This is a genomic window from Mesorhizobium sp. BAC0120 (genome assembly GCF_033542235.1).
In the GTDB taxonomy this organism is placed as follows: Bacteria; Pseudomonadota; Alphaproteobacteria; order Rhizobiales; family Rhizobiaceae; genus JAWRCU01.
Genome location: NZ_JAWRCU010000002.1, coordinates 678,453 through 728,650, shown reverse-complemented (window position 1 = coordinate 728,650; position 50,198 = coordinate 678,453). Strand labels below are relative to the sequence as shown.

Annotated in this window: 42 protein-coding genes and 2 tRNA genes (1 of these 44 only partly in view); 8 read left to right on the top strand and 36 right to left on the bottom strand. The window is 62.4% G+C overall.

What is annotated here, in order from left to right:
- Window positions 1-343: 343 nt before the first annotated feature.
- Complete coding sequence (locus SAZ10_RS06920) at window positions 344-961, bottom strand: TetR/AcrR family transcriptional regulator (protein WP_318608446.1); 618 nt, start codon at window positions 959-961, stop codon at window positions 344-346.
- A gap of 304 nt (window positions 962-1,265) precedes the next feature.
- Here SAZ10_RS06920 and SAZ10_RS06915 point away from each other — a divergent pair, with 304 nt between their 5' ends.
- Both SAZ10_RS06915 and SAZ10_RS06910 read left to right on the top strand, forming a co-directional pair.
- Window positions 1,266-4,409 (top strand): multidrug efflux RND transporter permease subunit, encoded by a 3,144-nt coding sequence (locus tag SAZ10_RS06915; RefSeq protein ID WP_318608445.1) that lies wholly within the window; start codon window positions 1,266-1,268, stop codon window positions 4,407-4,409.
- Window positions 4,410-4,423: 14 nt separating this feature from the next.
- Window positions 4,424-5,584: an efflux RND transporter periplasmic adaptor subunit gene (locus SAZ10_RS06910; protein WP_318608444.1), complete on the top strand. Its 1,161-nt coding sequence runs from the start codon at window positions 4,424-4,426 to the stop codon at window positions 5,582-5,584.
- Window positions 5,585-5,765: 181 nt separating this feature from the next.
- On the opposite strand, the gene SAZ10_RS06905 is transcribed toward SAZ10_RS06910, so the two are convergent.
- Both SAZ10_RS06905 and SAZ10_RS06900 read right to left on the bottom strand, forming a co-directional pair.
- On the bottom strand, window positions 5,766-6,275 hold the full coding sequence (locus tag SAZ10_RS06905; RefSeq protein ID WP_318608443.1) for a metallophosphoesterase: 510 nt from the start codon (window positions 6,273-6,275) through the stop codon (window positions 5,766-5,768).
- Window positions 6,276-6,371: 96 nt separating this feature from the next.
- The gene (locus SAZ10_RS06900; protein WP_412535168.1) at window positions 6,372-6,989 is read right to left on the bottom strand and encodes a DNA-3-methyladenine glycosylase; all 618 of its coding nucleotides are present in this window, start codon (window positions 6,987-6,989) and stop codon (window positions 6,372-6,374) included.
- Between the two features lie 212 nt (window positions 6,990-7,201).
- On the opposite strand from SAZ10_RS06900, the gene SAZ10_RS06895 reads away from it, so the two are divergent.
- The 5 genes from SAZ10_RS06895 to SAZ10_RS06875 all read left to right on the top strand — a co-directional run bounded on the left by SAZ10_RS06895 (window position 7,202) and on the right by SAZ10_RS06875 (window position 13,806).
- The gene (locus SAZ10_RS06895) at window positions 7,202-9,151 is read left to right on the top strand and encodes a PrkA family serine protein kinase (protein WP_318608442.1); all 1,950 of its coding nucleotides are present in this window, start codon (window positions 7,202-7,204) and stop codon (window positions 9,149-9,151) included.
- A 19-nt stretch (window positions 9,152-9,170) separates the two neighbouring features.
- Window positions 9,171-10,484 (top strand): YeaH/YhbH family protein, encoded by a 1,314-nt coding sequence (locus SAZ10_RS06890; RefSeq protein ID WP_318608441.1) that lies wholly within the window; start codon window positions 9,171-9,173, stop codon window positions 10,482-10,484.
- Between the two features lie 10 nt (window positions 10,485-10,494).
- Window positions 10,495-12,042 (top strand): SpoVR family protein, encoded by a 1,548-nt coding sequence (locus SAZ10_RS06885; protein WP_318608440.1) that lies wholly within the window; start codon window positions 10,495-10,497, stop codon window positions 12,040-12,042.
- Window positions 12,043-12,181: 139 nt separating this feature from the next.
- A complete protein-coding gene (locus tag SAZ10_RS06880; protein ID WP_318608439.1) occupies window positions 12,182-12,940 on the top strand; it encodes a copper homeostasis protein CutC in 759 nt (252 codons plus the stop codon).
- 50 nt (window positions 12,941-12,990) lie between these two features.
- Window positions 12,991-13,806, top strand: a complete 816-nt coding sequence (locus tag SAZ10_RS06875; RefSeq protein WP_318608438.1) for a DUF2066 domain-containing protein — start codon at window positions 12,991-12,993, stop codon at window positions 13,804-13,806.
- Between the two features lies 1 nt (window position 13,807).
- Here SAZ10_RS06875 and SAZ10_RS06870 read toward each other — a convergent pair whose 3' ends face one another.
- The 28 genes from SAZ10_RS06870 to SAZ10_RS06735 form a co-directional block, all read right to left on the bottom strand.
- On the bottom strand, window positions 13,808-14,506 hold the full coding sequence (locus SAZ10_RS06870; RefSeq protein WP_318608437.1) for an ABC transporter ATP-binding protein: 699 nt from the start codon (window positions 14,504-14,506) through the stop codon (window positions 13,808-13,810).
- Window positions 14,503-15,789, bottom strand: coding sequence for a lipoprotein-releasing ABC transporter permease subunit (locus tag SAZ10_RS06865; protein WP_318608436.1), 1,287 nt, complete (start codon window positions 15,787-15,789; stop codon window positions 14,503-14,505). The genes SAZ10_RS06870 and SAZ10_RS06865 overlap by 4 nt, the downstream gene beginning before the upstream one ends.
- Window positions 15,786-17,114, bottom strand: a complete 1,329-nt coding sequence (gene proS, locus SAZ10_RS06860) for a proline--tRNA ligase (protein ID WP_318608435.1) — start codon at window positions 17,112-17,114, stop codon at window positions 15,786-15,788. The genes SAZ10_RS06865 and proS overlap by 4 nt, the downstream gene beginning before the upstream one ends.
- A 588-nt stretch (window positions 17,115-17,702) precedes the next feature.
- Window positions 17,703-17,972, bottom strand: coding sequence for a DUF1467 family protein (locus SAZ10_RS06855; protein WP_318608434.1), 270 nt, complete (start codon window positions 17,970-17,972; stop codon window positions 17,703-17,705).
- Window positions 17,969-18,373, bottom strand: a complete 405-nt coding sequence (gene mce, locus SAZ10_RS06850; protein ID WP_318608433.1) for a methylmalonyl-CoA epimerase — start codon at window positions 18,371-18,373, stop codon at window positions 17,969-17,971. The genes SAZ10_RS06855 and mce overlap by 4 nt, the downstream gene beginning before the upstream one ends.
- 158 nt (window positions 18,374-18,531) lie before the next feature.
- Complete coding sequence (locus SAZ10_RS06845) at window positions 18,532-20,202, bottom strand: ribonuclease J (RefSeq protein ID WP_318608432.1); 1,671 nt, start codon at window positions 20,200-20,202, stop codon at window positions 18,532-18,534.
- Between the two features lie 50 nt (window positions 20,203-20,252).
- Window positions 20,253-21,071 (bottom strand): biotin--[acetyl-CoA-carboxylase] ligase, encoded by an 819-nt coding sequence (locus SAZ10_RS06840; RefSeq protein ID WP_318608431.1) that lies wholly within the window; start codon window positions 21,069-21,071, stop codon window positions 20,253-20,255.
- Complete coding sequence (gene nuoN, locus SAZ10_RS06835; RefSeq protein WP_318608430.1) at window positions 21,071-22,507, bottom strand: NADH-quinone oxidoreductase subunit NuoN; 1,437 nt, start codon at window positions 22,505-22,507, stop codon at window positions 21,071-21,073. Before nuoN ends, SAZ10_RS06840 begins: the two co-directional genes overlap by 1 nt.
- Before the next feature lie 13 nt (window positions 22,508-22,520).
- The gene (locus SAZ10_RS06830) at window positions 22,521-24,026 is read right to left on the bottom strand and encodes an NADH-quinone oxidoreductase subunit M (RefSeq protein WP_318608429.1); all 1,506 of its coding nucleotides are present in this window, start codon (window positions 24,024-24,026) and stop codon (window positions 22,521-22,523) included.
- 3 nt (window positions 24,027-24,029) lie between these two features.
- A complete protein-coding gene (nuoL, locus tag SAZ10_RS06825; RefSeq protein WP_318608428.1) occupies window positions 24,030-26,015 on the bottom strand; it encodes an NADH-quinone oxidoreductase subunit L in 1,986 nt (661 codons plus the stop codon).
- Between the two features lie 10 nt (window positions 26,016-26,025).
- Window positions 26,026-26,334 carry an NADH-quinone oxidoreductase subunit NuoK gene (nuoK, locus tag SAZ10_RS06820; protein WP_318608427.1) on the bottom strand — a complete coding sequence of 103 codons (309 nt, stop codon included), beginning with the start codon at window positions 26,332-26,334 and terminating at the stop codon, window positions 26,026-26,028.
- Entirely contained in the window at window positions 26,334-26,954 is a 621-nt protein-coding gene (locus SAZ10_RS06815; protein ID WP_318608426.1) for an NADH-quinone oxidoreductase subunit J, read from the bottom strand. Before SAZ10_RS06815 ends, nuoK begins: the two co-directional genes overlap by 1 nt.
- A gap of 269 nt (window positions 26,955-27,223) precedes the next feature.
- Window positions 27,224-27,715, bottom strand: coding sequence for an NADH-quinone oxidoreductase subunit NuoI (gene nuoI / locus SAZ10_RS06810; RefSeq protein ID WP_318608425.1), 492 nt, complete (start codon window positions 27,713-27,715; stop codon window positions 27,224-27,226).
- A complete protein-coding gene (gene nuoH / locus SAZ10_RS06805) occupies window positions 27,715-28,758 on the bottom strand; it encodes an NADH-quinone oxidoreductase subunit NuoH (RefSeq protein ID WP_318608424.1) in 1,044 nt (347 codons plus the stop codon). The genes nuoI and nuoH overlap by 1 nt, the downstream gene beginning before the upstream one ends.
- A gap of 8 nt (window positions 28,759-28,766) precedes the next feature.
- Entirely contained in the window at window positions 28,767-30,848 is a 2,082-nt protein-coding gene (gene nuoG, locus SAZ10_RS06800) for an NADH-quinone oxidoreductase subunit NuoG (protein WP_318608423.1), read from the bottom strand.
- Window positions 30,849-30,853: 5 nt separating this feature from the next.
- The gene (locus SAZ10_RS06795; RefSeq protein ID WP_318608422.1) at window positions 30,854-31,747 is read right to left on the bottom strand and encodes an NADH-ubiquinone dehydrogenase; all 894 of its coding nucleotides are present in this window, start codon (window positions 31,745-31,747) and stop codon (window positions 30,854-30,856) included.
- Window positions 31,748-31,858: 111 nt separating this feature from the next.
- Entirely contained in the window at window positions 31,859-33,163 is a 1,305-nt protein-coding gene (gene nuoF / locus SAZ10_RS06790; protein WP_318608421.1) for an NADH-quinone oxidoreductase subunit NuoF, read from the bottom strand.
- Between the two features lie 10 nt (window positions 33,164-33,173).
- Window positions 33,174-34,448, bottom strand: coding sequence for an NADH-quinone oxidoreductase subunit E (locus SAZ10_RS06785; RefSeq protein ID WP_318608420.1), 1,275 nt, complete (start codon window positions 34,446-34,448; stop codon window positions 33,174-33,176).
- Entirely contained in the window at window positions 34,448-35,638 is a 1,191-nt protein-coding gene (locus SAZ10_RS06780; protein WP_318608419.1) for an NADH-quinone oxidoreductase subunit D, read from the bottom strand. Before SAZ10_RS06780 ends, SAZ10_RS06785 begins: the two co-directional genes overlap by 1 nt.
- Window positions 35,639-35,704: 66 nt before the next feature.
- Window positions 35,705-36,310, bottom strand: coding sequence for an NADH-quinone oxidoreductase subunit C (locus SAZ10_RS06775; protein ID WP_318608418.1), 606 nt, complete (start codon window positions 36,308-36,310; stop codon window positions 35,705-35,707).
- Window positions 36,311-36,317: 7 nt separating this feature from the next.
- Entirely contained in the window at window positions 36,318-36,899 is a 582-nt protein-coding gene (locus tag SAZ10_RS06770) for an NADH-quinone oxidoreductase subunit B (protein WP_318608417.1), read from the bottom strand.
- Window positions 36,890-37,255: an NADH-quinone oxidoreductase subunit A gene (locus SAZ10_RS06765; RefSeq protein ID WP_318608416.1), complete on the bottom strand. Its 366-nt coding sequence runs from the start codon at window positions 37,253-37,255 to the stop codon at window positions 36,890-36,892. The genes SAZ10_RS06770 and SAZ10_RS06765 overlap by 10 nt, the downstream gene beginning before the upstream one ends.
- A 312-nt stretch (window positions 37,256-37,567) precedes the next feature.
- Window positions 37,568-38,599 (bottom strand): histone deacetylase family protein, encoded by a 1,032-nt coding sequence (locus SAZ10_RS06760; RefSeq protein ID WP_318608415.1) that lies wholly within the window; start codon window positions 38,597-38,599, stop codon window positions 37,568-37,570.
- Window positions 38,596-39,105, bottom strand: a complete 510-nt coding sequence (locus tag SAZ10_RS06755) for a GNAT family N-acetyltransferase (RefSeq protein ID WP_318608414.1) — start codon at window positions 39,103-39,105, stop codon at window positions 38,596-38,598. The genes SAZ10_RS06760 and SAZ10_RS06755 overlap by 4 nt, the downstream gene beginning before the upstream one ends.
- A 220-nt stretch (window positions 39,106-39,325) precedes the next feature.
- The gene (locus SAZ10_RS06750) at window positions 39,326-40,255 is read right to left on the bottom strand and encodes a 3-keto-5-aminohexanoate cleavage protein (protein WP_318608413.1); all 930 of its coding nucleotides are present in this window, start codon (window positions 40,253-40,255) and stop codon (window positions 39,326-39,328) included.
- A gap of 9 nt (window positions 40,256-40,264) precedes the next feature.
- Complete coding sequence (locus tag SAZ10_RS06745; RefSeq protein WP_318608412.1) at window positions 40,265-41,641, bottom strand: aspartate aminotransferase family protein; 1,377 nt, start codon at window positions 41,639-41,641, stop codon at window positions 40,265-40,267.
- A 230-nt stretch (window positions 41,642-41,871) separates the two neighbouring features.
- Window positions 41,872-43,506: a N,N-dimethylformamidase beta subunit family domain-containing protein gene (locus SAZ10_RS06740; protein ID WP_318608411.1), complete on the bottom strand. Its 1,635-nt coding sequence runs from the start codon at window positions 43,504-43,506 to the stop codon at window positions 41,872-41,874.
- 148 nt (window positions 43,507-43,654) lie between these two features.
- Window positions 43,655-43,731: transfer RNA gene (locus SAZ10_RS06735), tRNA-Asp, on the bottom strand.
- Window positions 43,732-43,982: 251 nt separating this feature from the next.
- On the opposite strand from SAZ10_RS06735, the gene SAZ10_RS06730 reads away from it, so the two are divergent.
- A tRNA-Val gene (locus tag SAZ10_RS06730) sits at window positions 43,983-44,058 on the top strand.
- Between the two features lie 97 nt (window positions 44,059-44,155).
- On the opposite strand, the gene SAZ10_RS06725 is transcribed toward SAZ10_RS06730, so the two are convergent.
- From SAZ10_RS06725 to clpP, 5 genes are all read right to left on the bottom strand, one after another.
- Complete coding sequence (locus tag SAZ10_RS06725; RefSeq protein ID WP_318608410.1) at window positions 44,156-44,641, bottom strand: calcium-binding protein; 486 nt, start codon at window positions 44,639-44,641, stop codon at window positions 44,156-44,158.
- Window positions 44,642-44,925: 284 nt separating this feature from the next.
- Window positions 44,926-45,198 (bottom strand): HU family DNA-binding protein, encoded by a 273-nt coding sequence (locus tag SAZ10_RS06720; RefSeq protein WP_318608409.1) that lies wholly within the window; start codon window positions 45,196-45,198, stop codon window positions 44,926-44,928.
- A gap of 191 nt (window positions 45,199-45,389) precedes the next feature.
- Window positions 45,390-47,807, bottom strand: a complete 2,418-nt coding sequence (gene lon, locus SAZ10_RS06715) for an endopeptidase La (protein WP_318608408.1) — start codon at window positions 47,805-47,807, stop codon at window positions 45,390-45,392.
- 344 nt (window positions 47,808-48,151) lie between these two features.
- Window positions 48,152-49,420: an ATP-dependent Clp protease ATP-binding subunit ClpX gene (gene clpX, locus SAZ10_RS06710; protein WP_318608407.1), complete on the bottom strand. Its 1,269-nt coding sequence runs from the start codon at window positions 49,418-49,420 to the stop codon at window positions 48,152-48,154.
- Between the two features lie 295 nt (window positions 49,421-49,715).
- A protein-coding gene (gene clpP / locus SAZ10_RS06705; RefSeq protein ID WP_318608406.1) for an ATP-dependent Clp endopeptidase proteolytic subunit ClpP crosses the window boundary here: on the bottom strand, window positions 49,716-50,198 show its 3' portion. The gene runs 159 nt beyond the window's last position; only the last 483 of its 642 coding nucleotides appear in the window; its start codon lies beyond the right edge, outside the window — the gene reads right to left on this strand; its stop codon occupies window positions 49,716-49,718.

The following is a 50,198-nucleotide window of genomic DNA, read 5'->3' as shown; positions in this document are numbered from 1 at the left end:
TCTCATCGCCTGCGCCCGAAAGCTACTGATCTTCGCCAATGCCGTCGTCGAGCGCGGCACTCCATGGATAAGAAAAGCACCCCAACAGCATCTCGCCCGCTAATGGTTGCGCTTCTCCCACAAGGGGAGAAGGGGGAGCTTGGCATTTAGGTCACCGCAAATCGCCGACGCTGGAGTTTGGCGGAGACGCAGATGCCGGGCTCCCCCTTCGCCCCCTGTGGGAGAAGTTGGCTCGGCGCGCAGCGCCGAGACGGATGAGGGGTCTGCAGCGCGCAACGTTCCCAGGGAGACCACCTATAAATACGCCAGCGTCGGCGATGCGATCATCGAGTGCGAGCGCACTTCACTGCATCTCCAACCGGTGCGCCACGCAGCTGACGGGTCTGTCCATGAAGGCCTTGATCACCATCTCGGCGACCTCGACGAAGCGGCTGCTCGGACCGTCCGCTCCGGCGCAACGCCAGTTTACCCGCGCGCCTTCGATCAGCAGGGTCAGGGCGTCGACCAGCAGTTCCGCCTCGGCGATACCGGCATTGCGGCAGAGCTGCGTGAGGCGCAGCCGGTGCGTCCTTCGGGATTCCTTGATCAGATAGTGCGCCGGGTGATTGCTCTCGACCAACTGGGCCGCGGCATCGAGCAGCTCGCAATTGCCATGGTCGACGGTGACGAACTCGCCCGCACGCCTCACCCAATCCTGGAGCTGGGCCGCGGCGTCGCCCGGGTGGGCCTTTTCCAGCTCCTCCCAAAGGCTCTCCGCCTCGAGACTTGCCTTCTCGATACAGGCAATGAGGAGGTCGTCCTTCGAACCGAAATGGCGGTAGAGCGTCATCTTGTTGCTGCCGGCTGCATCGGCGATCGCGTCGACACCGATGCCGCGGATGCCGTGCTTTCTGAAGAGATCGCGCGCAGCGTCGATGATCCGCTCCCGTGGCGGGGGGACCGATTTGGCAGGAATGGTCATGATCGTTTCCTCCGGTCCCGGTCTTGACGCCGGAATGCCCTTGACAATGTTACCGACCCGTAACATGTGTTGTGACTAGTTAGTAACATTCGCTGCCCCAAGTCAAGATTCCGTCAGTGGCATCCCAGGCCACATCCGGGGCCGAATTGTTCCTTACAAGAGGCGCCTGTCCGAAACTTCCGAGTTTTGGCGGGGCGCAGGGGTTTGGCAGACCGGGGAGGCGACAGATGCTGCGGCGGGAACGCACGCGCAGTGGACTTTTTCGCCACTCGCATGGGTCGGGCGACGTCGAGGGCGCGTACAGATGGTAGGGTTCTTCATTCAGCGTCCGATCTTCGCTTCGGCGATCGCCATTATCATGGTGCTCGCCGGGGGCATCTGCTACTTCCTGCTGCCTGTCGCGCAATTCCCGGACATCACCCCGCCGCAGATCGTCGTCGCCGCCAATTATCCGGGCGCCAGCGCGCAGGTCGTCGCCGACACCGTGACGACGCCGCTCGAGCAGCAGCTCAACGGCGTGCCGGGCATGCTCTACATGTCCTCGACGAGCTCCAATGACGGTTCGTCACGCATAACGATCTCCTTCGAGGTCGGCTATCCGATCGACGTCGCGGCGATGGACGTGCAGAACCGCGTCTCTCAGGCGGCCCCTTCGCTGCCCGCGCTGGTCAACCAGAGCGGCGTCACCGTCACCAAGCAGAACCCGAATTTCACGGTGCTGGTGAATATCGGCGCGAAGGACAATTCGGTCGACTTCACCCAGCTCAGCAACTACGCCTATCTGCAGGTGCTCGACCCGTTGAAGCGCGTGCCGGGCGTCGGCGACGTGCTGTTCTTCGGCGAGCGGCGCTATTCGATGCGCGTCTGGCTCGATCCCGACAAGATGGCGAGCCTCGGCATTACCGCCGTCGACGTGCAGAATGTCATCTCCGAGCAGAACATCCAGGTCGCGGCCGGCAAGATCGGGCAGTCCCCTGCCCCGCCCGGAACGGCCTTCGAGATGCAGGTCAACGCGGTCGGCCGGCTCTCCGATCCCAGCCAGTTCGGCGACATCGTGCTGCGCGTCGACCACGCGAGCGGCGCGGTCGTCAGGCTGCGCGACGTGGCCAAGATCGAGCTCGGCGCCCTCCTCTATTCTTCCTCCTTCAGCCTTAACGGCCAGCAGAGCGTCGTACTCGCGGTCCTGCAGGCCCCGGGTTCCAACGCGCTCGACCTGCAGACCCAGGTCAAGGCGAAGATGGACGAGCTGTCGAAGCGCTTCCCGGCAGGCGTCAGCTACAACATGTTCTACGACACGACGCGCTTCGTGTCGGCCGCAATGGAAGACGTGATCCAGACGCTGGTCGAGGCCTTGCTCCTCGTCATATTCGTCGTCTTCATCTTCCTGCAGAGCTGGCGCACCACGATCATCCCGCTGATCGCCATCCCCGTGTCGCTGATCGCCACGCTGACGGTGATGTACCTGCTCGGCTTCTCGCTAAACATGCTGAGCCTGCTCGGGATGGTGCTTGCCATCGGCCTCGTCGTCGACGACGCGATCGTCGTGGTCGAAAACGTCGAGCGCCAGCTCGAGGGCGGGCTGCCGCCGCTCCAGGCTGCCCGCAGGGCGATGGCGGAGGTGACGGGCCCGATCATCGCCACCACCGCGGTGCTGATGGCTGTCTTCATTCCGGTCGCCTTCATTCCGGGCGTGGCCGGCCGGCTCTACAACCAGTTCGCGCTCACCGTCGCGATCTCCTTCGGCATATCGGCCTTCAACTCCTTGACGCTGAGCCCGGCGCTCAGCGCTGCGTTCCTGCGCCACCGCGGCGAGCCGACTTTCTTCCTGTTCCGCTGGTTCAATGCCGGCTTCAATTGGCTGGCGGAGGTCTATGCCAACAGCATCAGGGGGCTCATCCGCCTGCGCTGGGCGCTGCTCGTGGTCTTCGTCGCCGCGATCGCCGGCATCTGGATGCTCATCCAGCGCATTCCTTCGACCTTCCTGCCGGTCGAGGACCAGGGCTATTTCTTCGTCGTGCTGCAGCTTCCGGACGGCGCCTCGCTCGAGCGCACCGAGGCGGTGGCGAAAAAGTCCGAAGAGATCCTGCGCACCCTGCCAGGCGTCGAATCTGTCGGTTCGGTCGTCGGCTTCAGCTTCCTGTCCTTCGCCAACCAGTCGAATGCCGGCGTCCAGTTCGCCGTGCTGAAGCCATGGAACGAGCGTGGCCCCGATGAGAGCGCGACTGCCCTTCGGGAGAAGGCACAGCATCTCCTGTTCGGGATTCCCGATGCCATGGTGCTTGCCTTCGACCCGCCGTCGATCCAGGGGCTCGGCAGCACCGGCGGCTTCGAATTCCAGGTCGAGGACCTGACCGGCCGCGGCAGCGTGGCGCTGGATCAAGCCACACAGGCGGTGATCGCCGAGGCACGCAAGCAGCCCGAGATCAACCCGTTCACGCTGTTCACGACCTTCAGCACGTCGACGCCGCAGCTCCAATACGATCTCGACCGCAACAAGGCGAAACTGCTCGGCCTCAACCTGCCGGATATCTTCAATACGCTGCAGATCTATCTCGGCTCGCTTTACGTGAATGATTTCAATCTGTTCGGCCGCACTTTCCGCGTCACGCTGCAGGCGGACCCGAACGCGCGCGCTTCGACCACCGATATCTCGCGTCTATATGTGCGCAATTCCGCCGGCGAGATGGTGCCGCTGAACACGCTCGGATCGCTCAAGCCCATCGCAGGGCCGGAGACCGTCACCCACTACAACAATTACCCGTCGGCGCTGATCAATGGCGCGGCGGCGCCCGGCTACAGCTCGAGTCAGGCGATCGCTGCGATGCAGCGCGCAGCCGCGACGGCTCTGCCGAGGGATTTCACCTTCGAATGGACGGGTATCACCTATCAGGAGATCAGGGCAGGCTCGATTGCCATCCTCGTCTTCGGGCTCGCCATCGTTTTCTGCTTCCTGATCCTCGCCGCCCAGTATGAGAGCTGGTCGATGCCGTTCATGGTTCTGCTCGCCGTGCCGCTCGCCCTCATCGGCGCGCTGCTCGGCCTGTGGTTCCGCGGCATGCAGGTCGACGTCTATTCGCAGATCGGCTTCGTGATGCTGATCGGCCTTGCCGCCAAGAACGCGATCCTGATCGTCGAGTTCGCCAAGCGGCGGCGCGAGGAAGGCGAAGACATCGTGACCGCCGCGGCCCAGGCGGCCAGGCTGCGGCTGAGGCCGATCCTGATGACCGCCTTTGCCTTCATCCTCGGCGTCGTGCCGCTGATGAAGGCGACCGGCGCGGGCGCGGCAAGCCGGCAGTCGCTCGGCACGACCGTGTTCGGCGGCATGCTCACTGCAACGGTGCTCACGCTCATCTTCGTGCCGGTCTTCTACGCGGTCCTCGAAAAATGGCGGGAACGCCTGTCCTCGACGCCGATGCGTGGCGCCGAGCACGCCCAACCCGCCGAATAGAATTGGAGTTGAAGATGCGTCGTCTCAAATTCGGCATCAACACGGCCCTCATCACCGTCGCGCTCGCGGGCGCCTATCTGCTGGCCCGCGGTGAAATCGAATTCAGCGGTGGCGGCGCCGCAGGTGCTGCCCCGGCCGCTCCCGCTCAGCAGGCGATGCCTGTCCCGGTGGTCGGCATCGTCAAGAAGACCGTCCCGATCTATCTCGACTATTCGGCGCGCACCGAAGCGATCCGCGACGTCACGCTCCAGGCCAAGGTGTCGGGCTATCTGCAGCAACAGGTGGTTCCGGACGGCACGGACGTGAAGGCGGGCGATCTCCTCTACAAGATCGAGCCGAGCGATTTCGAGGCAGCGCTCGACCTTGCCAAGGCACAGGTTCAGCGCGACGAAGCCTCGCTCGACTATCTGCGCAGCAATCTCAATCGGGGCAACGAGCTCACCAGCAGCGGCTATCTGGCAAAAGACACCTTCGACCAGCGCACCAGCGCCGTGAAGCAAGGCGAGGCAGCGCTCGCAATGTCGCGCGCGGCTGTGCGCACGGCCGAGCTCAACCTCAAGAACACCGAGATCCGCGCGCCTTTTGCCGGCCGGCTTGGCCGCAACAGGGCGCCCGAAGGCACGTTGGTGAGCAGCACCGCAGGCACGCCGCTTAACAATCTCGTGCAGCTTTCGTCCATCTACGTCACCTTCAATCCCAGCGAGACCGACCTCGCCGAGATCCAGAAGGCGCTTGCCAAGGGCAAGGTGGAAGCGGAAGTGTTCCTGCCCGGCGAGGACAAGCCACGGCATCGCGGCGAAGTCACTTTCATCGACAATTCGGTCGAGCGCTCCACAGGAACCATCGTCGCGCGTGCGACGATCGACAATAATGACCTGACGCTCCTGCCCGGCCAGTATGTCCGCGTTCGCCTGCTCATAAAGCAGCAGCCGGATGCGCTGATGGTGCCGCAGACGGCGCTCGGCTCCGGTCAGTTCGGCAAATATGTCTATGTCGTCGGTAAGGGCAATGTCGTGGAGCAGCGCCTGGTGTCGCTGGGGCCCGCCGAAGGCGATCTCGTCGTGCTGGCGTCCGGCGTCACGGAAGGCGACCAGATCATCGCGGGCAACCTGCAGAAGATCTTTCCGGGTGCGCCGGTGCAGCCGATGCAGGAGCAAGCGAAGCCGCAATCGTAGCCGGGTTCCACGCGGCTCGCCGCAACTCGCCCAGTTTGGAGATTGGCTGAGGCAGAAATGCCTGGCATTTTGCGCCTCCGCCAATCTGCAACGTTGGCGATTTGCGGTGAGCTGAATGCCCCCCCTTCGGTAGATTTTGAAAGGGAGAGGGCGAAGCTCAGTCAATCTAAAGCAGAATGCGCTAGGTTCTTGTGCGTTCGGCAGCGCGAGCCAGCAACTGCTCGAGAGTCACCGGGCGAAAATTCCAGACATCGACACCCACATCATATTGCCTGGAGTTGCCCTTCAAGCGGCCATGTGAATGACCGTGCAGATCGATCGATTTCTTGCCCATCTGGTTCCAGGTCAGAAACGGGTAATGGCACAGAATCAGCAGCTTTCCGTCCACAGAAAGTTCGGCATAGTGCTGTGTGCTCGACCAACCGGCGGCCGCGACCGTAGCCGCATCGTCATTGTTGCCGATGATGAGGTTTTTTCTGCCGTTCAGCCGCGCCAGAAGCTCCTCAATTCCGGATTGAGGACCAGCACGGGCGAAATCGCCGAGGTGCCATATCTCGTCGCCTGGCGCGACGATCTCGTTCCAGAACCCGATCAGCTGCTCGTCATGCTCGCGAACCGAAGCGAACGGGCGGCGATCGAGCGCCAGCACGCGGGGATCACCGAAATGCGTATCGCTGGTGAAGCAAAGCAACCGAATTCTCCGTTTCGGCCGGCACCTTGGCCTTGATTCATCATTTCAATCCGCGGAAACTATGGGCTCCGCCAATTGGGCCGCAGTAACCGGAGATCAAATGCGACTGCTGACGAATGGCGAGGCCTCCAGTCCAAACCGCCAGGGTCTGTCGGCAGCTCGTGTGATCCCGATGCGCGGGCCGCTCGACAGCGGCAGTTCACCATCGGGCGGCACGAAGCGGAACGGCGCCCCATCGAGCGGAGCACCGTTCAAGGATCCGTCGATACCGAGCGCCTGACAAAGGCGACCCGGGCCGGAACACAGCTTGCGCAGATCGGCGGTGCCTCGCCTCGCCTTCATCTCGTCTATCCCCGATCGCGGTTCCAGGGCGCGTATGAGGACAGCGCTCCCCGGCAGGCAGACGAAATTCAGGCACCAATGGATGCCGTAAGAGCGATAGACATAGGCGATGGCCGGAGGGCCGAACATCGCAAGGTTGCGGTTGGTCTCGCCGCGATAGCTGTGCGAAGCAGGATCGTCACGCTCATAGGCTTCGGTTTCGACGATCACGCCCCCGATGCCGTCGACCAGCAGCTCGGCGCCGATCACTTTTCGTGCCACTTCTAAAGCCGGGCGCGTGAAAAAATCCCTCAACGCCGCCACTTGCTCGCTGCCGCTTGCGTGCTGAACCCCCAAGGATTCTGCGCCATTCGCGAATTTCCTCACCGGCATCCTTGCACCCCATGGTCCAAACACAAACATATCAACAGAGAGCAAGGCTGCGACCGACAGATTTGTTGAAATGCTGAGCCAAGCGAGTAGCGTTTGCAGAATGCACGACGTCGGAAAGGATCGCTCCGATTTGAAGGAACAACTCGGCTGCCGGACAGTTCAATCTGTGCGGGAGCCGGCAGGCGAGAGCCGCCCCCCAATGCGAGGTTGCCATGCGCGGGACAGAAACTGACGTCTTCGATCTTTTTTCGGAGATTTACACCAGCGTTGCCCAGGAGGAGGTCAGTCTTCAGCAGTATCTCCTAGCTTGCCGCGAAGATCGCTCCATGTATGCCACAGCGGCCGAACGGATGGTGGATGCGATCGGCGAGCCGACCCTGGTCGATACGAGCAAGGATGAACGGCTCGGCCGCATCTTCGCGAACAGGACGATCAAGATCTATCCGTCCTTCGCCGATTTCTACGGCATGGAAGACACGATCGAGCGGATCGTCGGCTATTTCCGCTACGCATCCCAAGGTCTCGAAGAACGCAAGCAGATCCTCTACCTGCTCGGTCCCGTCGGTGGCGGCAAGTCGTCGCTCGCCGAGCGGCTCAAGAAGCTGATGGAGCAGCGGCCCATCTACACCTTGAAGGTAGGCGGCGAGGTCAGCCCGATCTTCGAATCACCCCTCGGGCTCTTCAATCCGGAACGGATGGGTGACCTTTTCGAGGACAAATACGGCATTGCCCGGCGGCGGCTGAACGGCCTGATTTCCCCCTGGGCGTCGAAGCGTCTCGACGAGCTGAACGGCGACATTTCGAAATTCAGCGTCGTCAAGATCATGCCATCGCGGCTCCGCCAGATCGCGATTGCCAAGACCGAACCGGGCGATGAGAACAACCAGGACGTTTCCGCCCTGGTCGGCAAGGTCGATATCCGGCAGCTCGAAAACTACAGCCAGTCCGATCCGGACGCCTATTCCTATAGCGGCGGCTTGAACCGCACGACCCAGGGCCTGCTCGAGTTCGTGGAGATGTTCAAGGCTCCGATCAAGGTCCTGCATCCGCTGCTGACCGCCACGCAGGAAGGCAGCTACAACGGCACCGAGAACTTCGGCTCATTCCCCTATCAGGGGATCGTCGTCGCCCACTCGAACGAGTCCGAATGGCTGCAGTTCAAGAGCAACAAGAACAATGAGGCGTTCCTCGACCGTATCCTGGTGGTCAAGGTCCCCTACTGCCTGAGGGTCACCGAAGAAAGGCAGATCTACGAGAAGTTGTTGCGCGAAAGCGAGCTCGCCAACGCTCCTTGCGCGCCGGAAGTCCTGGACATCCTGAGTCGCTTTACGGTTTCCACGCGGCTCGCCGAGCACGACAATTCACCGCTCTACACCAAGATGCGGGTCTATGACGGGGAGAACCTCAAGGAGCTCGATCCTAAGGCGAAATCCATCCAGGAATACCGGGACGCGGCAGGCGTCGACGAAGGCATGACCGGCGTCAGCACGCGCTTCGCCTTCAAGATACTATCGCAGACCTTCAACTACGACACGAAGGAAGTGGCGGCCGATCCGGTGCACCTCATGTACATACTGGAGCAGGCCATCAAGCGCGAGCAGTTCCCGAAGGATGCAGAGACCGCGTATCTCGATTTTATCAAGTCGGAGCTCGCCACGCGTTATGCCGAGTTCATCGGCCACGAGATCCAGAAAGCCTATCTGGAATCCTACAGCGAGTATGGCCAGAACCTGTTCGACCGCTACATCGCCTATGCGGACGCCTGGGTGGAGGACCAGGATTACAAGGACCCGGATACCGGGCAGATTCTCAACCGGGAAGTGTTGGACAGCGAGTTGTCGCAGATCGAGAAGCCTGCCGGCATCGCCAACCCGAAGGACTTCCGCAACGAGGTCGTGAAGTTTGCGTTGCGCGCCCGTGCCAGGAACCATGGCCGCAATCCATCATGGACCAGCTATGAGAAGCTGCGCGAAGTGATCGAGAAGCGTATGTTCGGCCAGGTCGAGGATCTGCTTCCCGTCATCAGCTTCGGCTCCAAGAAGGACAGCGTAACGGAAAAGCAGCACACCGAGTTCGTGCAGCGTATGGTCGAGCGCGGCTATACCGAGCGGCAGGTGCGGCGTCTGGTCGACTGGTACATGCGGGTGAACAAGGCCGGCTGAAGGTCAGCGCAAGGCAACCATGCCGAACATCATCGATCGCCGCCTGAACCCGAAAGACAAGAGTCTCAGCAACCGCCGCCGCTTCCTGAGGCGCGCGCGCGAGGAGTTGAAGCGGAGCATCAAGGAGCAGATAACGACCGGCAAGATTGCCGATGTCGACGCCGAGCATACCGTCTCGATGCCTATAAGGGGCACTAGCGAGCCGACATTCGAGAACAGGAGGGACAGCGGCCGGCGGGAACATGTCCTGCCGGGCAACAAGCAGTTCGGCCAAGGCGACCGTATCCCCAAGCCGGGCCAGGGCGGCGGAGTAAGCTCCGGCCCCTCGATGCGCGACTCCGAGGACGATTTTCGCTTCGTGCTCTCGCGCGAGGAAGTGCTCGACCTGTTTTTCGAGGACCTCGAGCTTCCCGATATGGTCAAGCTGAACCTGAAGGAGATCGTGACCTACAAGCCCCGGCGAGCAGGCTTCACGGTGAGCGGCACGCCGACCAACATCAACGTCAAGCGCACGATGCGCAACAGCTATGCGCGCCGGATCGCGCTGAGCCGACCCAAGCAGGAGCATATCGACGCGATCAGGGACGAGCTTGCAACGCTGGAGGCGGACCCGTTGCCTGCCACGGCGAAGCGGGAGCAGGTCGCAAAACTGCGCGAAGAGCTGGAAAGGCTGCAGCGCAGGCGCAGACTGATCCCGTATGTCGACCCGGTCGATATCCGCTTCAACCGATTCGAGGGCCAGCCCGTGCCCACCGCCAATGCGGTCATGTTCTGTCTCATGGACGTTTCCGGTTCGATGGGCGAACGTGAGAAGGACCTTGCCAAGCGGTTTTTCGTGCTTTTGCACCTATTCCTGAAGCGGCGTTACAACCGGACGGAAATCGTCTTCATCCGTCACACCCATGAGGCGCACGAAGTCGATGAAGAGACGTTTTTCTACAGCACCCAGAGCGGCGGCACGGTCGTCTCGACCGCGCTGCAGGAGATGCGTCGCGTCATAGACGAGCGCTATCCTGCCCGCGACTGGAACATCTACGCGGCGCAGGCCTCGGACGGCGACAATTTTGCGACCGATTCAGATCGTTGCATTGCCCTTCTCGACAGCGAGATCATGCGGCTTTGTCAGTACTTCGCCTATGTCGAAATCATCGACGAACGCGAAAGCCACATCTTCGGGACCACCGACAACGGAACTTCGCTTTGGCGCGCCTATCGCGTGATCAGCGAAAAGTGGCCGAATTTCCAGATGACCCGGATCGCGAGACCGGCCGAGATCTACCCGGTGTTCCGCCAGCTTTTCGCCAAGCAGCCGGGCTCGCAAAAGAACCGTTGAGGGCGCAGGCATGGCAAGGCGCGTGGGCAAGTCTCAGCTGATCGTGTCGGGGTCCGACTGGAACTTCGAGAAACTCTCTCGAGCCTATGAAGCCATCGAGACCATCGCGCTGAACGAGCTCCAGCTCGACGTCTACCCGAACCAGATGGAGATCATCTCGTCCGAGCAGATGCTCGATGCCTACTCCTCCGTCGGCATGCCGCTGATGTATCGCCATTGGTCGTTCGGCAAGCATTTCCTTTTCCAGGAGCAGCTCTACCGCAAAGGCGGACGAGGTCTCGCCTACGAGCTCGTCATCAACTCCAATCCCTGCATCATCTATCTGATGGAGGAGAACACCATGGCCCTGCAGGCCCTGGTGACGGCTCACGCAGCCTTCGGGCACAACCATTTCTTCAAGAACAACTACCTGTTCCAGCAGTGGACCGACGCCGGCGCGATCCTGAGCTATCTTGATTTCGCCAAGACGTACATCACGCGATGCGAAGAGCGGTACGGAGTTGCGGCGGTGGAAGCAATCCTGGACCCCGCCCACGCGCTGATGGAGCAAGGTGTGTTCAGGTACCGGCGCCCACCCCGCCTCACCTCGGAAAAGGAACGGGAAGAGGCGCGGGAGCGGCTCGAATACGAAGAACGCGCTTACAATGACCTCTGGCGGACGCTCCCCCAGAAAAAAAAGGGAAGCGAGACCGAAGAACCGGACAGCGTGGCGGAGCGGAAAAAGTCGCTAAACCTTCCCGAGGAGAACCTGCTCTACTTCCTGGAGAAGAACAGCCTGATCCTCGAGCCATGGCAGCGAGAAATCCTCAGGATTGTGCGCGTCATCGCGCAATATTTCTATCCGCAGCGGCAAACCCAGGTGATGAACGAAGGCTGCGCCACCTTCGTCCATTACACGATCATGAACATGCTATTCGACCAAGGAAAGATGACCGAAGGCGCAATGCTGGAGATCCTGCGCAACCATGCGAATGTGATCTTCCAGCCCGGCTTCGACGATCCGCGCTATTCCGGGATCAATCCCTATGCGCTTGGCTTCGCGATGATGCAGGACATCCAACGTATCTCCATGGAGCCGACCGCGGAGGATCGCGACTGGTTTCCGCATATGGCCGGAAACGGCAACTGGCTTGAGACACTTCTCAATGCCTGGGCGAACCATCGCGACGAATCCTTCATCCGCCAATATCTGAGCCCAGCATTGATAAGGAAATGGCGGTTCTTCGTGCTCTCCGATGTGGCGCAGGAGGCGCATTACGAAGTCGCGTCGATCCACAATGAACGCGGCTATGAAAAGATACGATCCGACCTCGCTCACACCTACGACATCGGGGCGAACCGGCCGGACATCCAGGTCGTGGACGTGGACTTGCTCGGCAACCGCCACCTGAGGCTGCAGCATACGGTCAAGAACGGCATATTGTTGGAAGAGACGAGCCGCGATGCCACATTGCGGCATATCCGCAGCCTGTGGGGATATGACGTCAGCCTGGCCGGCGTGGACGCCGAAACGGGGAGCACGCTCTACGAGCGATCGACCAGCCAGATCAGCAGATAGGGTGCCATCTCCGCTGATCTGAGCGCTTCCCCATCTATTTGTTTGTTCAAGCATCGGATTCCTCTGAAAAACCGCTTCGCGGTTTTCGGTCCGATGCTCTAGCTTCCGGTCAGGTCGATGAGGCTGCCGGGGGATCACAATGCGCAGGAACGAAATTCCGCTTATCGAGGTCTGTGTCGAGGGCATTGACGGCCTGATCGCGGCTCAAGAGGCAGGCGCAGACCGGGTCGAGCTTTGTGCAAGCCTGCTTGAAGGCGGCATCACGCCGAGCTTCGGCACGGTGCGCGAGGCGATGAAGCTGGCGGACATTCCTTTCCATGTGATCGTGAGGCCGCGCGGCGGCGACTTCCTCTATTCCGAAGCCGAGTTCGCTTCGATGCTGGCCGATGTGGCGGCGCTCAGCGAGCTGGGCGTTGCAGGTGTGGTGGTTGGCTGCCTGACTGCGGACGGCGATATCGACGAGCCGCGCATGCGAACCCTTGTCGAGGCAGCCGGGCCGCTCGCCGTCACCTGCCATCGCGCTTTCGACATGACACGCGATCCGCGGGACGCGCTGGAGGCCCTCATACGGTCGGGCGTCGGCCGTGTGCTCACCAGTGGCCAGCGCGACACCGCGATCGAAGGCATCGAGCTCATCGCGGCACTGGTGAAGCAGGCCGCGGAGCGCATCATCATCCTCGGCTGCGGCGCGCTCACTCCTGAAAACATCGGCATGGTGCGTGCCAAGACAGGGCTCACGGAGATGCATTTCGCATCGCTCGAGGACGTGCCGAGCGGAATGCGCTTCCGCAACCCCCATGTCGGCATGGGTGGCACAGAGCTCGACCGGGAATATCGGAACACGGTGACCGACCGCGCGCTGGTGAAGGCGACGATCGCTGCGGCGCGGGCCGGTTGATATTTTTCGCCACGCTGCGAAACGCAGTTTACGGTTTTGGGGAGGCTCCAATGCGCTGGGTTCTGGGAGGTCTGCTCTGTGCGTTTGCCGCGCTCAGCCCGGCGGCGGCCAGTGACGCCGACACGCTCTACCGGGCGGTCGCGATCGTCACCGGCACAGGGGAGGAAAACAGACAGATAGGCTTCCGGCTCTGCATGGAAGATGTGATCGTGCGCGTCTCCGGTGACTACCGGCTCATCACGTCCGGCAAGGCGGCGGGGGCCGTCAACGAGGCAGCCGGCTTCGTCGACAAATTCAAGTACCGCGATCGGCTTGAGGGCATTCCGGTTCATGACGAACAGGGCACACATGACCGGCCGCACGATCTTACCGTCGACTTCAATCGCGCCAAACTGGATGCCGCCCTCGCCGAGATGGGCAGTCGCCCGTGGCTCGATCCGCGGCCGAGGCTCACCGTCATCCTCGGCGTGAAGAATGCCACGTCCGACTTCGTGCTTACGGCGGAGGGCGAGCAAGGCTTCTACATGCGGGATTCCTTCGCAGCCGCCTCCGACAAAATCGCGATCCCGATCGCCCTGCCCTCGCGCGCTCTGGTCGACCGGGCAGGACTGACGACGAGCCGACTCTCGGAACCGGATCCTGCCGCGCTCGACGAAATCGCGCGGGCTGCCGGCGGCGACAAGGCACTGGCGGGCACGCTGATCTGGAGCGACGAGGCACTGGGCTGGACCGCCGAGTGGCGGCTCGATTTCCAAGGCAAGCCCTATCGCTGGCGCATTGCCGGGGTCAGCTTCGACGATGCCTTTCGCAATGCGCTACGCGGCGCCGCGCAGGTGTTTTCCGGCAACGGTGAGCCGCAGAGTTAGCTTAGGCCGGCAGCTGTCCGTTGATGTCGATCACCTTGCCGTCAGCGAGCGTCACGCGGCGATCCATGCGGGCGGCGAGCTCGTGGTTGTGCGTGGCAATCAACGCGGCGAGACCCGATTGCCGCACCAGTGCTTCCAGCGCGTCGAAAACATAGATCGCCGTCCCGGGGTCCAGGTTGCCGGTCGGCTCGTCGGCGAACAGCACCAAGGGCGCATTGGCGACGGCACGGGCGATCGCGACGCGCTGCTGCTCACCGCCGGATAGTTCGGCCGGGCGATGCTCGGCACGCTTTGCGATCTTCATGTAGTCGAGAAGCTGCAAGGCGCGTGCCGCAGCCTCCTTTTCCCCGAGACCGCGAATGAGCTGCGGAATGACGATGTTCTCAAGCGCCGAAAACTCCGGCAGGAGGTGATGGAACTGATAGACGAAGCCGATATCGTTGCGGCGGATGGCCGTGCGCTCATCGTCGGAAAGCCTGCCGCAGGCGCGTCCTCTGAGGATGACGTCGCCGGCATCGGGCCGTTCGAGCAGACCGGCTATGTGCAGCAGTGTCGACTTGCCCGCGCCAGATGGCGCCACGAGCGCCACCATCTCGCCTTTCGACAGCGTGAAATCGGCACCGGAAAGAACCGTCAGCTTTCTCTGGCCCTGGACGTAGTGCCGCTCGACGCCCTTGAGCTCAATGACTGGCTCCGTCATTCGTACCTCAGGGCCTCGACAGGATCGAGCTTGGCGGCCCGCCAGGCCGGAAAGATCGTGGCGATGAAGGAAAGCACGAGCGCCATGACAATCACCGAGATGGTCTCCTTGGGATCCATCTTCGCCGGCAGTTGCGACAGGAAATAGAGCTCGGGGTTGAAGAGAACGGTGCCCGACAGCCACGAGAAGAACTGGCGGATCGACTCGACGTTGAGGCAGAGTAGTATCCCCAGAACGACGCCTGCCACGGTGCCCGCCACGCCGATGGCCGCTCCCGTCATCAGGAAAATTCGCAGCACCGCGCCACGAGTGGCCCCCATGGTCCGGAGGATCGCGATGTCGTGGCCCTTGTCCTTCACCAGCATGATCAGGCCGGAGATGATATTGAGAGCCGCGACGAGCACGATCAGCGTCAGGATCATGAACATCACATTGCGCTCGACTTGCAGCGCGCTGAAGAAAGTATGGTTCCTCTGGCGCCAGTCGGTCAGGTAGATCGGTCTCTGCGCCGCCTCCTCGACCGCCGGGCGCATCGCATCGACCGCATCAGGATTGTCGACGAATATCTCGATCGATTGGACGCGGTTGTCCTGATTGAAATAGAGCTGCGCTTCCTGCAGCGGCATGAAAACTATCGCAGAATCGTATTCCGACATGCCGATCTCGTAGATCGCAACGATCGGATAGGCCTTGACACGGGGCGTCGTGCCGAGCGGCGTCACATCGCCGTCGGGCGACACCAGCGTGATCATGTCGCCGACCGCCAGTCCGAGGTTCTCGGCCATTCGGGTGCCGATCGCTACCCCGCCGCTATTGTCGAAATCGTCGATCGTGCCCGTGCGGATGTTGTCCCTGACCAGCTCGATCTTATGCAGGTCCTCGGCGCGGATGCCGCGCACCAAGGCGCCTGTGCCCGAGCTGGTGCTGCCCGAAGCCAGCACCTGGCCGTCAATGAGGGGGATCGCGTATTTTACGCCCTTGACCCCGGAAATGCGCCCGGCGACTGCCGCATAATCGTCAAGCGGGCTGTCGACCGGAGTGAGGATCAGATGGCCGTTGATGCCGAGGATGCGCACCAGAAGCTCGGCCCGGAAGCCGTTCATGACGGCCATCACGACGATCAGGGTTGCAACGCCAAGCATGATGCCTGCAAAGGAGATCGCGGCGATCACTGAGATGAAGGCTTCCTTGCGGCGCGACCTCAGATAGCGCCAGGCAATCATTCGTTCGAAGGTCGAGAAAGGCCCCGCCCCTGTCGGCGATGCCGCGGCTGCCTTGCTCATGCCGCCGAACTCAGCCGGCCGACGACATCGGCGATCGCAACATTTGCGCGCTCGCCCGTGCGGCGGTTCTTGATCTCGACCTCGCCGGCGGCGACGCCACGCGGTCCGACGATGACTTGCCAGGGCAGACCGATCAGGTCGGCAGTGGCGAACTTCGATCCGGCTCGCTCGTCGGTATCGTCATAGAGGACGTCCTTGCCCGAAGCCGCCAGTGAGTCATAGAGCTCCTCGGCCACCCGGTCGCAGGCCGGATCCCCCGCCTTCATGTTGATCAATCCAACATCGAAGGGAGCAACACTTTCCGGCCAGATGATACCGTTGTCGTCATGCGAGGCCTCGATGATGGCGGCGACCAGCCGTGTCGGACCAATTCCGTAGGAGCCTCCGGAGATGAAATGATCCTTACCGTCGGGACCGGTGACCTTGGCGTTCATCGGTTTCGAATATTTTTGGCCGAAATGGAAGATGTGACCAACCTCGATGCCGCGGGCCGACAAGCGCTCGTCCTCCGGGATTGCTTCCCAGGCCTTCTCGTCATGCATCTCGTCGGTTGCGGCATACGGCGCCGTCCACCGCTGCACGATGTCGCCAATCTCGTTGTCGTCCGAGAAATTGGTGTCTTCGCCGGGAACAGGCAATGCAAGGAAATCGCGATGGCAGAAGACCTGGCTCTCCCCGGTATCGGCGAGGATGATGAACTCGTGGCTGAGGTCGCCGCCGATCGGGCCGGTGTCGGCGCGCATCGGGATCGCCTTCATGCCCATTCGGGTAAAGGTGCGCAGATACGACACGAACATGCGGTTGTAGGCAGCCTTCGCGCCTTCGTAGTCGAGGTCGAAGGAATAGGCGTCCTTCATCAGGAATTCGCGGCTGCGCATGACGCCGAAGCGGGGCCTCACTTCGTCGCGGAACTTCCACTGGATGTGGTAGAGGTTGAGCGGCAGGTCCTTGTAGGACTTGACGTAGGTGCGGAAGATCTCCGTCACCACCTCCTCATTGGTCGGGCCGTAGAGCATGTCGCGGTCATGGCGATCCTTGATGCGCAGCATCTCCTTGCCGTAGCCGTCATAGCGGCCGCTCTCCCGCCAAAGATCGGCGGACTGGATGGTCGGCATCAGGATCTCGAGAGCGCCGGCGCGGTTCTGCTCTTCACGGATGATGGCACAGACCTTGTCGAGCACGCGTTTTCCGAGCGGCAACCAGGAGAAGCTGCCGGCCGCCTGCTGGCGGATCATGCCGGCGCGCAGCATCAGGCGATGCGAAACGATCTCCGCCTCGCGCGGTGTCTCTTTCAGGATAGGCAGGAAGTAGCGCGAAAGCCGCATAAGGTGTCCTGGGCTCTGTCTCGTTGTGCACCGGATCCATCCGAAAATCACTTCCCGGTCCGATGCCTTTCATGAATGAAAGCCGCCGGAATCGGCGGCCATTGCAAGCGGTCGTGCTGCAGTCGCTTCATAGCCATTTCGCGCCGCGTTGAAAACCCGATGCTCGCTCCGACCGGACGCTTAATGGGGTGGCTGGCTTTCAGGCAGTTGTTGCCGTTTCATTGTGCAATGCAGCACATCAAACTCTGTTTCCAAGCAAATTTTTGCGTGACATTTCGTTCGACGTTAGGCTAATGTTTCGCCATAAATGAGGAGGCAGAGAGAAATCTGCCTCTCTACGCGGTCAAAGTCTTGGGAGGATGCGATCTAGGCGCGGTTACTCGCTGCCGCCGGACACCGGAGTTAGATCGGACGCGTTTCCTTGCAAGGCCTCAGCGCCTTGCATTTTTTTTGTGCAATCGACTTTTTGTCCTGTTTTCTTCAAGCTTGGCCTCCAAGTGAAAGCCGGTGCTTGTTCGCGAATTCCTGAACTTGAAGTCTATGACAACGGCGTAGCAGAAAGCGCCGCCACATGTCCTCCAATCTGTTTCAGTCGAAGTTCGGAACGATCTGCGGGAGGTCGTCGAAACTGTAGCCCAGGCCCCGCGTCAGGCCATAAAACACACCGCACACGAGGAACGCAGCGATTGTGGTGCGAACCACCACCTTCAGCATGTGCGGTCCGCGTGGCGCGCTTGCCACTGTGCCGAGCGTCACGTCGTTGTCCTCGTCCTGCGTCCTCACCCCGAACGGCAGCATGGCGAACAGCACCGTCCACCAGACGACGAAGTACAAGGCAATTACCGAAACCCAGGTCATGCTTCCTCCAGTTCCACAAGTGTCCCGAAGAAATCCTTTGGGTGGAGGAAGAGAACCGGCTTGCCATGCGCACCGGTCTTCGGCTCACCGTCGCCGAGGATGCGGGCGCCATCCGCCGTCAGGCGGTTGCGCGCGGCGATGATGTCATCGACCTCGTAGCAGACATGATGCATGCCGCCGGCCGGATTCTTCTCCAGAAAGGCGGCGATCGGCGAGGCATTCCCCAGCGGCTCCAACAGCTCGATCCTGGTGTTGTCTAAATCCACGAAAACGACCGTCACACCATGCTCCGGCAGCGCCTGCGGCGCGCTGACTTTCGCCCCCAATGTCTCGCGATACTTCGTGGCTGCTGCCACGAGATCGGGAACAGCGAGCGCGACATGGTTCAAGCGTCCAAGCATGGTTTTGAGTGGTTGAAGTTCGAGTCTCTCGTGGGGTGAATGGTGAATAGTGAATGGTGAATAGGATGAGAGGCGTCCTGCTCTCGAATGAGCACGGCACAAGTCGGCACTCACCTAACCTTTGCTACTCACCATTCGCTATTCACCATTCACTACCCCTACCGCGTCACGAACACCGTGACGATGGGCTTTTTGCCCCAGGCCTCATTGGCCGCGCCGCGCACGGCACGCCGCACGGCCTCCGACAGCAGGTCGAGGTCCCTGCGGCGCGGCCGGGGAATGCTCTCGATGGCACCGACCGCGGCATCGAGCATCAGCTCCTCGAGCTTCTCGCCGGAGGCGTCGGCCTCGGGAACGCCTATCGCGACGAGGTCGGGATCGCCAGCGATCTCATATTTCTGGTCAAGCACCACGTTTACCGCGACATGACCGACATAGGAGAGCTTGCGGCGATCGCGAATGCCCATGGCCTGGTCGTCGCCGATGAGATAGCCGTCCTTGAAGATACGGCCGAACGGCAACCGGTCGATGATTTCGGGGTCGCCCGGCCAGAGCCGCAGGACGTCGCCATTGCGCACTTGCGCTACATGGCCGATGCCGGAAGTCGCCATGAGCGAGCCATGCGCGACCAGATGCGCCGCCTCGCCATGCACCGGCACGCCGATCTTCGGTCGCGTCCATTCATACATCTTGCGCAGTTCGCTGCGTCGCGGGTGGCCGGACACGTGCACAAGGGCGTCGCTATCCTCGACGATCTTGACGCCCTGGTCGATCAAAAGGTTCTTGATCTCGAGGATCGCCTTTTCATTGCCCGGGATGGTGCGCGAGGAGAATATCACCGCATCGCCGGGTGATAGCGCGAGCGTCTTCATCTCGTTGCGGGCGAGCTTGGCAAGCGCGGCCCGCGGCTCGCCCTGGCTGCCCGTGCAGATCACGACCAGCTTCTCACGCGGAATAAGCTGATATTCCTCTTCGTGCCGGAACGGCGGGAGGTTCTCCATATAGCCCAGCTCGGAGGCCACATCGATGACCCGCTTCATCGAGCGGCCGAGGACGAGAACCTCGCGTCCGGCATCGCGCGCCGCTTCCGCAACCAGCCGGATGCGTGCGACATTGGAGGAGAAGCTGGTGACGGCCACCCTGCCCTTCGCCTCTTCGATCACCTTGCGGATACCCTGGCCTACCGCTTGCTCGGATGGGGATTCGCCCTCGCGCAGCGCGTTGGTGGAATCGCAAACCAGGGCCAGCACACCGGCGTCGCCGAGGGCACGGAAGCGCGGCTCGTCGATCACGGGGCCGAGCTCAGGGTCGGGGTCGATCTTCCAGTCGCCGGTATGGATGACGGTGCCGGCCGGGCAAGTGATGGCCAGCGACATCGGTTCGGGTATTGAATGCGCGACCGGAACGGCCTCGATGGAGAACGGCCCGACCGTGAACTTCTCGCCGGCGCGGTAGACCGTCACCGGAATCTCCGGGGCACCCGGCTCGGATTCACGCTTGGCCTGAAGCAAGCCGGCGGTGAATGGGGTCATCCAGCATTGCACCCTGAGCCGCGGCCAGAGGTCGAGCAGCGCGCCGTAGTGATCTTCATGCGCATGGGTGATGACGATGCCCTTGAGCGAGCCGAGGTTCTCCTCGACGAAGCGGATGTCGGGCAAGACGAGGTCGACGCCAGGCAGGTCGGGGCCAGCGAAAGTGACGCCGCAATCAACCATGACCCATTCCCGCGCTTCGGCCGGACCATAGCCGTACAGCGCGAGGTTCATGCCGATCTCGCCGACACCGCCCAGCGGCGCGAAGACCAGTTCGGGCTGGTTAATGTCTGCCATACCGACTCCTTAGGCGGCGCTCGCTTGCTGACCACACGGTCATTGCGGCCTTATACCGCAGCTGCCGATGCGACTGCGCCGAAATGCACATCGCCGGCGGCGATCCTCACTGCCTCGCCGCTTTGCGACCGAATGACAAAACGACAGTCGTCGTCGATCGTTTCGAAGACGCCGCTCAGCACATTGCCGTCGACGCGAACCGCGACCTCCGAGCCGAGGCCGGCTGCACGTGCCAGCCACCGGTCGCGGATGCGGGCAAGACCGCGGCCTTCGTCCCAATCGCGTGCATTGGCGTTCCAAGAGTCCGACAACGCCAGGAACAGTGTCTCGGCATCGGCATTCGAACCCAGCCCTGCGAGCGAAGTGGCCCGATAGGGTAGCCCCTCCGGATGGGCAACGACGTTGACGCCGATGCCGATCGCAAGCGCGTACCGGCCGTCGTCAAGCAGCGAGGATTCGAGCAGGATGCCGACAAGCTTTGCGCCGCCGGCCAGCACATCATTCGGCCATTTGAGCTCGAACCGGGTTCCGCCCTGCCCGCCGCCGTCAATACCGACCCGCCCCGGCGTGACCACCGCTGCGAGGGCATCCGAGATCGCCAGCCCGGCAACGAAGCCGAGCGTAGCGGCGAGTTTCAGCTCACTTTGTCCGACCCAAAGCAGCGTCGCCGCGAGGTTGCCGTAAGGCGATTCCCACGCTCGCCCTCGGCGGCCGCGGCCGCTTTCCTGGCGCTTCGAAACGATCCACAGCCTGCCGCGATCGCCCTGCCTCGCCCGCTCCAAAGCGAGAGCATTGGTCGAGCCGACCGTTTCGTGCGCTTCGAGCCTGTACCCGTCGAGGGTTGCCGTGGGCGCGAGGGAGAATGCCATCAGAAAAATGACTTGGCGGCTGCCTCGGCCATCCGACCGATGGGCCCGCCGATCAGAACGTAGAACAGCACGAATGCACCGGACAGGCCGATCACCGTGCGAAGTTCGAAGGACATCGGCTGGAAGGCGCCGACAGGCTCGTCGAACCACATGAGCTTGACGATGCGGAGGTAGTAGAAGGCTCCAACCACCGAAGTGAGCACACCGATCACAGCGAGCGCGTAGAGCTTGGCATCGATCGCGGCGAGGAAAACGTACCATTTCCCGAAGAAGCCTGCGAGCGGCGGGATGCCCGCAAGAGAGAACATCAGGATTGTAAGCACGGTCGCCATCGCCGGATTGGTGGCGGAGAGACCGGCGAGCTCGCTGATCTCCTCGACATTCTCGTCGTTGCGGCGCATGGCAAGGATCACCGCGAAGGTGCCGAGCGTCATCACCATATAGATCAGCATGTAGATTGCGACGCCGCGCACGCCTGCCTCATTATTGGCAGCGAGCCCGACCAGGGCATAGCCCATATGGCCGATCGACGAATAGGCCATCAGCCGCTTGATATTGTTCTGGCCGATCGCAGCGAAGGCGCCGAGCGCCATCGAGGCGATCGAGATGAAGACGACGATCTGCTGCCAATCGACCGCAATCGGCCCAAAAGCGCCCATGGTGACGCGCACGACGAGCGCCATCGCTGCCATTTTTGGCGCAGCCGCGAAGAAGGCGGTCACCGGTGTCGGCGCGCCTTCATAGACGTCGGGCGTCCACATATGGAAGGGCACGGCGGAGATCTTGAAGGCAAGGCCGGTGAGAACGAAGACGAGACCGAATACCAGGCCGAGCTGCCGTTCGCCGCCGCCAAGCGCCGTGGCGATAGCCTGAAAGCCGGTGTTCCCGGTATAGCCGTAGACGAGGGTTATGCCGTAAAGCATCATGCCGGACGACAGCGCGCCGAGCACGAAATACTTCAATCCCGCTTCCGTGGAGCGGACGTTTTCGCGGTTGATGGCGGCGAGCACATAGAGCGCCAGCGACTGCAGTTCCAGCCCGAGATAGAGCGAGATCATGTCGTTCGCGGCGATCATCAGCATCATGCCGAGCGTCGAAAGCACGACCAGCACGGGATATTCGAACTTGTCGAACTTCTCCTGCTTCGCGAACTCGGTCGACATGATCAGGGTCACGATCGACCCGATCAGTGTGACCACCTTCATGAAGCGGCCGAACTCGTCGTTGATAAAGGCACTGCCGAAAGCCGCACCGTGCCCGCTCGAAAAGATCACCCAGGCGCCCGCGACGATGAGGATGACGATAGCGAGGCCGGTCACCAGCCGGTTGGAAGCTTCGCCCGCATATGCTCCAACCATCAGAAGGAAGAGCGCCCCGGCAGCGAGCAGCAGCTCCGGGCCGGTGAGCGAGAGGCTGGAGGAGAGGTCTGCAGTCATTCCTTGAGCCTTGTCAATTCGCCAGCGCCGTCTTGGCGGCGTCGAGTGAAGCGGTCACATTGTTGAGCAGCGCGTCGACCGAGGCGGCTGTCGCGTCGAAGACCGGCGCCGGGTAGACGCCGTAGAAAATGACGAGCACCATCAGCGGATAGAGGATCGCTTTCTCGCGTGGCGAGAGGTCGAGCAGGCCCTTGAGGTTCTCCTTGGTGAGCGCACCGAAGATCACCCGACGGTAGAGCCAGAGCGCATAGCATGCCGACAGGATCACGCCGGTGGTGGCAAACAGCGCCACCCAGGTGTTCACCCGGAAAATGCCGAGCAAGGTCAGGAACTCGCCGACGAAGCCGCTGGTGCCGGGAAGCCCGACATTGGCCATGGTGAAGACCATGAACGCCGTGGCGTATTTCGGCATGTTGTTGACCAGCCCGCCGTAGACGGCGATCTCGCGGGTATGCATGCGATCGTAGATGACCCCGACGCAAAGGAACAGCGCGCCGGACACGAGGCCGTGCGACAGCATCTGGAAAATCGCGCCCTGCACGCCTTCGGCGTTCATCGCGAAGATGCCCATCGTCACGTAGCCCATATGCGCGACGGAGGAATAGGCGATCAGCTTCTTCATGTCGTCCTGCATCAGGGCGACGAGCGAGGTGTAGATGATGGCGACGACGGAGAGCGTGAAAACGAGAGGCGCGAAAAAGGCAGAGGCTTCCGGAAACATCGGTAGCGAGAAGCGCAGGAAGCCATACCCGCCCAGTTTCAGGAGGATGGCAGCGAGGATCACGGAGCCGGCGGTCGGCGCCTCCACATGGGCGTCAGGCAGCCAGGTATGGACCGGCCACATTGGCAGCTTGACTGCGAAGGAAGCGAGGAAGGCCAGCCACAACCAGCGCTGCATCTCCACCGGGAACTTGTGCGTGAGAAGCTGGGCGATATCGGTCGTGCCCGCCTGCCAATACATCGCCATGATCGCGAGCAGCATCAGCACGGAGCCAGCGAAGGTGTAGAGGAAGAACTTGAAGCTCGCATAGACGCGGCGTTTGCCGCCCCACACGCCGATGATGAGGAACATCGGGATAAGGCCGGCTTCGAAGAAGACGTAGAAAAGGACGATGTCGAGCGCGCAGAACGCGCCGACCATCATCGTTTCCAGCACCAGGAACGCGATCATGTAATCCTTGACGCGGTTCTGGACGGATTCCCAGCTGGCCAGGATCGAGATCGGCATCAGGAACGTGGTCAAGATGACGAACAGCATCGAGATGCCGTCGACGCCCATGTGATAGGAGATGCCGGATCCCAGCCAGTCCACCTTCTCGACCATCTGGAAACCGGGATCGGAGTTGTCGAAATCGATCCAGATCAGCAGCGAGACCAGGAAGGTGATAATGGTCGTCCAGAGCGCGATGGCGCGGATGTTGCGCCGTGCGCTCTCGCCTTCGTCGCGGATCAACAGGATCAGAAACGCGCCGACGAGCGGGAGGAAGGTGACCGTCGACAGAATTGGCCAATCGGTCATGATCTAGAACGAGCTCCCGAGCATCATCCAGGTGATAAGGGCCGCGACCCCGATCAGCATGGCAAAGGCGTAGTGATAGAGATAACCGGTCTGCAGCTTGATGACGCGGTTGGTCACGTCGACGACGCGGGCCGAGACGCCGTCGGGGCCGAAACCGTCGATCAGCCAGCCGTCGCCGCGCTTCCACAGGAAATAGCCAAGGCGCTTCGCCGGATTGACCAGCAGGAAGTCGTAGATCTCGTCGAAATACCACTTGTTGAGCAGGAACCCGTAGAGAATGCGGTGGTTCGCGGCCGCCTGCTTCGGCAGCTCCGGCCTGCGAATATAGTACTGCCAGGCGACCGCCAGTCCTATCAGCATGGCAAAGAACGGACAGAGCTCGACCCAGAGCGGAGAATGATGGATCTCCGCGAGGATGTGGTTGTCGGGCAATGTGAAGAGCGACGTCCGCCAGAACTCGGCCTGCCCCTCCCCGATGAATGAACCGTAGAAGATCGCTCCCGCGAAAAGCGCGCCGGCCGCGAGAATGTAGAGCGGCACCAGCATCACCGGCGGCGATTCATGAACATGGTGCATGACCTCATGGCTTGCACGCGGCTCGCCATGGAACGTCATGAAGATCAACCGCCAGGAATAGAAGCTGGTAAAGGCGGCCGCGATGACCAGGAGCACGAAGGCGGCAGCCGCAAAGCTGTTCTCGCCCATGAAGGCTGCTTCGATGATGGCGTCCTTGGAGAAGAAGCCGGCTGTGCCGATGATGGTCGCAGGGATGCCAACCCCGGTGAGCGCCAGGGTGCCTATCACCATCATCCAGTAGGTCTTGGGAATGTAGGTCCTCAGCCCGCCCATCTTGCGCATGTCCTGCTCGTCCGAGACGGCATGGATGACCGAGCCGGAGCCCAGGAAGAGCAGCGCCTTGAAGAAGGCGTGGGTGAAGAGGTGGAAGATCGCTGCGCCATAGGCGCCGACGCCCAAGGCGACGAACATGTAGCCGAGCTGCGAGCAGGTCGAATAGGCGATGACGCGCTTGATGTCGTTCTGCACCAGACCGACCGTCGCGGCGAAGAAGGCCGTAAAGGCGCCGATGAAGGTCACGAAAGTGAGCGCCGTGTGCGACAGCTCGAAGAGGGGCGACAGTCTCGCCACCATAAAGACGCCGGCGGTCACCATGGTTGCGGCATGGATCAACGCAGAGACCGGCGTCGGGCCCTCCATTGCGTCTGGCAGCCAGGTGTGCAGCGGCACCTGAGCCGACTTGCCCATGGCGCCCATAAAGAGGAGCAGGCAGACAACCGTCAGCGCGCTCTGCCTGTCGAGCGCATAGCCGAGGAAGTGCAGGACCGCTTCGCCGCCGGCCGCACCTTCGGCTGGGATGAAGGACTGCGCATTGGCGAAGACCGTGCTGAGATTGATCGAGCCGAACAGAACGAACACACCGAAAATGCCGAGCGCGAAGCCGAAATCGCCGACGCGATTGACGACGAATGCCTTGATGGCCGCCGCGTTGGCCGAGGGCCGTTTGTACCAGAAGCCGATCAGCAGATAGGAGGCGAGGCCGACGCCTTCCCAGCCGAAGAACATCTGCACGAGATTGTCGGCCGTCACCAGCATCAGCATGGCGAAGGTGAAGAGCGACAGATAGGCGAAGAAGCGCGGCCGGTCGGGATCGTGGTGCATGTAGCCGATCGAATAGATGTGCACCAGCGATGAGACGGTGTTGACGACGACCAGCATGACCACGGTGAGCGTGTCGATGCGGAAGGCCCAGTCGACGGAAAGGCCGCCCGATTGAATGAAGCGCAGCACCGGAACCGTGAAGGGCTCGGCGTCGCTGAAGCCGACCAGGAAGAAGGCGATCCAGGACAGCACCGCAGCGATCACCAGGAAGCCCGAGGTGATGTATTCGCAGGCGCGTGCGCCGATCGAGCCGCCGCCTAGGCCGGCAATCAGGAAACCGAGAAGGGGAAGGAAGACGATCGCGTAGTACATGGCTTGCGTATCAGCCCTTCATCATGTTCACGTCTTCGACCGCGATCGAGCCGCGGTTGCGGTAGAAGACAACCAGGATCGCAAGTCCGATTGCCGCTTCGGCGGCCGCGACCGTCAAAACGAACAGCGCGAAGACCTGTCCGACGAGGTCGCCGAGCGTGGCCGAGAAGGCGACGAAGTTGATGTTGACGGCGAGCAGGATGAGCTCGATCGACATCAGGATGATGATGACGTTCTTGCGGTTCAGGAAGATCCCGAACACGCCAAGCGTGAACAGGATGGCGGAAACGGTAAGAAAATGAGAGATGCCGACCGTCATCAGATGCCCCTGCCCGTCTCGACCTTCTTGACCTCGATCGCAGTGGCGGGCGTGCGCGCGACTTGCGCGGCGATCGACTGCCGCTTCACCCCGACCTTGTGGCGCAACGTGAGCACGATGGCACCGATCATGGCGACGAGCAGAATGAGCCCGGCGATCTGGAAGTAGTAGATGTAGTCCGTATAGATGATGTCGCCGAGCGCGGCCGTATTGGTCCGCACCGCCAGGTCGGGCATCGGCTTGGCGATCTTGCCGGCAAGCTGCGGCGCGAAGGCATAGCCGCCGAGGACCACTACCAGCTCGCCGGCGAGGATTAGCCCGACCAACGCGCCGACCGGCGCGTATTGCAGCGCTCCGCTCTTCAATTCGGCGAAGTCCACGTCGAGCATCATCACGACGAAGAGGAAGAGCACCGCCACCGCGCCGACATAGACGACGAGCAGGATCATCGCCAGGAACTCGGCACCGGCGAGCAGGAAAAGCCCGGCCGCGTTGACGAAGGTGAGAATCAGGAAGAGCACGGAATGCACCGGATTGCGGGCGGAGATCACCATGAATCCCGCCGCTACGGCGACGAATGCGAAGAGGTAGAAAAATACCGCTTCCAGACCGTTTAGCATTGGTACTCCGTTGCATTCCCAGCCGTCAGCGGCTCACCGCTTTCCGGCCGACTCCGCCGCCGCCTCCGGCAGCCGAAACCGCGTGTTCCTTAGACGAGCGATTGCCGCCCGTCCATGTTCATTCTTTCCCTTCTCCCCGTCTGCGGGAGAAGGTGGCCCGGAGGGCCGGACAAGAGGCGGCGCCAACTTTTGTCAGGTTCGCGCAACCGCTCATCTGCCTGCCGGCATCTTCTCCTCATTCACGGGAGAAGACCGCTGATCGGCATCTGTCACCGATACGGTGCGTCGAGCGCTATGTTGCGAGCGATCTCGCGCTCCCAACGGTCGCCATTCGCGAGCAGCCTATCCTTGTCGTAATAGAGCTCCTCGCGGGTCTCGGTCGCGAATTCGAAATTCGGACCCTCGACGATCGCATCGACCGGGCAGGCTTCCTGGCAGAAGCCGCAGTAGATGCATTTCACCATGTCGATGTCGTAGCGCACCGTGCGGCGCGTGCCGTCATTGCGGCGCGGCCCCGCCTCGATGGTGATGGCCTGCGCCGGGCAGATCGCCTCGCAGAGCTTGCAGGCGATGCACCGCTCCTCGCCGTTCGGATAGCGCCGCAGAGCATGCTCGCCGCGGAAGCGCGGCGAAACCGGCCCCTTCTCGTGCGGGTAGTTGAGGGTCGCCTTCGGCGAGAAGAACTGCCGCATGGAAAGAAAGAAGGCGCCGACGAAATCCTTGAGCAGCAGCCCCTTCGCGGCCTGGGAGAGAGCGGACATCAGGCAAGCCCCGTAAGTTTCAGGAACGCCGCAGTCGCAACGACCATGAAGAGCGACAGCGGTAGGAATACTTTCCAGCCAAGCCGCATCAACTGGTCGTAGCGGTAGCGCGGCACGAAGGCCTTCACCATAGCGAACATGAAGAAGACCAGGCAGACTTTGAGCACGAACCAGATGACGCCCGGAACCCAGGTGAACGGCGCGAAGTCGAACGGCGGCAGCCAGCCTCCCAGGAACAATATCGTCGTCAGAGCGCACATCAAGACGACCGCGACATATTCGCCAAGGAAGAAGAGAAGGAACGGCGTCGAGGAATATTCGATCATGTGGCCCGCGACCAGTTCCGACTCGGCTTCCACCAGGTCGAAGGGCGGGCGGTTCGTCTCGGCAAGCGCCGAGATGAAGAACACGATGAACATCGGGAAGAGCGCCAGCCAGTGCCAGTCGAGGAAGGTGTTCGGCAGGCCGAGCATCGTGCCGATGCCGTCACGTTGGGAAAGCACGATGTCGGAGAGGTTGAGCGATCCCACCGCAAGCAGCACCGAGACGATAACGAAGCCGATCGAGACTTCGTAGGACACCATCTGAGCGGCCGAGCGCAGAGCGCCGAGGAATGGATATTTCGAGTTTGACGCCCAGCCGCCCATGATCACGCCGTAGACCTCGAGCGAAGAGATCGCAAAGACGTAGAGGATGCCGACATTGATGTTGGCGATCGCCCAGCCCTCGTTCACCGGGATCACCGCCCAGGCGGCCATGGCGAGCACCGCGGAAACCACTGGCGCGAGCAGGAAAACGCCCTTGTTGGCGCCGGAGGGTATGACCGGCTCCTTGAAGACGAATTTGAAAAGGTCCGCGAAAGCCTGAAAAAGCCCCCAGGGCCCGACGACGTTCGGTCCGCGGCGAAGCTGCACTGCAGCCCAGATCTTGCGGTCGGCATAAAGGATATAGGCAACGCCGATCAAAAGGATGACCAGCAGGACCACCGACTTCAAAAGTATGATCAGCGCCGGAAGGACGTAGATGGAGAAGAAGCTGTCCATGTCGTTACCTATTCGGCCGCCTGCTTGAACCCGCCCCTGGCCAGGGCCGAGCATTCAGCCATCACGGCCGACGCGCGGGCGATCGGGTTGGTGAAATAGAAGTCCTTGACCGGCGAGACGAACGCGCCCTTGCCGAGTTTGCCGCCAAGCCCGGCGAGCTTGGCGATATCGGCAGGGTCGCCCGCTGCGATCTGATCGATTTTCGCGAGATGCGGATAGTCGGCATAGAGCTTTGCCCGAAGCTGCCCGAGCGAATCGAACGGCAGCCGGTGTCCGAGCACATCGGAAAGTGCGCGCAGTATCGCCCAATCCTCGCGAGCGTCGCCCGGTGCGAAACCGGCGCGGTTTGCCATCTGCACGCGGCCCTCCGTGTTCACGTAGGTGCCCGATTTCTCGGTATAGGCCGAGGCCGGCAAGATCACATTGGCACGGTGCGCGCCGGCGTCTCCATGCGTGCCGATATAGACGACAAAGGCATCGCCGGTCTTGCCCATATCGAGCTCGTCCGCGCCGAGCAGGAACAGCACGTCCGTCGCACCCAGCATGCCGGCGACGTCCTTGCCGCCGGGCGATGGCACGAACCCGATGTCGAGGCCGCCGACGCGGGCGGCCGCCGTGTGCAGCACGGCAAAGCCGTTCCACTCCGGCGTGATGGCATTGACGGCCTGAGCGAGCTTTGCGGCGAGGCCGAGCACGGCAGCGCCGTCAGGGCGCGCGATCGCCCCCTGGCCGACGATGACCAGCGGCCGTTCGGCCTTTTGCAGGACCTCGAAGAAGGCTCCCCTGCCCTCGGCAAGCTCAGCCAGTGAATCCGCACCAGCACCGAGCATTTCGTAGGGATAGCGCAGGTCGCCGACATCGCCGATGACGCCGATCGGCAGAACGCCGGAGCGCCACCGCTTGCGAATGCGGGCATTGAGCACCGAAGCCTCGAAGCGCGGGTTGGCACCGATGATCAGCACCGCATCGGCGCGCTCGATCCCCTCGATGGTGGGATTGAAGACGTAGCTGGCGCGGCCGTATTTCGGGTCCAGCGCGGCGCCGTCCTGTCGGCAGTCGATATTCTTGGAGCCAAGCGACTGCATGAGGAGCTTCAGAGCATACATCTCCTCGACTGCGGCGAGATCGCCTGCGATCGCGCCGATCCTTTCCGGCGTCGTTTCGGCGACCGCATCGCGGATAGCGGCAAAGGCTTCCGGCCAGCTTGCCGGCACCAGCCTGCCGCCCGTCCGGACATAGGGCCGATCGAGGCGCTGCGAGCGCAGTCCGTCCCAGATGAAGCGCGTCTTGTCGGAGATCCACTCCTCGTTCACCTGGTCGTTGGTACGCGGCAGCACGCGCATCACCTCACGGCCCCGGGAATCGACCCGGATTGCCGAGCCTACTGCGTCCATGACGTCGATGGACTCGGTTTTGGTCAGCTCCCATGGCCGCGCCTGGAAGGCATAGGGCTTGGAAGTGAGCGCGCCGACAGGACAAAGGTCGATGACATTCCCTTGAAGCTCGGAGGTCATCGCCTGCTCGAGATAGGTCGTGATTTCCATGTCCTCGCCGCGCCCGATCGCGCCGAGCTCGGAGATGCCGGCCACCTCCGTCGTGAAGCGGATGCACCGCGTGCAGTGGATGCAGCGGTTCATGATCGTCTTCACCAGCGGGCCGATATATTTGTCCTCAACCGCGCGCTTGTTCTCGTGATAGCGCGAGGAATCGACGCCGAAGGCCATTGCCTGGTCCTGCAGGTCGCACTCGCCGCCCTGGTCGCAGATCGGACAGTCGAGCGGATGATTGATGAGCAGGAACTCCATCACCCCTTCCCGCGCCTTCTTCACCATTGGCGTGTTGGTGAAGATTTCCGGCGGCTGCCCCTCCGGTCCGGGGCGCAGGTCGCGCACGCCCATGGCGCAGCTCGCCTGCGGCTTGGGCGGACCGCCTTTCACCTCGATCAGGCACATGCGGCAGTTGCCGGCGATCGACAGCCGCTCATGGAAGCAGAAGCGCGGGACTTCCGCGCCCGCCTCCTCCGCTGCCTGCAGCAGCGTGTAGTGGTCGGGTACCTCGATCTCTTTCCCGTCGACCTTGAGCTTAGCCATCTACCCTATTTGCCCTTCGATTTCTTCGGTCCGGACAGCGACTTCGCCTGTTCGATCCAGCCGTCGCGATCGATACGCCCTCCAAATGACAGGTAATCGTCGATCCAGCCCACTTCCTGCTTTCCCCAAGCTGCAATCTGCGCATAGGTCCAGACGCCGAGATCGTTGAGTACCTTCTCGAGCTTGGGCCCGATACCTGAGATTGCCTTGAGGTCGTCCGGCTTGGCCGGACGCTCGATGGTGCGCGGCTTGCGCAAGCCGTCCGGTTTCGAGGCCGTCTGCCGGGACACTGGCTTCGGTGGCGCGACAACAGGCCCGACCTCGGTCTCGGCAACGGCTGCGGCAGGCTCAACCGGCTTTGCAGGTCGCGGAGAAGCCTCTGCTTTCAGCGGAGACGGCACCACCTGCGCCTTGGGAGCGCCCGACCCGCCCCCAACAGGCCTGGTTTCGACCGGATCGGCTTTCATGGACTGAGCTTTGCCAGGTTCAGCTTTGACAGGCTCAGCTTCGACACGCTCAGCTTCGACAGGCTCAGCTTTGGGAACCACTTTAAGCGCCGGCTTCGGCCTGCGGGTGAAGGGTATGGGCTCCGCAGCCGTCCGCTTCGGCGTTTTCGCCGAAGTCGCTGCACCGGCGCCCTGATCGGCGAAAGCGAGCGGCGCCAGGAGGCGCTGCGAGGTCTCGGCCGCGCCGGCGACCAAGCCCGCCCAAATGCCGAAGGCATGGCTCGCCAGGCCCAAGCCGAGTGCCGACATGGCCATGGCACCCGCCGCGGGATGTGCCATCAGATTGATTGCCGCCGCCACGTCTTGGGGCAGGCTGATGGTCAAGTCCTTGCTCATCTTCTCAAGCCGCGCCGCATCGATCGAGGGATAGCCCGGCATCTGGAATATCGACATGATCTGTCTCCTTCCCGTTCGAACCCGCATACCTCTTCGGCGTTCCGCCCATTGCGCCATTCACTCTGTCGACCCGCATCGGCGCAACTGCGAGCCGCTCTGCTGCTGCCCCTATTCCGCCGCCTCGAGAACCGGCTCGGCCCTGTGGGCGTTGCGCGAGAACTCGTCGATGCGCCGTTCGACCTCATGCCGGAAATGCCGCATCAAGCCCTGGATCGGCCAGGCTGCCGCATCCCCCAGCGCGCAGATCGTGTGACCTTCGACCTGTTTGGTGACGTCGAGCAGCATGTCGATCTCACGCTTCTGCGCTTCGCCGCGCACAAGCCGCTCCATGACGCGCCACATCCAGCCAGTGCCTTCCCGGCACGGCGTGCACTGGCCGCAACTCTCATGCTTGTAGAAGTAGGAGAGCCGCGCGATCGCCTTCACGACGTCCGTCGACTTGTCCATCACGATCACTGCCGCTGTGCCAAGGCCGGATTTCAGGTCGCGCAGCGCGTCGAAATCCATCGGGCATTCCATGATCTGCTCGGCCGGCACCAGCGGCACCGACGCGCCGCCGGGGATAACAGCGAGCAGATTGTCCCAGCCGCCGCGGATGCCGCCTGCATGCCGCTCGATCAGCTCGCGGAACGGGATAGACATCTCCTCTTCCACCGTGCACGGGTTGTTCACATGGCCCGAGACGCAGAAGAGCTTCGTGCCAGCATTGTTGGGCCGACCGAAGGAGGAGAACCAGGCTGCGCCGCGACGCAGGATAGTCGGCGCAACGGCGATGGATTCGACATTGTTGACCGTGGTCGGACAACCATAAAGGCCGACATTCGCCGGGAAAGGCGGCTTCAGCCTCGGCTGCCCCTTCTTGCCCTCGAGGCTCTCGAGCAGTCCGGTCTCCTCGCCGCAGATATAGGCGCCGGCACCGTGATGAACGTAGATCTCGAAATCGTAGCCGAACTTGTTGTTCTTGCCGAGGAAACCCGCCTCGTAAGCTTCGTCGATCGCCCGTTGCAGGGCCTCGCGCTCGCGAATGAACTCGCCACGCACATAGATGTAGGCGGCGATCGCCCCCATCGCGAATCCGGCGATCAGACAGCCCTCGACGAGCGTGTGCGGGTCGTGGCGCAGGATCTCGCGGTCCTTGCAGGTGCCGGGCTCCGATTCGTCGGCATTGACGACAAGGTAGGAGGGACGGCCGTCGCTCTGCTTCGGCATGAACGACCACTTCAGACCGGTCGGGAAGCCGGCTCCGCCGCGGCCGCGCAGCCCCGACGCCTTCATCTCGTTGACGATCCAGTCCCGGCCCTTGTCCAGGATATCCTTGGTGCCGTCCCAATGGCCGCGCGCCATGGCGCCTTTCAGCGACTTGTCAAAGACGCCGTAGATATTGGTGAAAATGCGGTCTTTGTCCTGAAGCATCGCTTGTCCCTCAGACCGGCTTCTTGCCGAAGACGCGGATGTATTCCTCGACGCCGCCTCTGGCCAGCGCGTCGGCCTGCTTCACCCAGTCGTCGCGCTCGATGCGGCCTTTGAAGTTGAGATAGCTATCGATCCAATCGCGCTGTTGCCTGTTCCACGAAGCGACTTGCGCGAAGGTGTAGATGCCGAGCGAATGCAAGATTCCCTCGACCTTGGGACCGACACCGGAGATCAGCTTGAGATCATCCGGCTGCTCCGGCCTCGCCATGCCGGCGGGGCGATTTGCGTCGTCGAGTGACGGCTTCGCGGCAGTCGCGGCGGTCGCCGCCTTGCCGATCTCCTCGCTTTGCCCCGTCGGACCGACCTTGGAAAGTTCAGGCGACTTGTATGCGCTTGCAGGCTCGCTCCGCGGCGTCTGGGCCGAGCGCTGCTTGCGAGTTTTTTCAACCTTTTCAGAGGCCTGGTTCGCGTTCGCCGCGACATGGTTCGGCGGCTCGACGCTGGTCGTCTTCTCAGCCTGCGCAGAGACCTTTTCCGGCGACGGCGACTTGACCGCCGCGCTGGTCTCGGCCGCTGCCGTCCTCGGCCTGCCTGCCTCCGAAGGCGGTGTTGCAGCACCTTCCGCGGCTTCCGCCGCGCGTGCTTCCCTGTCGCGGGTCGATTTCAACACAAGCTTTTCGTTGGTGAGCGAGGTGAGGCCCGACTGGGGCGCAGAGACGATGCGGTCGATCTGCGTCCCGGGCGGGATGCTGTCGCCCTTGCCGGCCTCAAAGGCGTCGATGATCTCGCCGAGCCGTTCAGGCGTCAGGTCCTCATAGGTGTCCTTGAAGATCATGATCATCGGGGCATTGACGCAGGCGCCAAGGCATTCGACTTCTTCCCAGGACAAGGTGCCATCGGCGTTGGTGTGGAACTGCTCGGGATGGATCTTCGAGCGGCACACATCCATCAGCGCCTCTGAGCCGCGCAGCATGCAGGGGGTCGTGCCGCAAACCTGGACGTGGGCGCGCGTGCCAACCGGCTTCAACTGGAACTGCGTATAGAAGGTCGCGACCTCGAGCGCGCGGATATAGGCCATGTCGAGCTTGTCGGCGACGTGCTCGATTGCCGCCTTGGTGACCCAGCCCTCCTGCTCCTGCGCCAGCATCAGGAGCGGGATGACGGCCGAATGCTGCCGGCCTTTGGGGTATTTGGCGATCCATTTCTCGGCGGCGGCCGCATTCGCCTGGTTGAAGGCAAAGGACGGCGGCTGAACGGACGGTTCTGCTAAACGACGGACGGACATTAGCGGTCGACTTCTCCAAACACGATGTCCAGGCTTCCGAGGACGGCGGAGATATCGGCCAGCATGTGGCCGCGGCAGAGGAAGTCCATGGCCTGCAGATGCGCGAAGCCCGGCGCGCGCAGCTTGCAGCGGTATGGCTTGTTGGTGCCGTCGGAGACCAGATAGACGCCGAACTCGCCCTTCGGGGCCTCGACCGCGGCATACACCTCGCCGGCCGGCACGTGATAGCCTTCGGTGTAGAGTTTGAAATGATGGATCAGCGCCTCCATCGAGCGCTTCATGGCGCCGCGTTTCGGCGGCACGACCTTGCCATCCTCATTGGTGACCGGCCCTACCCTTTCGGAGCCGAGCAGACGATCCACGCATTGCCGCATGATCCTCGCCGACTGGCGCATCTCCTCCATGCGGATGAGGTATCGGTCGAAGCAGTCGCCGTTCTTGCCGATCGGAATATCGAAATCCATTTCCGGATAGCATTCATAGGGCTGCGACTTGCGCAGGTCCCAAGCCGCGCCGGAGCCGCGCACCATGACGCCGGAAAAGCCCCAGGCCCAGGCGTCGTCCAGCGAGACGACGCCGATGTCGACGTTGCGCTGCTTGAAGATGCGGTTGGGCGTCAGCAGGTCGTCGAGATCAGCGACCGTCTTGAGGAACGGGTCGATCCAGTTGCCGATGTCTTCGACGAGCTTTTCCGGCAGGTCCTGATGGACGCCGCCTGGCCGGAAATAGGCGGCATGCATGCGCGCGCCACAAGCCCGCTCGTAGAAGACCATCAGCTTCTCGCGCTCTTCGAAGCCCCACAGCGGCGGGGTAAGCGCGCCGACGTCCATTGCCTGGGTCGTGACGTTGAGCAGATGCGACAGGATTCGGCCGATCTCGCAATAGAGCACGCGAATGAGCTGCCCGCGCTTCGGCACCTCGATGTCGAGCAGGCGTTCGACGGCCAGAGCGAAGGCATGCTCCTGATTCATCGGCGCGACATAGTCGAGCCGGTCGAAATAGGGGACGGCCTGCAGGTAGGTCTTTGCCTCGATCAGCTTCTCGGTGCCGCGGTGAAGCAAGCCGATATGTGGATCGATGCGGTCCACCACCTCGCCGTCGAGCTCGAGCACGAGGCGCAGCACGCCGTGCGCAGCCGGATGCTGCGGCCCGAAATTGATATTAAAGCTGCGAACTGACGTTTCAGGCATGGGAGGCGGGTCTCGGCACCATGTGAATGGTGAATAGTGAATGGTGAATGGCGTTGTTCCCCGCCATCATTTCCGGCCGGCCTTCTCGTCGCCGGGCAGCACGTAGTCGGTGCCTTCCCACGGTGACATGAAGTCGAAGTTGCGGAACTCCTGCCTCAGCTCGACCGGCTCGTAAACGACGCGCTTGGCCTCGTCGTCGTAGCGGACCTCGACGAAGCCGGTCAGTGGGAAATCCTTGCGCAGCGGATGGCCTTCGAAACCGTAGTCGGTCAGCAGCCGGCGCAAATCCGGATGTCCCGAGAACAGCACGCCGTAGAGATCGTAAGCCTCGCGCTCGAACCAGTCGGCACCCGGATAGACGCTGGTGACCGAGGGAACCGGCGTATCCTCATCCGTCTGGACCTTGACGCGGATGCGCTTGTTCTGGCGTGGCGAAAGCAGGTGATAGACCACGTCGAAGCGCTTCTCGCGCTGCGGATAGTCGGCGCCGGAAATGTCGATGATCGACACGAATTGGCACTGAGGGTCGCGCTTGAGGAAGGAGAGCACGTCGACGATGTCGACCGGCTCCACGAGGAGCGTCAGCTCGCCATAGGCCAAAGTCGGCTGTCCGGCCTTCGCGCCGAGCTTGTCGGCGAGGTAGGTCGCGAGTTCATTGAGAGAATCAATCATCGACGGGTCACCGCTCGATCGTTCCGGTGCGGCGGATCTTCTTCTGAAGAAGAAGGATGCCGTAGAGCAGCGCCTCGGCCGTCGGCGGGCAGCCCGGCACGTAGATGTCGACCGGCACGACGCGATCGCAACCGCGCACCACCGAATAGGAATAGTGGTAGTAGCCGCCGCCATTGGCGCAGGAGCCCATCGAGATCACGTAGCGAGGCTCCGGCATCTGGTCATAGACCTTGCGAAGCGCGGGCGCCATCTTGTTGGTGAGCGTGCCAGCGACGATCATCACGTCGGACTGGCGAGGCGAGGCGCGAGGCGCGATGCCGAAGCGCTCGGCGTCGTAGCGCGGCATCGACATCTGCATCATCTCGACCGCGCAGCAGGCAAGACCGAAGGTCATCCACATCAATGAGCCGGTGCGCGCCCAGGTGATCAGCGCCTCGGTCGAGGTGACGAGAAAGCCCTTGTCGGCGAGTTCGTTATTGATCTCGCCAAAAAAGGAATCGTCGGCGCCTACCGGTTTTCCAGTCCGAGGGTCCAGCACACCTTTCGGCTTCGGGGCGACGAGTGTCGTGGAGCTATCGTTCAATCCCATTCCAGGGCTCCCTTCTTCCACTCATATATGAACCCGATCGTCAGAACGCCCAGGAAAACCATCATCGACCAGAAGCCCAGCATGCCGATATCGCTGAACGATACCGACCACGGAAAAAGGAAGGCCACTTCTAGATCGAAGATGATGAAGAGAATCGATACGAGGTAGTAGCGGATGTCGAACTTCATGCGCGCGTCATCGAAGGCGTTGAAGCCGCACTCATAGGCCGAAAGCTTCTCGGGATCCGGATTCTTGTAAGCAATCAGGAACGGCGCGACGACCAGCGCGATACCGATGACGATCGCCACGGCGATGAAGATGACGAGCGGCAGATATGAACTCAGAAGTCCGTTCATTGGCTGACTTTCAGTTGGCTCGGACAGGCATTCACTATCGCACCGCAGTCAACAGCGAAAGCGCGACGATTTGGCCTGCGCAGCGCCGGAATGCCCATGTTGCAGCGCGGCGAGGGTTAGCGCAGCCGCGCCGGGGAAGCAAGCGCAACTCTGCGAGTTTCCCTTCTCCCCCGTTTACGGGGAGCAGGTGGCCCGAAGGGTCGGATGAGGGGCTGCGCCGACATTGGCAAGATTGGCGCCGCCCGTCATGTGCCTGCCTGCGTCTTCTCTCCGCGAACGAGGAGAAGACGGCCTGCCGCAAGGTCGCTGCGCTCACGCCTTGATCGCCGCCGCGTAAGACGCGAGGAACGAGGCTAGGTTGTCGCCGAGCGCGTCGCAGAGATATCCGCCCTCCTGGACGATGACGGTCGGCAGGCGCAGCGGGGCGATCGTCTCGGCAATCCGCGCAAAGCCGGGCGTCGTCACCGACAGGCCGCCGAAGGGATCGCCTTCGAAGGCGTCGAGCCCGAGCGCCACGACCAGCGCGTCTGGCGCGAAACATCGGACGCGCCGAACACCGACCTCCAGAGCGGCAAGGAACGCTTCGTCCCCGGATTTGCGAGGCAAGGGCAGGTTCAGATTTGAGCCGAGGCCCGGCCCTTCGCCGCGCTCGCTCGCATAGCCCCAGAAGAAAGGATAGAATCGCTCGGGATCGGCGTGAAGCGATACGGTCAGCACGTCACCGCGCGCATAGAAGATGCCCTGTGTGCCGTTGCCGTGGTGAAGATCGACATCGAGGATTGCCACACGCCGAGCCTTGGAGCGCAGACGCTCAGCCGCAATCGCCGAATTGTTCAGGAAGCAGAAGCCGCCGGCGACATCTGCAAACGCGTGGTGCCCGGGCGGCCGGCAGAGCGCATAGGCTGCCGGTTCGCCGGCAAGCACGGCGTCCGCCGCCTCGACAGCGCTCCAGGCGCTCCAGCAGGCGCTGCTCCATGTCTCGGCCGAGATCGGGCAGGCGGTATCGGCCATATGATAGCCGGCCTGGCCGACCGCGGAAGCCGGATAGGAACCGCCCCGGGCAATCGGATGGATATTGGGAACCACCTCCTTCGAAGCGCCTTCGATCCGCTGCCAGCGCTCGAAGATGCGTTCGAGGAAGTCGAGATATTCCGCCGTGTGGATCGCTGCGACCGGTCCGAGCCCGTGAGCCGTCGGCCGGTTGATGGTCAGGCCGGCCTTGCGCGCGCCCGCAAGCAGCCGCTCGACCCGCTCCGGCTTCTCCGGGTTGGGTTGCTGCGCGCCGCTCGAAAGAAACATCGTCGGGTCGTGCTGCTTCTGCTCGTCGGCGTAAAAGGCCTTCATGTCGTCCCCTGATCGTCCTTGCCCCCGGAGGCCAGCGCCTCGAAGGCCTCGCCATAGGCGGCATGAATGCGGTCCGCCTCATAATGGGCAATACCGAGCCGCTCATAGAAACCCTGGGCCGCAAAATTGTCTGCATCGACGGCCAGGCGCAGATAACCTGCTCCCCTGTCGCGCGCCTGTGCCGCGGCACGCCTGACCAGCCGTTCACCGACGCGCTCCCCGCGGAAGCGCGGCTCCACGTAGAGATCCTGGATATAGATGCCCGGGCATCCCCGCCAGGTCGAAAAGCTGCGGAAGAACAGGCACATTCCGGCGAATTCTCCACCGATCTCGGCGATCAGCCCTTCGAAAGCCCGGCCGGGCGCCAAGCCATGGCGAGCGAGATCGGCAGGCGTGCTGTCGATCTTGTGAGCTAGGCCGAGATGCTCGCCCATTGCCAGGATGGCGGCGTGGATTGCCGCGGCGTCAGCGGGGGTGGCGGGGCGGATGGTGACGGTGCGCGTCATCAATTGATGCCAACCCCCAAGGTCGGTGCCCTATCGCGCCCCCCTCTGTCCTGCCGGACATCTCCCCCACAAGGGGGGAGATTGGCTGTCACAGGTGGTTTCGCCAACCTGCAACGCTGCAGGAGAGGTGCCGTCAAAAATGAAGGCCAATCTCCCCCCTTGTGGGGGAGATGTCCGGCAGGACAGAGGGGGGCAACGTAGGGCACTGACATCAAACCGTTCAGAACGCCACCCTATCCGCCCCCTTGAGCGCCAGGATCTCCCGCGCCTCCGCAGGCGTGGCGATCTCCAGCGACAGCCCCTCCAGGATCGTGCGGATCCGCCTCACCTGCTCGGCATTGGACTTCGCCAGTTCGCCGGGAGCGATATAGAGGCTGTCCTCCAGCCCGACCCGAACGTTGCCGCCCATGGCGGCTGCCATCGAGGCGATCGGCATCTGGTGGCGGCCGGCGGCAAGCACCGAGAAATGATAGTCGCTGCCGAACAGCTTGTCGGCGATGCGCTTCATATGCATCAGGTTTTCCGGATCGGCGCCGATCCCGCCCAGCACACCGAACACGAACTGGACGAAGATCGGCCCGGAGACCAGGCCGCGATCGCGGAAATGCGCGAGGTTGTAGAGGTGGCCGACGTCGTAGCACTCGAACTCGAAGCGCGTGCCGCAGTCAACGCCCAACCGCTTCAGGATGCCTTCGATGTCGGCGAAAGTGTTCCTGAAGATGCCGGCACGCGTGGCCTCCAGCATCTGCGGCTCCCATTCATGCTTCCAGTCCTTGCGCTTGTCGAGCGCCGGGAACAGGCCGAAATTCATGGAGCCCATGTTGCAGGAGCACATTTCCGGCTCGGCCGCCAGCGCGGCGGCCAGCCGTTCCTCGAGCGTCATGAGTGACGAGCCGCCGGTGGTGATGTTGATCACGGCATCGGTCGCCTGCTTGATGAGGGGCAGGAAACGCATGAAGACGGCCGGATCGGCGCTCGGCCGGCCGTTCTGAGGATCACGGGCGTGCAGGTGCAGGATCGCTGCACCGGCCTCGGCCGCGGCGATCGCCTGCTCTGCGATCTCGTCCGGCGTCACAGGCAGATGGGGGCTCATGGACGGCGTATGGATCGAGCCCGTGACCGCGCAGGAGATAATGACTTTTCGCGCCATGCTTTAGCCTCAGCCGTTCACAGGAAGGTCGAATTCACGGGCTGCGACGGCGATGGCGTCGCCGAGAATCGACACGATCTCGCCAACCTGTTCGCGCGTGACGATCAGCGGCGGACAGACCATGATGCAATCGCCCTGCACGCCGCCGGCAACGCGGCGGAAATAGACGATTAGGCCGCGCTCATAAGCGAGATCGAGCACACGCTGGCCGATCTTCACCTCGGGCGGCAGGTTTTTCATCGTCGCCGCATCGGCAACGAATTCGAGCGCTGTCATCAGCCCCTTGCCGCGAACGTCGCCTATGAAGGGAAAGCGTTTCGCCAGATCGCGCATCCCGTCCATCAGCACCTCGCCCATCAGTGCTGCGCTCTCGATCAGCCCAAGCCGGTCGATCTCGCCGAGCACCGCGAGCCCCGCCGCACAGGCGAGCGGATTGCCGGCATAGGTGTGGCCGTGCTGGAAGCCGCCCATGTCGAGCACAGGCCTCACCAGCCTCTCGGGCGCGGCCATGGCGCCGAGCGGCGCATAACCCGAGCCGATGCCCTTGGACAGGGAGACGATATCGGGGCGGCAGTTCCAATGATCGCCGCCGAGGAATTTTCCGGTGCGCGCCACGCCGCTCATCACCTCGTCGTGGATCAGGAGGATGCCATAGCGGTCGCATATCTCGCGGATGCGCGGATAGTAGCTGTCGGGCGCAACCAGGGCATTGGTCGCAGCGCCGCCGATCGGCTCCATGATGAAGGCGACGACGCTCTCGGCACCTTCGGCAATGATCTTCTCCTCCAGCATGTCCGCATATTTGATACCGCGCTCCTCCATGGAGAGGTTGTCGCGGTCGCGATAGGCGGTCGGCGCGGGAATGCTAGGCATCATGCGGATCTGGTCGGCAAAGCTGTCGGTCAGCATGCCGTCGCCGGTGATGGCGAGCGCGCCATAGGTGCCGCCATGGTAGGAGGGCATGCGCCCGATCACCTTCCAGCGCTTCGGCTGGCCGGTAGCGACCGCCCATTGCCGCGCGAGCTTTATGCAGGCTTCCACTGCCTCCGAGCCGCCCGACACAAAGAAGATACGGTCAAGCTGGTTCGGCATCCGCATCGCCAGCTCCCGCGCGAGTTCCTCGGCAGGCTCGTTCTCGAAATGCAGGCGATAGGCGAAAGTCGCCTTGTCCATCTGCCGTTTCATAGCATCGAGCACGTTCCTGTTGCCGTGCCCGATATTGACCGCCACCGGGCCGCTCGAACCGTCGATGAAACGCCGCCCGTCCTGCGTCCAGACAAAGATGCCTTCCGCACGGTCAATGAGTGGCCGCCGCAGACGTGTGACGTAGAAGAGGTGGGAGGGCTTGGGGCTGGCAGGCTTCGTAGTGAAGGGTACTTCGTTCAACGTTTTTCCCCGTGATTGTTGAGGCCGCGCACTTCGCGCCCCCCTCTGTCCTGCCGGACATCTCCCCCACAAGGGGGGAGATTGGCCTTCATTATTGGTTTCGCCAATCGCCGATGTTGCAGGTTGGCGAAACCAAAGCGGCCGTCCAATCTCTCCCCTTGTGGGGGAGATGTCCGGCAGGACAGAGGGGGGCGACGTAGGGCAACAACCATCGAGAGTGTCATCTCAACCTACCGCCCCACATACCGATCCAGCACGTTACGCGTCACCATTTCGACCATGGCGTCGTGGCGGAGCAGGCCCGCGACCCATTCGCAGCTGCCGGCGTGGAACACCTCGCCCTCGCCGCGCCTGAAGTTGACGATCATGCCGGAACTGCGCTTGACCTTGTCGACGGAAGCCGGGCTCTCGTCGTGATAAAGTGTCGAGGCGACGAAGCGGGCATCCTCGTCGTTCAGGAAGCCGCCGGGCGGCAGGCCCTGCCCTTCCTCGATCAGCGTCGCCATGCCGAGCGCGAGTATGTCCACGCCCTCCGGCGCGCCGTCCGTGCCGGTCGGCTCGGGCAAGCCGTTGCGGATCACATAATCCAGACCGTCGACCTCGTAGCCGAATACGTGGCCTTCGGCGCCGAGCAGGTCGCCGTAGGACAGGCCGGTTCCGGCAAAGGCCCAATGCTCCGGCCGGTAGACCGGAAAGCCGCGCATGCCGCGGCCGGCACAATTGCCCCAGCCTACATAGACGCCGGCGACGGCGTTGAGCCCGAAGGTCGCGGCGCCCGGCCGGCCGATCTCGGGCGCCTCCCAGGAGTTGGTGGCGCGCGTTACATCGCCGCCACGGTAGACCGGGTCTTCGGCACGCGCGCGGTATTTATAGCAGACCTGCCGGCGCCCCTCGTCCTCCAGCCTCGTCTGCCACATGAAGTTGCCGGCAAAACGGGCGACGCGACCGCCGCCGTTCACATAGGCATCGACGGCATCGCGCATCTCCCAGGTCCAGTATTCGTCATGGCCGGTAAAGACGATGCAGTCATATCCTTCGACCAGCTCAGGATCGAATTGGAGCTCGTGCTGCGTGGCAAGGTCGATCTGATGGCCGTTGCGCTCGGCCCAGCGGAAGAAATGGCCGTCATAGCTTGCCCAACCGGCCGAGGCGTATTTCTTGGAATGGCCGGTCGCATAGGCCCACTCCATATGGGGGTAGCGGGGCGCGGCGGCGGGAGGCAGCGCGACCTCCAAAGGCACCCGCGGCGCAGCGGCGGGCAGCCTGACGAAGCCCCTGCCCCACGGGCGCTGGGTCGAAACAGCGACGGCGAACTGGTCGCGGCCGGGTCCGGTGATGCCCTGGTAATGGTTGGAACCGCCCCAGGTATTATAAGCGAGCCAGGTGCCTGTCGCGGCGATCTGCAGGATTCTGCCGCGTTTCTGACCCCGCGCGGGCCTCACTATGATCCAGTGATCACATGAGATCGGCTTTCCGTCCCGGCCCTCGGCGCTCAGCGTGATTCGGTAGAAGCCGGACGGCCATTCGCGGGGAATCACGAAGTCCAGCGTCGGCTGCCAGCCGCAGCCTTCGACCGAGCACTGGTCCGGCGTATCCTGCCAGCGCCCACCCTGCCCTTCCAGTGTAAGAGCCGGAGTTTCATCGGCGCCATCGCGAACGATCTCGACGCGGAAGGCCGGCGCAGTGGAGCTGACGTGAAGCGCCACCGTGTCGCCGGGCCGGTATGAGAAGCGCGGCGTGTAGCACCAGATCTCGCCTCTCTCCCCGCCCATGCCGGGATATTCGTAATAATGGCCGAACACCGCCTCACGCCGCTGTTCGGGCGTGAGACCAAAATCGGGGAAATCTGCAGGCAACCGATGCATCGTTCAGACAGAAGAGAAACCGTCGAACGATAGATATCAAGCCCCGTCGCCACGCCAGCGAAAAGGCGCGATGGCCTGCATGAGCAAGCGCTGTGGCTCAAAGAGCCAGCACTCGACGATTCCAATGAAAATTCAGGAATTTGGGAAATGGCGCGAGTGACGGGGCTCGAACCCGCGACCTCCGGCGTGACAGGCCGGCACTCTAACCGACTGAGCTACACCCGCGCATGACGCTGGCCTCAAGGGCGTCGCGTCGTGGGCGGTCAATTAAGGGCTTGCCCGGTTAGTGTCAAGCGGCGTGGAGCGCTATTCTCGAGTGCCCGCAAAAGACTTGTTGGAAATGTAAGTGCGGCCACTGGCCGCGGTCACTTCCGACACCTGCCGGCCCGAGCATCACGCCGCGGAGGCCCTTCCTCAACGGCGGCGATTTCACCTTGCGGACGGTGGCCGAACCGCATAAACAGCCAGCCCGGCAAGGGCGATTAGCTCAGTTGGTAGAGCGCTTCGTTTACACCGAAGATGTCGGGAGTTCGAGTCTCTCATCGCCCACCAGCCTTCGCGCTTCGGCTCGGCAAGCCATCGGCGCCACGATCGCCCCTTCCCCAGCAATTGCAGATGTATCGCGGTTTCGCTGGGACAAACCGCACCCTTAGAGTCCGCGCTTCGATTGCGCCGTAGCAAAGCCGGGCGGCCGCCCAGCTTTGCCGATGTGATGTAGTGTGTCGTCATCTCGGGCACCGCCATGAACCACATCGTCGCCAACATCCGTGTCGATCATGTCGTCGCCGGCATCGCCGAACAGCTGGTCGTTCCCCTCCTCGCCCCAAAGAGCGTCGTCGCCGAAACCGCCTTCCAGCCGGTCGTTGTCGAACCCTCCGATAAGTAAGTCGGTCAGCATGCCGCCGAGCAGGGTATCGTCGTCGGCCAGCCCCGTTATGTGGTTGGTCTCGCTCGCAATGCCGCTTAGATTATCGTTGCCGTTGTGCCGATGATGGTGGCCATTGGTTTCTCCGTGCAAACAACGTTGATCAGAACAATCTGCGTTGCTGGCTGAGAAACCCAATGTCTCCAGAGGGAACGTGATCACGCCGTGACAGGCTCGGCGCAGTCTTGCCGAACCCCGGTTGCCGATCATTGAGTAGGGGCTTAGGTGCACTGCGGGCCTACCCCCCTTCGCCACGAAGCGAAGCCGCCAATACCCGCAAGCAGGGTCAACCTAGCCACTCGTGCCGCGCCGTGAAAGCTGGCGGCACCCCAGAATTCCCGCATCCCCCCGGGAATGGTTGACCTTGCGTTGAGACCGGCCGACGCTCGACGGTCGGGCTCGCTTTGTGATCGAGGAACCCCGTCCCCAAAAAGGCAAAAAGCCGGGCCCTTCCGCCCGGCTTTTCGTGGTTTTATTCCAAAACCTTGCGCGGCTCAGTTCACCGCGTCCTTGAGGCCCTTGCCGGCGGAGAACTTCGGCACCGTACGGGCCGGAATCTTCACCTCGGCGCCGGTCTGGGGGTTGCGCCCCGTCGTGGCTGCACGCTTGGTCACCGAGAAATTGCCAAAGCCGACGAGCCGGACGTCTCCGCCGTTCTTGAGTTCCGACGTGATGACGGAAAAAACCGCGTCCACGGCCGACTGGGCGTCGCCTTTGGAAATCTTCGCCGCGTCAGCGACGGCGGACACCAGTTCGTTCTTGTTCATAAAATGTCCCTTCCTTTAGAAAACCGGCAGTCCTCGACTCAACCGGCAGGAACCGGACCATAGTTAGAAGTCGTTCGCCAACCAAGCCGAAAAACCTGCTGCAACGCGAAAAAAGCCCGGAAATCCGGGCTTTTTAACAAAAAAGCCGGGCGCGAGGCCCGGCTTTCTGTTTCAACGGCAGATGGCAGCGCCTAGTGGGCGAAGGTTTGCGCCCCGGCATCGTCGGTCACTTCCGGCTTCGCGGCCGGCGTCTCCGCCGGTTCCGACCATTCGATCGGCTCGGGCATGCGCAGCAGCGCATGCGAGAGAACCTCGCCGACGCGGCTCACCGGGATGATCTCCAGACCGCTCTTCACGTTGTCCGGAATATCCGCGAGATCCTTCGCGTTCTCTTCCGGGATCAGCACCTTCTTGATGCCGCCGCGCAACGCAGCCAGCAGCTTCTCCTTGAGGCCGCCGATCGGCAGCACCCTGCCGCGCAGCGTGATCTCGCCGGTCATCGCGACATCGGCCCTGACGGGGATGCCGGTCAGCACCGAGACGATCGCGGTCGCCATGGCCACGCCCGCCGACGGTCCATCCTTGGGCGTCGCGCCTTCCGGCACGTGCACGTGGATGTCCTTCTTGTCGAAGATCGGCGGCTCGATGCCGAAATCGATGGCTCTCGAGCGCACGTAAGACGCCGCCGCAGAGATCGATTCCTTCATCACGTCCTTCAGGTTGCCGGTCACCGTCATGCGGCCCTTGCCGGGCATCATGACGCCTTCGATCGTCAGCAATTCGCCGCCGACCTCGGTCCAGGCAAGCCCGGTGACCACGCCAACCTGGTCGTCCGTCTCAGCGCGGCCGTAGCGGAAGCGCGGCACGCCGAGGTAGTCCGCCAGATTGTCAGGCGTCACCTTCACCGACTTCTTCTTCGAGCGCAGGATCTCCGTGACCGCCTTACGTCCGAGCTTCATCAGCTCGCGCTCGAGGTTACGGACACCCGCTTCGCGCGTGTAGGTCTGGATGATCGCCCTCAGCGCATCGTCGCTGACGGAGAACTCCTTCGGCTGCAGCGCGTGATCGCGGACCACCTTCGGCATCAGATGCCGCTTGGCGATCTCGACCTTCTCGTCCTCGGTGTAGCCGGCGATACGGATGATCTCCATGCGGTCCATCAGGGCCGGCGGGATGTTCAGCGTGTTCGCCGTCGTCACGAACATCACGCTCGAGAGGTCATATTCGACCTCCAGATAGTGGTCCATGAACGTCGAGTTCTGCTCGGGGTCAAGCACCTCCAACAGGGCCGAAGACGGATCGCCGCGGAAGTCCATGCCCATCTTGTCGATCTCGTCGAGCAGGAAGAGCGGGTTGGACTTCTTGGCCTTCTTCATCGACTGGATGACCTTGCCGGGCATCGAGCCGATATAGGTCCGGCGGTGGCCGCGGATCTCGGCCTCGTCGCGCACGCCGCCCAGCGCCATGCGCACGAACTCACGTCCGGTCGCCTTGGCGATCGACTTGCCGAGCGAGGTCTTGCCGACGCCGGGAGGTCCGACGAGGCACAGGATTGGCCCCTTCAGCTTCTTCTGGCGCGCCTGCACGGCGAGATATTCCACGATGCGGTCCTTGACCTTGTCGAGGCCGTAGTGATCGGCGTCGAGCACCTCCTGCGCATAGTTCAGGTCGCGCTTGACCTTGGAGCTCTTGCCCCACGGGATCGACAGCAGCCAGTCGAGATAGTTGCGCACGACCGTGGCCTCAGCCGACATGGGCGACATGGTCCGGAGCTTCTTCAGCTCGGCCTCCGCCTTCTCGCGGGCTTCCTTGGAGAGCTTCGTCTTCTTGATGCGCTCCTCGATCTCGGCAGCCTCGTCGCGGCCGTCCTCGCCCTCGCCGAGCTCCTTCTGGATCGCCTTCATCTGCTCATTGAGGTAATACTCGCGCTGCGTCTTCTCCATCTGGCGCTTGACGCGCGAGCGGATACGCTTCTCGACCTGCAGCACGGAGATTTCGGCCTCCATGAAGCCCATCGCCTTCTCCAGGCGGTCCTTGACGGACAGCGTGCCGAGCATCTCCTGCTTCTCGGGAATCTTGATCGCGAGATGCGAGGCGATGGTATCGGCGAGCTTGGAATAGTCGTCGATCTGGCTAGCGGCGCCAACCACTTCCGGCGATATCTTCTTGTTGAGCTTCACATAATTCTCGAAGTCGGAGACGACCGAGCGGGCAAGCGCCTCGATCTCGACCTCCTCCTCCGCCGGCTCTTCGAGAACCGTGGCACGCGCCTCATGGAAATCGATCTTGTCCGTGAACGCGGTGATCTTGGCGCGCGCAGCACCCTCGACCAGCACCTTCACGGTGCCGTCCGGGAGCTTCAAGAGCTGAAGCACATTGGCAAGCGTGCCGACGTCATAGATCGCATCCGGCTCAGGATCATCATCCGCGGCGTTCTTCTGGGTCGCAAGCAGGATCTGCTTCTCCGCGCCCATCACCTCTTCCAGCGCCTTGATCGACTTCTCGCGCCCGACGAAGAGCGGAACGATCATGTGTGGGAACACAACGATGTCGCGCAGTGGGAGGACTGCGAAGACACCATCGCCGGAAGTTCGGGCAAATTTAGCCATGTTCTTACCTTTCCGTCGCTGCCGCCAAATGGCCGACCGCGACTCTCATATTAACGGCCACAGGCCGTTCCGCCTACACCACCTTTGGAGACGATGATTTTTCAGCACGGAAGCGAGCAAGAGACCTCTCGCCACGATAGGTGGAGGCATAGGGGGCAAAGGTCAAGGGCAAGCGCTAGCCGGCTATCGTATATTAGGCATGCAATTAGCACATATGGCGCTCACTCCATCGCCCCGCCTTGATGATACTCGAAAGCCTTGCCGGATCCGCCAGAATCCGAGCCCGACCACATGCGAAAACGGCGCCCTGCGGCGCCGTTCGCGATTTATTGGCCAGAGAACGCTCAGGCGCTGGCGCCCTTCTTTTCCTTCTCGGCGTAAATGTAGAGCGGGCGGGCATTGCCGTTCACCACTTCCTCCGAGATCACGACCTCCTGCACGCCTTCCAGGGCCGGCAGCTCGAACATGGTGTCGAGCAGGATCGCCTCCATGATCGAACGCAGGCCGCGTGCGCCGGTCTTGCGCTCGATCGCGCGCTTGGCGATCGCGGCAAGGGCGTTCTCGTGGAAGGTCAGATCGACGTTCTCCATCTCAAAGAGCCGCTGATATTGCTTCACGAGCGCGTTTTTTGGCTCGGTCAGGATCTGGATCAGCGCAGTCTCGTCCAGGTCCTCCAGCGTCGCCAGGATCGGCAGACGGCCCACGAATTCCGGGATCAGGCCGAATTTCAGCAGATCCTCGGGCTCGACCTGGCGGAACAACTCGCCGCTGCGGCGATCCTCGGGCGAGGCAACGGTGGCGCCGAAGCCGATCGAGGTCTTGCGGCCACGGTCGGAGATGATCTTGTCCAGCCCTGCGAAGGCACCGCCGCAGATGAAGAGGATGTTTGCGGTGTCGACCTGCAGGAATTCCTGCTGCGGGTGCTTCCTGCCGCCCTGAGGGGGCACGGAGGCGACTGTGCCCTCCATGATCTTCAGGAGCGCCTGCTGCACGCCCTCGCCCGACACGTCGCGCGTGATCGACGGGTTGTCCGACTTGCGGCTGATCTTGTCGATCTCGTCGATGTAGACGATGCCGCGCTGGGCGCGCTCGACATTGTAGTCGGCCGCCTGCAGCAGCTTCAGGATGATGTTCTCGACATCCTCACCGACATAGCCAGCCTCGGTCAAAGTAGTGGCGTCGGCCATCGTGAAGGGCACGTCGATGATGCGTGCAAGCGTCTGCGCGAGCAGCGTCTTGCCGCAGCCGGTCGGGCCGATCAGCAGGATGTTCGACTTCGACAGCTCGACGTCGTTGTTCTTTCCCGCATGCGCCAGCCGCTTGTAGTGGTTGTGGACCGCGACCGAGAGCACGCGCTTGGCGTAAGGCTGCCCGATCACATAGTCGTCCAGCACCTTCAGGATTTCCTGCGGCGTCGGAACGCCCTCACGGGACTTCACCATCGAGGTCTTGTTCTCCTCGCGTATGATGTCCATGCAGAGCTCGACGCACTCGTCGCAGATGAAGACGGTCGGTCCCGCGATCAGCTTGCGGACCTCGTGCTGGCTCTTGCCGCAGAACGAACAGTAGAGCGTATTCTTGGAATCGCTGCCGCCGTTGCTGACCTTGCTCATATCTCAAGTCCCTACTTCGCTGTCGCCCGGCCCGGAGTCCGGTTCGAGGGCTAACGGCAATCTATGGCCTGAATGCCCCGCTGCCAAGGTTGTTGGCTCCGCTCACGCAATTCCGAACCCAAAACACTCAGAAGAACGCGGCGATTCGCTTGATCCCTCGACGAAGCTAAGCCGTCGAAAATCAACATAGGCTTAACGCAGGTTGACGCCCCGGTCGAGGGAACAACGTTTTGTGACAGAAAATGCCGCACATCATGTCAAATGTACGTCATTGCCTGCCGGCGTCGAAAATCTGTCAGGCGAGCGCCATCGCGGCGGTCTTCTCTGCCGCCTCGCGCGAGGAGATGACCTTGTCGATGAGGCCGAATTCCTGGGCCTCGTCCGCACTCATGAAATGATCGCGGTCGAGCGTCTTCTCGATCTGCTCATAGTCGCGGCCCGTGTGTTTGACATAGACCTCGTTGAGGCGGCGCTTCATCTTGATGATGTCCTGGGCATGCCGCTCGATGTCGGATGCCTGTCCCTGGAAGCCGCCGGAAGGCTGATGGACCATGATGCGCGCGTTCGGCGTCGCATAGCGCATGCCCTTCTCGCCGGCCGTAAGCAGCAGCGAGCCCATCGAGGCCGCCTGGCCGATGCAAAGCGTCGACACCGGCGGCTTGATGAACTGCATGGTGTCGTAGATCGCCATGCCGGAAGTCACCACGCCGCCCGGCGAGTTGATGTAGAGGTTGATTTCCTTCTTCGGGTTCTCGGCTTCGAGGAACAGAAGCTGCGC

Bases quoted from the DNA above. Each gene is read 5' to 3' on its own strand.
- SAZ10_RS06920 (WP_318608446.1), bottom strand. From the start codon at position 961: ATGACCATTCCTGCCAAATCGGTCCCCCCGCCACGGGAGCGGATCATC.
- SAZ10_RS06915 (WP_318608445.1), top strand. From the start codon at position 1,266: ATGGTAGGGTTCTTCATTCAGCGTCCGATCTTCGCTTCGGCGATCGCC.
- SAZ10_RS06910 (WP_318608444.1), top strand. From the start codon at position 4,424: ATGCGTCGTCTCAAATTCGGCATCAACACGGCCCTCATCACCGTCGCG.
- SAZ10_RS06900 (WP_412535168.1), bottom strand. From the start codon at position 6,989: ATGCCGGTGAGGAAATTCGCGAATGGCGCAGAATCCTTGGGGGTTCAG.
- SAZ10_RS06895 (WP_318608442.1), top strand. From the start codon at position 7,202: ATGCGCGGGACAGAAACTGACGTCTTCGATCTTTTTTCGGAGATTTAC.
- SAZ10_RS06890 (WP_318608441.1), top strand. From the start codon at position 9,171: ATGCCGAACATCATCGATCGCCGCCTGAACCCGAAAGACAAGAGTCTC.
- SAZ10_RS06885 (WP_318608440.1), top strand. From the start codon at position 10,495: ATGGCAAGGCGCGTGGGCAAGTCTCAGCTGATCGTGTCGGGGTCCGAC.
- SAZ10_RS06880 (WP_318608439.1), top strand. From the start codon at position 12,182: ATGCGCAGGAACGAAATTCCGCTTATCGAGGTCTGTGTCGAGGGCATT.
- SAZ10_RS06875 (WP_318608438.1), top strand. From the start codon at position 12,991: ATGCGCTGGGTTCTGGGAGGTCTGCTCTGTGCGTTTGCCGCGCTCAGC.
- SAZ10_RS06870 (WP_318608437.1), bottom strand. From the start codon at position 14,506: ATGACGGAGCCAGTCATTGAGCTCAAGGGCGTCGAGCGGCACTACGTC.
- SAZ10_RS06865 (WP_318608436.1), bottom strand. From the start codon at position 15,789: ATGAGCAAGGCAGCCGCGGCATCGCCGACAGGGGCGGGGCCTTTCTCG.
- proS (WP_318608435.1), bottom strand. From the start codon at position 17,114: ATGCGGCTTTCGCGCTACTTCCTGCCTATCCTGAAAGAGACACCGCGC.
- SAZ10_RS06855 (WP_318608434.1), bottom strand. From the start codon at position 17,972: ATGACCTGGGTTTCGGTAATTGCCTTGTACTTCGTCGTCTGGTGGACG.
- mce (WP_318608433.1), bottom strand. From the start codon at position 18,373: ATGCTTGGACGCTTGAACCATGTCGCGCTCGCTGTTCCCGATCTCGTG.
- SAZ10_RS06845 (WP_318608432.1), bottom strand. From the start codon at position 20,202: ATGGCAGACATTAACCAGCCCGAACTGGTCTTCGCGCCGCTGGGCGGT.
- SAZ10_RS06840 (WP_318608431.1), bottom strand. From the start codon at position 21,071: ATGGCATTCTCCCTCGCGCCCACGGCAACCCTCGACGGGTACAGGCTC.
- nuoN (WP_318608430.1), bottom strand. From the start codon at position 22,507: ATGACTGCAGACCTCTCCTCCAGCCTCTCGCTCACCGGCCCGGAGCTG.
- SAZ10_RS06830 (WP_318608429.1), bottom strand. From the start codon at position 24,026: ATGACCGATTGGCCAATTCTGTCGACGGTCACCTTCCTCCCGCTCGTC.
- nuoL (WP_318608428.1), bottom strand. From the start codon at position 26,015: ATGTACTACGCGATCGTCTTCCTTCCCCTTCTCGGTTTCCTGATTGCC.
- nuoK (WP_318608427.1), bottom strand. From the start codon at position 26,334: ATGACGGTCGGCATCTCTCATTTTCTTACCGTTTCCGCCATCCTGTTC.
- SAZ10_RS06815 (WP_318608426.1), bottom strand. From the start codon at position 26,954: ATGCTAAACGGTCTGGAAGCGGTATTTTTCTACCTCTTCGCATTCGTC.
- nuoI (WP_318608425.1), bottom strand. From the start codon at position 27,715: ATGTCCGCTCTCTCCCAGGCCGCGAAGGGGCTGCTGCTCAAGGATTTC.
- nuoH (WP_318608424.1), bottom strand. From the start codon at position 28,758: ATGGACAGCTTCTTCTCCATCTACGTCCTTCCGGCGCTGATCATACTT.
- nuoG (WP_318608423.1), bottom strand. From the start codon at position 30,848: ATGGCTAAGCTCAAGGTCGACGGGAAAGAGATCGAGGTACCCGACCAC.
- SAZ10_RS06795 (WP_318608422.1), bottom strand. From the start codon at position 31,747: ATGTCGATATTCCAGATGCCGGGCTATCCCTCGATCGATGCGGCGCGG.
- nuoF (WP_318608421.1), bottom strand. From the start codon at position 33,163: ATGCTTCAGGACAAAGACCGCATTTTCACCAATATCTACGGCGTCTTT.
- SAZ10_RS06785 (WP_318608420.1), bottom strand. From the start codon at position 34,448: ATGTCCGTCCGTCGTTTAGCAGAACCGTCCGTTCAGCCGCCGTCCTTT.
- SAZ10_RS06780 (WP_318608419.1), bottom strand. From the start codon at position 35,638: ATGCCTGAAACGTCAGTTCGCAGCTTTAATATCAATTTCGGGCCGCAG.
- SAZ10_RS06775 (WP_318608418.1), bottom strand. From the start codon at position 36,310: ATGATTGATTCTCTCAATGAACTCGCGACCTACCTCGCCGACAAGCTC.
- SAZ10_RS06770 (WP_318608417.1), bottom strand. From the start codon at position 36,899: ATGGGATTGAACGATAGCTCCACGACACTCGTCGCCCCGAAGCCGAAA.
- SAZ10_RS06765 (WP_318608416.1), bottom strand. From the start codon at position 37,255: ATGAACGGACTTCTGAGTTCATATCTGCCGCTCGTCATCTTCATCGCC.
- SAZ10_RS06760 (WP_318608415.1), bottom strand. From the start codon at position 38,599: ATGAAGGCCTTTTACGCCGACGAGCAGAAGCAGCACGACCCGACGATG.
- SAZ10_RS06755 (WP_318608414.1), bottom strand. From the start codon at position 39,105: ATGACGCGCACCGTCACCATCCGCCCCGCCACCCCCGCTGACGCCGCG.
- SAZ10_RS06750 (WP_318608413.1), bottom strand. From the start codon at position 40,255: ATGGCGCGAAAAGTCATTATCTCCTGCGCGGTCACGGGCTCGATCCAT.
- SAZ10_RS06740 (WP_318608411.1), bottom strand. From the start codon at position 43,506: ATGCATCGGTTGCCTGCAGATTTCCCCGATTTTGGTCTCACGCCCGAA.
- SAZ10_RS06725 (WP_318608410.1), bottom strand. From the start codon at position 44,641: ATGATCGGCAACCGGGGTTCGGCAAGACTGCGCCGAGCCTGTCACGGC.
- SAZ10_RS06720 (WP_318608409.1), bottom strand. From the start codon at position 45,198: ATGAACAAGAACGAACTGGTGTCCGCCGTCGCTGACGCGGCGAAGATT.
- lon (WP_318608408.1), bottom strand. From the start codon at position 47,807: ATGGCTAAATTTGCCCGAACTTCCGGCGATGGTGTCTTCGCAGTCCTC.
- clpX (WP_318608407.1), bottom strand. From the start codon at position 49,420: ATGAGCAAGGTCAGCAACGGCGGCAGCGATTCCAAGAATACGCTCTAC.